Below are 57,452 nucleotides of genomic sequence, written 5' to 3'. Positions count from 1 at the left end.
TCCCGCCGAGCCAACCCCTGGGCCGCGAAGATCTACAACGACGCCCTCGCCCGCGGCAAGGACCACCCCCACGCCACCCGCATCCTGGCCCGCGCCTGGCTCGGCGTGATCTGGCGATGCTGGCAGAACCAGACCGCCTACGACCCCCACCAGCACGGCGCCCTCCAGGCACTGCTCAGCGGTGTCGAAGCGGCCTGACGTTGACACAGGGCTACTCATCGGTCCTCCTCAGGAGTAAGGGCGGGGGCGGGCCAGTGGGCCCGGATCCGGCAGACGGCGGGGTCGGGGCGGCCGAGCATGTCCTCGCCGGGCTCGACGACCAGCTCCTCGACGACGCCGCCGGCGTCCTCGATCGCGGCGCGGACGGCCCCGGGGTCGACGCGGCGGACCAGGCCCTCGGGGCTGACCGGCGTCCCGGGGGCGCCGTCCGGGCCGTCGTGGGCGGCCTGCAGCTCGAGGAAGAGCCGGCCGCCGCCCGGCCGCAGTGCCATCCGGCACAGCCGCCACAGCTGGTCGAGCGCAGCGTCGTCGAGGCACCCCACCAGGTGTCGGGCGCAGAGGTGGTGCGGGTCGCGGGCGAGCCGCGTCCCGAGCAGGAGCGTCGAGCGGAGCTCGCCGAGAATCAGCTGGTCGACCTCGACGTCGACCCCGCGCCGGCGGGCGCGGCCGCGGACCATGGTCAGGCTGCGCCGGGAGTGGTCGACGGCGAGCGTGCGGTGGCCGCGCCGGGCGAACCAGAGCGCGTCGCTGCCGGTGCCGCTGCCGAGGTCGACGACGCCAGGCGAGTCCGGGCCCGGCCGCCCGAGATGGTGCCCCACCCAGCGCGCGAACGGCGACGGGCCGGCCGGCACCTCCCGGACGTCCGGGCCGCTGAGGAAGCCGGTCCACAGGCCCATCTCGGTGCGGAAGCCGCGCAGCCACCCGTCCAGGCGGCGTACGCCGGCCGGCGGGTCGGCGTACCGGAACGACGGGTCGGGGGTGCGCCAGCGCGGGCCGTAGAGGAAGGCCAGCATCCGTTCGGGGTCGCGGGGGGCCGGGAACTGGTGGCCGTGCACCTCGATGGTGGAGAACGGCTCGATGGCGCTGCGCGGGAGCGACCCGCTGCGGTTGCCGAGCTGGTAGAAGGTGTCGCCGACGTGGAACGCCACGAACACGTCGATGTGGCACTGCCGCCCGTCGGAGAGCGGCAGCAGCAGCTTGATGTCACCGCCCGACATGCGCAGCAGGTTCCAGCCACGCTCGCGCATCGCCCGGGTGATCCGGTACGACTCGGCGATGATGTCGGCCGGCGAGGTGTGGTCGGAGAGGTAGCACAGGTCGGTGTCGGAGTCGTGGGCGAGCATCCGTCCCTCCCGGACCGCCCCGAGCAGCGCGCCGTAGTTCAGGTAGGCCGCGACCCCGGCGTGCTCGCGCAGGTCGTCGATCGCGCGGCGGGTGCCGGCGAGGATCTCCTCGCGCACCTCCTCACCGGTCGCCGCGAAGGAGCGGGTGAGGTGGCCGACCTTGTCGACGCTGAGCCGGTGCCCCGCACGGTCGACGACCGCGAGGCGACCCTCGCCGGAGCCGAGGCCGACCTCCGCGTCATACAGCACCTCGGTGCCGGTGGCGTCGGTGACCCGCACCCGACCGCGGCCGGAGAGGTAGGGACGCAGCACGCCGGGCCACGGCACCAGCACTCCCCTGCCCCGGCGCTCGCCGTCGCGGTCCGGCGTCGTCGACCACACGTAGTGACCGTCGATCTCGACCAGGAAGGGCCGCGAGGCGGCCGGGAGGAGGATGCCGTCGTCGGAGACGGCGGCGCTCATGACGCTCCGCGGTGCGCCAGCGCCTTGCGCAGGGCGGTCGAGGAGGTCTGCAGCGTGTAGGGGAAGTAGGTCACCTCGACGCCGAGACGGGCCATCTCCTCCTCGAGTCGTCGCCCCTTGGCGGTGTCGCGCCAGTCGTCACCCTTGAAGATCCGGTGGAAGCCCACGTCGCGCCACGAGTCCACCTTGCTCGGCGTCGCCTCGGCGTAGACGGCGTCGACGATGCCGATGGCCTCGACGATCTCCAGCCGCTCCGCGAGCGGGACGGTCGGCAGCACGCCCTTCGTCTCCACGCACACCTCGTCGGCGACCACGCCGGCGACGAGGACGTCGCACCACTGCCGCGCCTGGCGCAGCGCGTTGAGGTGTCCCACGTGGAACAGGTCGAAGGCACCCGGCACGTAGCCGATCACGGGACCCATTCGAAGCCTCCTTCGGGCGAGCCGTCCTTCGGCACGTATTCCTACTGTATCACTAGAGTTAATCTCCAATGATGTGGAGGCGGGTCCGGGAGCCCCTCAGCGCAGCGGTCGTCCCCCGACGTCGCGCGGGTTGCCGACGAGCAGGATGATCCCGTCGATCATCGACCAGAGCCCGCCGATGCCGCAGGTGAGCAGGCAGACCAGCAGCTGCGCGACCGCGAGGCCGGTGTGCCCGGTGTAGAAGCGCCCGATGCCGAAGGGCAGCAGGATCTGCAGCACCCCGGCGACGACCTTCTGCTTGTCGGAGTAGGGCAGGCCGCTGAGCGGGTCGACGCCCCACGGCGCCGCGGGCGAGTGCCCGTAGCCGTAGCCGGGAGCCGGCGCACCGTAGGGCGGGTACGGCGGAGGCGTGGGCTGGTACGGGTTCTGCGGGCCCTGCGCCGAGGAGTCCGGGCGGGGCTCCTCCTCCGGATCCGGGCGCTTGGTGAAGTCGACCATGGGCCTGAGCCTAGGCCGGGCGGCGCTCAGCCGAGCAGGCGGTGCACGACCCCGTCCGCGAGCAGCCGCCCGCGCCGGGTCAGCACCACCCGGCCGGCGGCCAGCGCGGCCGGCTCGACCAGGCCCTCGTCGACCAGGCCGGGCAGCTCGCCGCGCCCGGCGTCGTCGAGCAGCGCCGGGTCGAGCCCCTCGCGCAGCCGCAGCTCCAGCAGCACGCGCTCGACCCGCCGGGTCTCCTCGTCGAGGACCTCCCGAGCGTGGGCCGGGCTGTCGCCGGCGGCCAGCCGGGCGGCGTACGCCGCGGGGTGCTTGACGTTCCACCAGCGCACGCCCCCGAGGTGCGAGTGCGCCCCGGGCCCGATCCCCCACCAGCCGGCGCCGGCCCAGTAGCCGAGGTTGTGCCGGCAGCGGGCCGCGTCGTCGCGCGCCCAGTTGGAGACCTCGTACCACCCCAGCCCGGCGGCGGCGAGCCGCTCGTCGCCCTGGACGTACTTGTCGGCGAGGTCGTCGTCATCGGGCATCGGCAGCTCGCCGCGGCGGACCCGGCGCGCCAGCGCAGTGCCGTCCTCCACGATGAGCGAGTACGCCGAGACGTGGTCGGGGGCGCAGGCCAGCGCGGCCTCGAGGGTGGTCGCCCAGTCCTCCGCGCTCTCCCCCGGGGTGCCGTAGATCAGGTCCAGGCTGACCTGGTCGAAGCCGGCGGCACGTGCCGCGGCCACCACGCCCGGCACCCGCAGCGGGTCGTGGGTGCGGTCGAGCACGGCGAGCACCGACGGGACGGCGGACTGCATGCCGAACGACACCCGGGTGTAGCCGGCCGCGCGGAGCTCGGCGAGGTAGGCCTCGTCGACGCTGTCGGGGTTGGCCTCCGTGGTGACCTCGGCCCCGGGGGCCAGGCCGAACTCGTCGTCGATGGCACGCAGCAGCCGGCCGAGGTCGGCCGCAGGCAGCAGCGTCGGGGKGCCGCCGCCGAGGAAGACGGTGTCGACCGGGCGCTCCCGGTCACCGAGCACGCGCCGGGCCAGCCGGACCTCGGCGACCACCTGGTCGACGTACGACGCCCGGGAGACGCCGGGACCGAGCTCCTCGGCGGTGTAGGTGTTGAAGTCGCAGTAGSCGCACCGCACGCGGCAGAAGGGCACGTGGACGTAGAACCCGAACGGGTCGTCGCCCAGCGCGGCGAGCGCCTGCTCCGGCAGCGACCCGTCGGACGGGGCGGGGTCCCCCTCGGGCAATGCGGACGGCACCCGGCCATCCTCTCAGGAGGTCGGGCCTTCCCGGACCTCGAGGGGTGGGGACGGGCAGGGGGCTGCCCGTTCGCCGTGCTGGCGACGGACAGCCCCTCCACCGGGACCGTCAGGGACGGTGCGTCCGGCTCAGCCGTAGAAGCTCTCGATGAGCTCCTTGTTGTTGTCCTCCACGACGTTGCGCTTCACCTTCAGCGACGGGGTGAGCTCGCCCGACTCGATGCTGAGGTCGTGGTCGAGGAGCTTCCACTTCTTGATCGTCTCCCAGCGGTTGAGCTGGGCGTTGAGCTGGTCGACGTACTCGCCCACCATCGCCTGCACCGCGGGGTCGTTGACGAGCTCGGTGTAGGAGAGGCCCTCCTTGCCGTTCTCGGCGGCCCAGCCGGCGATGGCGTCGGGGTCCAGGGTGATCAGCGCGGAGACGAAGTTGCGCTCGGCGCCGAAGACCATGAACTGGCTGACCAGCGGGCAGATCGCCTTGAACTTCGCCTCGATGGCCGGCGGGGCGATGTACTTGCCGCCCGAGGTCTTGAAGAGCTCCTTGATGCGGCCGGTGATCGTGAGGTAACCGTCCTCGTCGAGCTCGCCCTTGTCGCCCGTGCGCAGCCAGCCGTCCTCGGTGATCGCCTCGGCCGTGGCCTCGGGGCGGTTGTGGTAGCCGGCCATGATGTGCGGGCCGCGGAGCTGGACCTCGCCGTTCTCGGCGATGCGGACCTCGGTGCCCGGGAAGGGCTGGCCGACGGTGCCGATCTTGTAGCCGTCGGGGTGGTTGACGGTGGCGCCCGCGGAGTTCTCCGTCATGCCGTAGCCCTCGAGGATGAGGATGCCCGCGGCGTGGAACCACGTGGCGATCTCGGCGTTGAGGGCCGCGGAGCCGGAGATGAAGAAGCGGACCCGGCCGCCGAAGCGCTCGCGCACCTTGGAGAAGACGAGCTTGTCGAACAGGCCGTGCTGCAGGTTCAGCAGGAACGGGACCGGCTTGCCGGCCATCTTCAGCTCGTCGACCTTCCGGCCGACCTCGAAGGCCCGGTTGAAGATCTTCTCCTTGAGGCCGCCCTCGGCCGCCTGCATCGTGACGATGCGGGCGTAGGCCTTCTCGAAGATGCGCGGCGCGGCACCCATGAAGGTCGGCTTCACGACGCCCAGGTTGTCGACGATCTTCTCGACGCGGCCGTCGATCGCCGTGGCGAAGCCGCAGGCGAGCTGGGTGGAGAGCAGCACCTTGCCGAAGGCGTGGGCCATCGGCAGCCAGAGGAACTGCAGGTCGGTCTCGTCGAGGATGTTCTGGGCCTTGATGGCCTCGCCCTCGAAGACCCAGCCGCGGTGCAGGGTGCGCACGCCCTTCGGCTTGCCGGTGGTGCCGGAGGTGTAGATCAGGGTCGCCAGCTGGTCGGGCTTGATGCCGTTCGCCAGCTCCTGCAGGACGCCCTCGTGCTCGGCGAGGTAGGTGTCACCCAGCGCGGCGAGGTCGGCCAGCGAGATCACCCAGTCGCCGTCGGCCGCGGACGCCTCGAAGACGATGACCTTCTCGACCGCAGGGAGCTCGTCGCGGTGGGCCCGCAGCTTCTCGACCTGGGTCTCGTCCTCGGCGAACACGAAGCGGCTGCCCGAGTCGCCGATGATGTACGCCGTGTCCGGCCCGCCCGTCGTGGGGTACACCGTCGTGGTGGCGCCACCGGCACACAGGATGGCCAGGTCGGCGAAGATCCACTCGTAGCGCGTGGCGGAGGCGATGGCGACGCGGTCCTCCGGCGCCAGCCCGAGGGCGAGGAGGCCTCCCGCGAAGCTGCTGACCTGCTGGGCGGTCTCCCGCCAGGTGATGGACCGCCAGGCGTCGCCCTCCGGGTAGCGGAAGGCTTCACGGCTGCCGCTCGTCTCGACCCGGTCCCAGAACTGGATCGCACAGTTCTGGGGCATGGTGTCCATGAAAGTCGTGTCGTGGTTGATGGGCATGTCGCTCCTGCATGCTCGTGAGCCGGCGTAACTGGTGAGTAACCTAGGCCACTCAGTCGTCCGAGGGTAGCGTCCCCGCCATCTGACGGACACAAATGTCAACCTTCTCCTGAACCTTCGCCGGCAGGCCCTCGACCACCTGCAGGTCGGGCAGCCGGCTGCGGTCCGTCGTCAGCGCGACGAACATGTCGCGGATGGTCACGCCGTGGCCCGGCCAGTAGACGACCTCGACAGGGGCGCCGGCCTCGATCGTGCCGGGCTGGAGCACGCGGAAGTACGGTCCGGGCCGCGCCTCGGCGGTGAACCTCCTGACCCAGGCCCGGGTCTCGTAGCCGGACTCCCCCATCCAGCACTTGAAGTCGTTGCAGGGGATCCGCACCGAGATGGCCTCGAGCAGCACCCCGTCCACCTCGTCGCCGATCCGCAGCCGCGTGCCGACCTCGAGGGCGTTGAGGTCGATGCCCTCGGTCGTGAGGTTCTCCCCGAAGTGACCGTCCCGGATGGAGCGGTCGAGCTGCTCCTCCCAGAAGTCGAGGTCCTCCCGGGCGTAGGCGTAGACCGCCTGGTCACGACCTCCGTGGTGGCGGGTGTCGGAGACCCGGTCGCCCTCGACGCCGAGCTCGTGCACCCGGACCGGGCCGGTCACGGGACGCTTGTCGATGGAGGTACGGCCGATGCCGGCCCAGTCCCGCTCCCGGGGCTGGCCGACGCTGACGGTCAGGAGGCGCGCTGTCACGGGAGGCATTCTCCCCCGATCAGTCCTGGACCGCCTTCGCAATGGTCACCAGGCGCGTCACCGCGTCCGTCCCGAGCCGGTGCCGGGCCAGGTCCACCGCCCGCACCACGACCCAGTCCCGCGCCCGGTGCTCGTCGAGCCCGGCGGCGTCCACGGCGGCGTGGAAGCGGGCGCGGAGCCCGTCGCGCACCCGGCCCGCGAGCTCGTCGTACCGGTGCCAGAGCAGGGGCGCCACCTCGACGTGCGGGTCGCCGTTGAGCGGCCGCGGGCTGGTCGCGAGCCACGGTGCGCGCTCCGCCGCCAGCACCGTGCCGTAGTGGAGGTCGGTGTGGACCACGGTGCCGTCGGTGTCCGGGTCGGCAGCGAAGCGTCCGGCGAGGTGGCGCGCCTGCTGCACCAGCCGCGGTGGCAGCGGGACGTCTCGCGGGAGCGCAGCGAGCGCCGCCGCGACCTCGGCGGCGTGCTCGGAGAGGCGCCGCAGCTGCGGGAACGCGGGCCGGTGCAGCTCGCGGTAGAGGCCACCGACGACCTCGCAGGCCTCGACGTCCCAGTGGTCGCGCAGGTCGGTGCGGCTGGCCCGCTCGAGCAGCAGCGCCCCGCGACCGGGGTCGGCGCGCAGCAGGCGCACCGCGCCGCGACCGTGCCAGTGCTGCAGGGCGAGGTGGGCGTGGGCGGGCTGCTCCCCCACCTTGAGGACCGCCGGCGTGCCGTCAACCGTGGTGACGGGTACGACGGCACAGCGCTCGCCGTCCCAGCTCTCACCACCGTCGGCGAGCTCCCACTCGTCGAGCAGGTCGCGCACCGTCGCCGGCAGCGGTGCGGTCACTTCTTCGGCTTGTCGCCCGCCGGCCCGGAGGTGGACAGCGCGGCGACGAAGGCCTCCTGGGGCACCTCGACGCGGCCGACCATCTTCATCCGCTTCTTGCCTTCCTTCTGCTTCTCGAGCAGCTTCCGCTTGCGGGTGATGTCACCGCCGTAGCACTTGGCGAGGACGTCCTTGCGGATGGCGCGGATGTTCTCGCGGGCGATGACCCGCGAGCCGATCGCCGCCTGGATCGGCACCTCGAACTGCTGGCGCGGGATGAGGTCCTTGAGCTTGCCGGCCATCATCACGCCGTACGAGTAGGCGGCGTCCTTGTGGATGATCGCCGAGAAGGCGTCGACGGCCTCGCCCTGGAGCAGGATGTCGACCTTGACCAGGTCGGCCGCCTGGTCGCCGGCGCGCTCGTAGTCGAGGGACGCGTAGCCCTTGGTGCGCGACTTCAGCTGGTCGAAGAAGTCGAAGACGATCTCGCCCATCGGCAGCGTGTAGCGCATCTCGACGCGGTCGGCGGAGAGGTAGTCCATGCCCTGCAGCGCGCCGCGCTTCTCCTGGCACAGCTCCATGATCGTGCCGATGAAGTCGGAGGGGCTGAGGATGGTGGCCTTGACGACCGGCTCGCGGACCTCGGCGACCTTGCCGTCGGGGTACTCGCTCGGGTTGGTCACCTCGATGACCTTGCCGTCCTCCATGTGGACCTCGTAGACCACGTTGGGGGCGGTCGAGATCAGGTCGAGGTTGAACTCGCGCTCGAGGCGGTCACGGGTGATCTCCATGTGGAGCAGGCCGAGGAAGCCGCACCGGAAGCCGAAGCCGAGGGCGCCGGAGGTCTCGGGCTCGAAGGTGAGCGCCGCGTCGTTGAGCTGGAGCTTCTCCAGCGACTCGCGCAGCAGCGGGTAGTCGTCGCCGTCGATCGGGTAGAGCCCGGCGTAGACCATCGGGTTCGGGTGCTGGTAGCCGCCGAGCGGCTCGGTCGCGCCACCGTGCTGCGCGGTGACGGTGTCACCGACCCGCGACTGGCGCACGTCCTTCACGCCGGTGATCAGGTAGCCGACCTCGCCGACGCCGATCTCGCCCGCCTTGACCGGCTCCGGGCTGATCACGCCGACCTCGAGCATCTCGTGCACCGCGTTGGTCGACATCATCTTGATCCGGTCGCGGTGGGTGAGCTTGCCGTCGACCACGCGGACGTAGGTGACCACACCGCGGTAGGTGTCGTAGACCGAGTCGAAGATCAGCGCGCGCGCCGGGGCGTCCGCGTCGCCGACCGGCGCCGGGGTCTGCTTGACGATCTCGTTGAGGACCTTCTCGACGCCCATGCCCGTCTTGGCGCTCACCCGGAGCACGTCGTCGGGGTCGCAGCCGACGATGCCGGCCAGCTCCTCGGCGTACTTGTCGGGGTCGGCGCTGGGCAGGTCGATCTTGTTGAGCACCGGGATGATGTGCAGGTCCGCACCCATCGCGAGGTAGAGGTTCGCCAGGGTCTGCGCCTCGATGCCCTGGGCGGCGTCGACGAGCAGGATCGCCGCCTCGCACGCCTGCAGCGAGCGGGACACCTCGTAGGTGAAGTCGACGTGGCCGGGGGTGTCGATCATGTTGAGGACGTAGGTGCCGGGCTCGGCGCCCTCCTCGTTGCCCTCGGTGACCGTCCACGGCATCCGCACGGCCTGGGACTTGATCGTGATGCCGCGCTCACGCTCGATGTCCATCCGGTCGAGGTACTGCGCCCGCGCCGCACGCTCGTCGACGACACCCGTGAGCTGCAGCATCCGGTCGGCGAGGGTCGACTTGCCGTGGTCGATGTGCGCGATGATGCAGAAGTTGCGGATGATCGCGGGGTCGGTGTGACCCGGCTTGGGGGCGGAGATCGGCATGATCCGCCCATTCTTCCAAAGCGCCGCGGGTTCGGTGAATCCAGACCGCCCCCTGGCGCGCGACCGGCACCGGGCCGCCATCATGTGCGGGTGCTCCCGACTCGCATCCCCCACGGCCGGACCGCGCGACGCGTGGAGTGGGCGCACCTGCCGCCGGTCGTCCGGGCGGCGGTCGAGGGGCACCTCGGCGGGCCCGTCGTGGAGGCCGAGTCGCAGGGCGGCGGGTTCACCCCCGGCTTCGCGTCGGTGCTGACCTGCGCCGACGGCTCGCGCCACTTCGTCAAGGCCGCGTCCCTGAAGGCGCAGCGGACCTTCGCCGAGTCCTACCGCGAGGAGGCCCGCAAGCTGCGCGTGCTCCCGGAGGCAGCGCCGGCCCCGCGGCTGCGGTGGACCGACGAGGTGGCGGACTGGTTCCTGATGGGGATCGACCACGTCGACGGCCGGGCGCCGCACCGGCCGTGGACCGACGCCGACCTGGCCCTGGCCTCGGCGGCGCTCGTCGAGGCGGCCGAGGTGCTCACTCCCGCCCCGGCCGGCCTCGACCCCGCGGTCGACGAGCTCGCCTCGTGGGCCGGGCTGTGGCAGCGCATCGACCACCCGCGGGCCGCCGAGCTCGGCGCCCTCGCAGCCCGGTACGCCGACGTGGTCGGCGGCGACACGCTGGCCCACACCGACGTCCGCGACGACAACATCCTGGTGCTCGACGAGGAGCGGGCCGTGCTCTGCGACTGGAACTGGCCGGTCGTGGGCGCCGCGTGGCTCGACTCCCTGCTCCTGCTCATCGGGCCGCGCGGGGACGGGCTCGACGTCGAGTCCCACATCGCCCGGCACCCCCTGCTGTCCGTCGTACCCGCTGACGACGTGGACGTCGCGCTCGCGCTCGTCCTGGGCTACTTCTCGGTCTCGGCCGACCAGCCGGTCCCGCCGACGTCGCCGCACCTGCGCGCCGCCCAGGCGTGGCAGCGCGACGTCCTCCACGACTGGCTGGCCGAGCGCCGCGGCTGGCAGCGATGAGCCGGGCGCGTCGGCCCGGCCGCGATTTGGGGCGCCCGAACAGCCGCTGTTAGCCTTGCTGGTCGCGTCTCCGCGCACCCGTGCCTGCCCTCCGGGCGGCCCGGGATCCCCGCGGTCACGCGCTCCGGACCAGTCCAGACATCCACCCGAGAACGTAGAGGCGATTCACCCGTGGCCAACATCAAGAGCCAGATCAAGCGCAACAAGCAGAACGAGAAGCGTCACGAGCGCAACAAGGCCGTCAAGTCCGGCCTGAAGACCGCGATCCGCAAGTTCCGCGAGGCCGCTGAGGCCGGCGACAAGGACAACGCCGTCGCCCTGGCCCGCGAGGCCACCAAGAAGCTGGACAAGGCCGCCTCGAAGGGCGTCATCCACAAGAACCAGGCTGCGAACCGCAAGTCCTCGATCTCCAAGCAGGCCGCCTCTCTCTGAGCCCACTGCTCTGGCTCCGGTCCGGAGCCATCACGTCGAAGGGAGTCCCCGTCAGGGGGCTCCCTTCCGTGATTTCTGCGCCCGGCGCTACCGGGTCCGCAGCGCGGTGATCGTCAGCACCAGCCGCTCGAGCGCGTACGACGCGTCGCTGGCCGCGCCCTTGATGTCGGCGTCGGCCTGGGCGACTGCGCGCACGGCCCGGGCGAGGCCGGCCTCCGACCAGCCGCGGGCCTGCTCGCGCAGCGAGCGCAGCTTCCACGGCGGCACGCCCACCTCGCGGGCGAGGTCGGCGTCGCGCATCCCGCGCGGCGCGCTGACCAGCCGGGCGAGGCCACGGGCGCTGCCGGCGAAGGCGGAGGTGATCAGCACCGAGGCGGTGCCGGCGTCGAGGGCCCAGCGCAGCTCCTCCAGCGCGACCTGGCCGCGGCCGGCGAACGCCGCGTCGGCGACGGCGAAGGACTTGGCCTCGGCGCGGCCACCGAAGTAGCGACGGACCTGCGCCTCGCTGATCCGCTCCCCCGGGAAGTCGTTGGTGAGCTGGCTGGCCGCGCCGGCGAGCGAGCGCAGGTCGCGGCCGATGGCCTCGATCAGCACGTCGGCGGCCTCGCGGTCGATGCTGGCGCCGTACCTGCGGACCTCGTTGGCGACGAAGCCCGGGAAGTCGGAGGGCCTGAGCTCCTCGGACTTGTGCTCGGTGACGGTCTTGAGCTTGCGCAGCTTGTTGAGGACGCCGCTGCCCTTCTGCCCGCCGCCGTGGACGAGCACGAGGGCGACCTCGTCGGCCGGGGCGGCGGCGTAGCCGAGCAGTCCGTCGACCGACTCGTCGGGAAGGTTCTCCAGGCCGCGGACGACGACGCAGCGCACGGCCGAGAACAGCGAGGGCGCGGACATCTCGCCCAGCGAGGCGAGGGTCAGGTCCGCGGCGGGGCTGTCGGCGAACTCCGCCTCCGGGTCGTGCTCGCGCACCGCGGCCTTGACCTCGTCGACGGTGCGGGCGCCGAGGAACTCCTCCTTGCCGGTGACCAGGATGACCCGTCCCAACACGTCAGCGGCCCGCATGGAGCCAGCCTCCCACACCGTCCCGACGGTGGGTCACCGGGCGGCGACCCGCAGGCCGTCGTCGTCGACGACGACCGCGACGTCGCCGTCGTCGTCGGTGCGTCCCACCTGGGCGCCGACCGAGCGGAGGTGCTCGAGCAGCGGTCCCGAGGGGTGGCCGTAGTCGTTGTCGGCACCTGCGGACACCAGCGCCGCCTCGGGCTGCAGGGAGGCCAGCCACCGCTCGTCCTGGTGCCGGCTGCCGTGGTGCGGGACCTTGAGCACGTCGACGTCGAGCCCGGGCAACCGACGGGCGAGGGTCGCCTGCGCGGTCGGCTCGACGTCCCCGGTGAGCAGGGCGCGCACGCCGGCGACCTCGACCAGCAGCACCACGCTGGCGTCGTTGGCCCCGCTGCCCGCCGCGCCCGGGGAGGGGTGGACGACCTGCACCGTCGCCTCGCCGACGCGCCGGGCCGCCCCGTAGACCCCCACCTGCACCGGCACGTCGGCGCGGTCGAGGGTGCGACGGACCGCGGCCGCAGCCCCGGGTGGGTCGTCGACCGGCGAGACCTCCACCGCAGCCACCCGCCGGTCCCGCAGCACCCCCGGCAACCCGTCGACGTGGTCGGCGTGGAAGTGGGTGAGCACCAGCAGGGGCACGTCGCGGACCCCCAGACGGTCGAGGCAGCCGGCCACCGCGTCCGGGTCGGGACCGGCGTCCACCACGACCGCCGCGGCCGGTCCGGCCCGGACGACGAGGGCGTCGCCCTGGCCGACGTCGCACGCGACCAGCACCCACCCTGCCGGCGGCCAGCCCGCCGCAGGCGCCGACCACGGCCGGCCCGGCACCCCGAGGACGACGAGGAGGAGCAGCACGGCCGCCGACACGCTGGGGCCCCGTCGCCGGGCGAGCCGGGGCAGCGCCACCGCCACGGCCACGCACACCACCGCCAGCGCCCCGACCGCGACGGGGCCGCTCCCCCACGGCACCGCCGCGCAGGGCAGGTCGGCGCCGTGGCGGGCGACCTCGACCACCCACGCGACGCACCACGCCGCCACCGTCCCGACGGCGGCGCCGAGCGCAGGCACGACCAGGCCCACCAGCCCTGCCCCCAGGCCGAGCACCGTGGCCGGGCCGACGGCGGGCCCGGCCAGCAGGTTCGCCGCGACCGCGACGAGGCTGACCTGGCCCGAGAGCACGGCGATGACCGGCGTGCAGGCGAGCTGGGCCGCGGTCGGGACCGCCACCGCCTCGGCGAGCCCGCGCGGCAACCACCGGGCGAGCGCCGACGAGAGCGGCGGGCCGAGGAGCACGATCCCGCTCGTCGCCAGCACCGAGAGCGCGAAGCCCGCCGACGTGGCCAGTCCGGGGTCGAGGAGCAGGAGGACCACGAGCGCGACGCCGAGGGCGCGCAGGCCGCGGCGCCGACCGTCCGGGCCGAACGCGAACAGCCCGACGGTGCCCATCGCCGCCGCTCGGAGGACGCTCGGCTCGGTGCGCGTGAGCAGCACGAAGCCGACGATGCCCGCCAGCCCGACCAGCACCAGCCACCTCCCCCGCACGCCGACGAGACGGGCGGCGAGCAGCAGGGCGCCGACGACGAGGGTGAGGTTGGTGCCGCTCACCGCGGTCAGGTGGGTCAGCCCGGTCACCCGGAAGTCGGACTCCACCTCGGCGGGGAGGCCGGCGTCGTCGCCGGTCACCAGCGCGGGCACCAGACCCGCCTGGGCCGGGGGCCGGTCGGCCACGGCGTCGCGGATGGAGGCACGCACCGCGCCGGCGGCTCGCCACCACGGGTCGGGGCCACGGATCCGCACCGGCGCCCGGTCGGCGAGGAGCAGGGCCACCACGTGACGGTCCTCCGCGGGCGCCAGTCGTCCCTCCGCCGCGACCCGCTCGCCGAGCTCGGTGCGCGCCCAGCCCGCCCCGCCCAGCACGACCACCGTCGCGCCCAGCACCTGCCGGACGCCGCGGACGGTCACCTCCTGCACCCGCAGCCGCACGACGAACCGGTCGCCGAAGCGACCCTCGACCGGTCGCGGGTCGGAGACGACGGTGGCGACGAGGTCGGCCGTCGCCCGCTCCTCGGCCCAGGCTCCGAGCGGGTTCGCCGCGACGGCCGCCTGGCGCAGCAGGGCGGAGGCCAGCACGGCGGCCGCGAGACCCAGTGCTGCCAGCCACCAGCGCCGCCGGGGACCGGGCCGGTTGCTCCTCGCCGACCTCCCGGACCATCCGGGCACGAGGACCACCGACGCCGCGAGCGCCAGCAGCGCCCAGCACCACGGCCCGGCGTGCGCGGCCGCGATCCCGGCGAGCCACGCCACCAGGCCGAGGGCCGGGAGCCGCGGGTCGTGCCGTGGGGACGCCCGGGGCGGCGCCTCACCCACGACGCGCCGTCCTCGTAGGGTGGCGGCCGTGACCCGCTACTCCGCACCCGAGCTGGCGCGCGGTGCGCTCGGCGCCCTCGTCGGGATCGCCGTCGCCGGGGCCACCGCCCGCGCGGTCCCCGGCGGTCCGGAGATGCTGCCCTTCATCGTGGCGCCGATGGGGGCCTGCGCGGTGCTGCTCTTCGCGGTGCCCGCCAGCCCGCTGGCGCAGCCCTGGCCGGTCCTCGGCGGCAACGTCGTCTCGACCGCGGTCGGCCTCGGTGCGCACTGGCTGGTCGACGACGTCCTGCTGGCCGCCGCGCTCGGGGTCGGCGCCGCGATCGGCGTGATGATGCTGCTCGGGTGCCTCCACCCGCCGGGCGGCGCCTGCGCGCTGCTGGCCGCGACGGCCACCCCGGAGATCCACGACCAGGGCATCCTCTTCGCGCTCGCCCCGGTCGCCGTCAACACGGTCGCGCTGCTGGCCATCGCGGTCGCGGTCAACAACCTGACCGGCCGCCGCTACCCCCACCGGCCGGCGCCGCCCGCGCCGCCGGGTGCCGCCACCGAGCTCGGCATCACGACACCGGACGTCGAGGAGGCGATGAAGCGGCTCGCCGACCGGCTCGACGTGCTGCCCGCCGACGTCGTGGCGATCGTCCGGGACGCGGAGACCCATGCCCTCGACCGCAGGCTCGGCTCGATCCCGGTCTCCCGGATCATGAACCGCGACGTCGCGGTGGCCCACCCGTTCGAGTCGATCTACCGGGCGCGGACGCTGATCGTGCAGCGGCAGGTCAAGACGCTGCCGGTCGTGGACGAGGAGCGGCGGGTGATCGGCGTGGTGTCGATCATCGACCTGTTCACCCGCGACCTCGTCGAGCTCGAGACCGTCGAGTCGATCATGCGCACCGAGGTGACCACCATCCGCGAGGACACCCCCGTCGCCGAGCTGGTGCCGGCGATGACGTCGGAGGGCTACAAGAACGTCCCTGTCGTCGACGCCGAGGACCGGCTCGTCGGGATGATCACCCGCGGCGAGCTGATCGCCGTGCTGCACCGGGCCCTGCTCGGCGCCACCTGAGGCGACTCGCCCCGCGGCCGGGGTCGCACCGCCCGTCACACCGTCACCAGCGGCGCGAGCCGGGCCAGCGTCTTCTCCCCGATCCCGTCGACCTCGAGCAGCTCGTCGACGCTGGTGAAGCCTCCGTGCTGCTCCCGCCACGCGATGATCGCCTGGCCGGTGACGGGACCCACGCCCGGCAGGGTCTCGAGCTCCGCCTGACCGGCGAGGTTGAGGTTGACCAGCCCCGCGGCGGGCGCCCCGGGGACGGCGGGACTGCCGTCGGGGCCTGGCGCACCAGCGGGCGGGCCAGGCCGTCCGACCACGACCTGCTCCCCGTCGACCAGCACCCGGGCGAGGTTGAGCGAGGTCAGGTCGACGCCCTTGCGCGCCCCTCCCGCGGCCTCGAGGGCGTCGGTGACCCGGGCGCCCGCATCGAGGACGACGATCCCGGGCCGACGCACCTTGCCGGCGACGTCGACGGTCACGGTCCCACCGCCTGGCCCACCTGTTGCGGAGGACGACGCCGGTGCCGTCGGTGAGGGCAACGGGACCAGCGCCGGGACCGGCTCCGCGCTGACCGGTGCGACCGCCGGCCCCGGGTCGTCGCGCACCACCCACCAGGTGGTCACCGCGAGCCCGAGCGCGACCACCACCGCGACGACGGCCACGTGGGCCGGTGCGAGGGACGGCAGCCCCGGCACGCGGGCCGCGATCGGGCCGGGCCGCCGTCGGGCGGCGTGCCGGCCGGGGGCCGGGACGACGGGCGGCGGCACCACGGCTCGGGGGGTCGCGACGGCCACGGGCGCGGTGCTGCCCCGGTCGGCCACCCGGGTGTGGTCGGCCCACCACGCCTGGCCCGTGGCCACCGCAGTGTCGTCGGCCGCCTCCGGGGCGACGTCGGCCGTGCCGGACCGACCTCCACCGGCACCCGCGGCGATCAGGGCCAGGCGACGGGCGGCCGCCTCGTCCGCGGGAGGGCGTCGGGAGTGCATGGCGGCACGCTAGGCGCCCGAAGGGGAGGTCTCGCCGGCTGATGTGACAGCCTGTGGACGGGCACCGCGCCGGTCGCGACCTGTGGACGGTTCGCGGCTGTCCGTGGGGCTACCGGTGACGCAGGTGCATCAGAGGTCGAGCACCGGCGCGACGCAGATCGCGAGCATGCCCGGGCCCGCGTGGGCGCCGAGCACGCCTCCGATCTCGGCGCACCGCACCGGCTCCCCGCTCGCGGCCGGCACCAGCCGGTCGCCGAGCTGCTCGGCGAGGCGCTCGGCCATCGCGGCGGCCCGGTTGCCGGCGCCCAGGTGCGCCACGCAGGCCTCGACCTGTCGCTCCCCCGCGGCCTCCACGGCCATCGCCTCCAGCTGCGCGATGGCCTTGGCGGCGGTGCGCACCTTCGCCCGGGGGACGATGACGCCGTCGTCGATGCCGAGCAGCGGCTTGACGGCGAGCACACCGCCGAAGACGGCGGCCGCGGCGCCGACCCTGCCACCGCGGCGGAGGTACTCGAGGGTGTTGACGTAGAACAGCGACGTCGCCGCCTCCGCCCGGGCACGGGCGGCCTTGGCGGCGTCCTCGGCGCTGCCGCCGGCCTCGACGACCGCGAGGGCCGACTCGGCGGCGTACCCCGTCGCGACCCCGACCTGGCGGCTGTCGACGCAGGTGACCGGGACCGGCGCCGTCCGCGAGGCGACGAGCGCGGACTCGAAGGTGCCGCTGACCTCGGCGGAGAGGTGGATCGACACGATCTCGGTCGCGCCCTCCTCGGCCAGCCGGGCGTACAGCTCGCCGAGGACCGCGGGGGCCGGACGGGACGTGCTGACGGCGCGCTTCTCCCGCAGCGCCGTCGCGACCTGCTCGGGCGTGACCCCGTCAGCGCCCTCGTCGAGGACCTCGTCGTCGATGATCACCTGGAGCGGGACCACCCGGACCCGGCCCGACGCCGCCAGCTCGTCCGAGACGGTCGAGGCGGAGTCGGTGACGACGACGATCGACATGCCGCCGAGGTTATCCCGAGCCGGGGGTCAGACCACGATGTTGACCAGCTTGGGCGCACGGACGATCACCTTGCGCACCTCGCGGCCGTCGATCGCCTTCTGCACCGCCGGGTCGGCCAGCGCCGCAGCCTCCAGGTCGGCCTCGCTGATGTCGGGCGAGACCTCCAGCCGGCCGCGGACCTTGCCCTGGATCTGGACGACCGCGGTGACGGCGTCCTCGACCAGCAGCGCGGGGTCGACGGTGGGCCAGGCCGTCTGGGCGACCGACGGCTGGTGGCCCAGCCGCTCCCACATCTCCTCGGCGGTGTACGGCGCGACCAGCGACAGCAGGATCGCGACGGCCTCGGCGGCCTCGCGCACCGCGGGGTCGGCCGGGCCGCAGCCGGAGTCGATCGCCTTGCGGGTGGCGTTGACCAGCTCCATGGTGCGGGCGACGACCACGTTGAAGCGGTAGGACTCCAGCAGGTGCGCGGCCTCGTGCACCGTCTTGTGGGTGACCTTGCGCAGCGCGACGTCGCCGCCCGCCGGGTCCGTGCCGGGCGCGGAGGTGACGTCACCGGACAGGCGCCAGGCGCGCTGCAGGAAGCGCGCGGAGCCGGCCGGCGACACGTCGGCCCAGTCGATGTTGTCCTCGGGCGGGCTGGCGAAGACCAGGGTCAGCCGGACGGCGTCGACGCCGAACTCGTCCAGCTGCTCGCCCAGGCTGACGCCGTTGCCCAGCGACTTGCTCATCTTGCGCCCGTTGTTGATGACCTTGCCCTGGGACAGGTACGCCGAGAAGGGCTCGTCCCAGTCGATCAGGCCCATGTCGCGCAGCACCTTGGTGAAGAAGCGCGCGTACAGCAGGTGCAGGACGGCGTGCTCGTCGCCGCCGATGTACAGGTCGATCGGGCCCCACGCCTTCGCCAGCGCCGGGTCGAACGCCTGGGTGTCGTCGTTGGGCGACAGGTAGCGGAAGAAGTACCAGGACGAGTCGACGAAGGTGTCCATGGTGTCGGTGTCCCGGGTGGCGGGGCCGCCGCAGGTCGGGCACTCGACGTTGACCCACTCGGTCGCCGCACCCAGGGGCGAGGTGCCCTTGGGCTTCAGGTCGGCGCCGCGCAGCTCCGGCAGCTCGACGGGCAGCTGGTCCTCGGGGACCGGGACCTCGCCGTCGACCGGGCAATGGATGACCGGGATGGGGGCGCCCCAGTAGCGCTGGCGCGACAGCAGCCAGTCGCGCAGGCGGAAGTTGACCGTGCCGCTGCCGTGGCCGTCGGCCTCCAGCAGCTCGACGACCTTGTGGATGCCGGCGGCCTTGTCGGCCAGCCCGTCCAGGGGGCCGGAGCTCACGTAGGTCCCGTTGCCGTTGGTCGCGATGCCGGAGGTGGCCGGGTCCTCCTCGCCGGTGTCGACGACCATGCGCACGGGCAGGTCCATCGCCCGGGCGAAGTCCAGGTCGCGCTGGTCGTGCGCCGGCACGGCCATGATCGCACCGGTGCCGTAGTCGGCCAGGACGTAGTCCGAGGCCCAGACCGGGATCCGCTCACCGTTGACGGGATTGACCGCGTGCACGCCCAGGAAGACACCCGTCTTCGGACGGTCGGTGGCCAGCCGGTCGATGTCGGAGGCCTTGCGCACCTCGACCAGGTAGTCGTCCAGCGCCTGGCGCTGGTCGTCCGAGACCAGCTCGGCGGCCAGCTTCGCGTCGGCGGCGACGACCATGAAGGTGGCGCCCCACAGGGTGTCCGGACGGGTCGTGAAGACCGTGATCGGGTCGCGGCCCTCGACCTCGAAGGTGACGTGGGCGCCCTCGGACCGGCCGATCCAGTTGCGCTGGGCGTTGACGACCTTGCCGATCCAGGTCTTCTGCAGCTCGTCCAGGCAGTCGTGCAGCTCCTGGGCGTACTCGGTGGTCTTGAAGTACCACTGGGTCAGCTCGCGCTTGGTGACCTCGGCGCCGCAGCGCTCGCAGGTGCCGTCGGCCAGGACCTGCTCGTTGGCCAGCACGGTCTGGTCGTTCGGGCACCAGTTGACCGGGGAGTTCTTGCGGTAGGCCAGGCCGCGCTCCCGGAACTTCAGGAACAGCCACTGGGTCCACCTGTAGTACTCGGGGTCCGAGGTGTGCAGCCGGCGCGACCAGTCGAAGCTGACGCCGTACCGCTTCATCGACGCGGCCTGCGTCTCGATGTTGCCGTAGGTGTACGTCGCCGGGTGCTCGTCGTTGCGGATGGCGGCGTTCTCGGCGGGCAGGCCGAAGGAGTCCCAGCCCATCGGGTTCAGCACCTCGTAGCCGCGGAAGCGCCAGTAGCGGGAGATGACGTCGTGCAGGGCGAACACCTCGGCGTGACCCATGTGCAGGTCACCGCTCGGGTAGGGGAACATCGTCAGCGCGTAGCGCTTCTCCCGCTCCCCCGAGGTCACGGCGTCGTCGTCGGCGCGGAACGGGTCGAGCCGCTCCCACACGGGCAGCCACTTCTCCTCGACCGCGTGGACGTCGTAGTGGACCTCGTTCTCGCTCATCGTCATCCCTTGTCATCGTTCCCTGCTGCTGGCACAGAAAAGCCCCTCGGGCATCGAGGGGCGGCCGCGTCGACGTCTTCGACAGTGGTCGACGCGGCTATCCAAGAAGCAGGATCATCCGCACAGGGGCATGGTACTCCTCCGCACGCCCGCGGCGCTCACCGCCGCGGGCGTCGCGGCCCTCACTGCTCGCCGGTCTGCACCCGCCAGAGCGCGGCGTAGGCCCCGCCCTGCGCGACCAGCTCGTCGTGGGTGCCGGCCTCGGCCACCCGGCCGCCGTCGAGCACCCAGATGCGGTGGGCGTGGCGGACGGTCGAGAGCCGGTGCGCGACGACGATGGTGGTGCACCGCTCGCCGGCCCGGCGCACCGACTGCTGGATGGCCGCCTCGGTCTCGTTGTCCACCGCACTGGTGGCCTCGTCGAGCACGAGGATGGCCGGGTCGCGCAGGAGCGCGCGGGCCAGGGCGATGCGCTGGCGCTGGCCACCGGAGAGGGTGATGCCGCGCTCCCCCACCCAGCTGTCGTAGCCGTCGGGCAGGCGCTCGACGAACTCCGCCGCGGCGGCCGGGCCAGGGCTCCGGCAGCGGCGCGCACTCGCGCACGAGGCGGGCGGCGGTCGGGGGCGCCAGGACGGCGTCGGGGGCGGCCGCCTCCGCGGCGGCCCGGACCTCCGCAGGGGTGGCGTCCGGGCGGCCGTAGGCGATGTTCTCGGCGACGGTGCCGGAGAACAGGTAGACGTCCTGGGCGACGTAGCCCATCGACCCGCGCAAGGAGTCCCAGTCCAGCTCGCGCACGTCGGTGCCGTCGAGCAGCACCTGCCCGGAGCGGGGGTCGTCGAAGCGCAGCACCAGCCGCAGCAGCGACGACTTGCCCGCGCCGGTGGGGCCGACGATGGCGTGCGTCTCGCCGGCGGGTACGACGAGGTCGAGGTCGTGCAGCACGTCCGGCCCGTCGGCGTACCCGGAGCGCACGCCGCGCAGCTCGACGCGGCCGCGTACCGGCTTCTCCAGCGCCTGTGTGCCGGCGGGCACGTCGACCGGCTCGGCGAGCAGCGCGAGGATGCGGGCGGTGGACGCCCGCCCGCGCTGGTAGAGGTCGAGCACCTCGGCGACGGTGGTCAGCGGCCAGAGCAGGCGCTGGGTCATGAAGACCAGCACCGAGTAGAGGCCGAGCTCGAGGTCGCCGTCGAGCGTCGCCCAGCCGCCGAGCAGCAGGGTGCAGGTGAATCCGGAGAGGATGGCCATCCGCACCAGCGGCACGAAGGCGGCCGAGGAGCGGATCGCGGCCACGTTGGCCTCGCGGTAGGCCGCGGAGGCGGTCGCGATCCGGTCCCGCTCGCGGTCCTCGGCGGTGAACGCCTTGATCGTCGCGATGCCGGCGAGGTTGGCGCCGAGGGCGCCGGACAGGTCGGCAACCGACTCCCGGACCCGGTCGTAGAGCGGCTCGAGGCGCCTCTGGAAGAAGAGCGAGCCGACCACGATGACGGGGATCGGCAGGAAGGCGTAGAGGGTCAGCTCCCACGACGCCACCGCGAACACGGCACCGACGAGCACGACGTTGAGCGCGGTCTGCAGGATCGCCGGGAGGCCGAGGTCCAGCAGCCGCTCGAGCTGGTTGACGTCGTCGTTGAGCGTGGCCAGCGTCGAGCCCTGCGGGCGCGACTCGTGCCAGCCCAGGTGCAGGTGCTGGGCGTGGTCGTAGGCCTCGACGCGCAGGTCGTGCTCGATGCCCTGGGCCAGGCCGCGCCAGAGCACGTCGGCGGCGTACTCCGAGGCGGACTCCACGACCCAGACCACGAGGTTGATGAGCGCGAGCCAGCCGAGCTGGGCGTGGCGGGACTCGACGCCGAGCAGGTCGCCCACGAACGAGTCGGAACCGCGGACCACGACGTCGACGGCGGCGCCGATGAGCAGCTCCGGCACCACGTCGGCGACCTTGTTGACCGTCGACATCACGACGGCGAGCACGAACCGTCCGCGGAACCCGCGGTAGCGCTTCCACAGCGCCGCCAGGGGGCGCTCGATCACCGGGTCCACGGGCTTCCTTCCTCGGGCGGGCGGAGGCGACCCTAACCCGCTGGCCCGGCGCACGGTCAGCCGGGCCGCGCGCCGCCCTTGCGCCCGCTACGGTGCAGCCATGACCGTCACCGACCTGTTCCGACTCGACGGCAAGGTCGCCGTCGTCACCGGCGCCAGCTCCGGGCTGGGCGTCGACTTCGCGAAGGCGCTGGCCGAGGCCGGCGCCGACGTCGTCCTCGGGGCGCGCCGCGTCGAGCGCCTGGCCGACACCGCCGCGCTCGTCGAGGCCGCCGGCCGCCGCGCCCTGTCCGTGCAGACCGACGTCGCCGACCCCGCGTCGTGCCAGGCGCTGGTGGACGCCGCGATGGCCGAGCTCGGCCGCGTCGACGTGCTGGTCAACAACGCCGGCGTCGGCACCGCCGTCCCCGCCACCCGGGAGACGCCGGAGCAGTTCACCCAGGTCATCGACATCAACCTCAACGGCAGCTACTGGATGGCCCAGGCGTGCGGACGGGTGATGCAGCCGGGCTCGAGCATCATCAACATCTCCTCGGTCCTCGGCATCACCACCGCCGGGCTGCCCCAGGCGGCGTACGCCGCGTCGAAGGCCGGCGTCATCGGCCTCACCCGCGACCTCGCCCAGCAGTGGACCGGCCGCAAGGGCATCCGGGTCAACGCGATCGCGCCGGGTTTCTTCACCTCGGAGATGACCGACCAGTACCCGCCCGGCTACCTCGAGTCGCAGCAGCAGCGGATCCCCGCGGGCCGCAAGGGCGACCCGCGCGAGCTCGCCGCGACGCTGGTGTTCCTCGCCTCCGACGCCGCCGGTTACATCACCGGCCAGACCCTCGCCGTCGACGGCGGCATGACCATCACCTGACTGCCGACCGGGTCACGACCAGGGGCGGTGCTCCGGGTAGGCGACCACCACCGACGGCCGCGGGAACGCCCCGTCGTGCGGCCAGGTGCTCGCCGGCTGCTCGAAGGTCGCGCCATCGACCTCGCCGGGGTGCTGCACCGCGACGAAGAGGGACCGGTCGTGGTCCGCGACCAGCGGACCGCAGGCCTCCGCCCCCTTGGGGACGGTGCAGAACTGCTGCACCCGGCCGCGCTCCGGGCCCTCGACCGGGACCCGGAACACCCCGTCGTTGCTGCCCAGCGCATTGCCGTCGGTGGAGATCCACAGGTTCCCGGCGCTGTCGAACGCGACGTTGTCGGGGCAGCTGATCGGGCTGACCCGGGACTTGTCGAAGCCACCGAACCAGGTCTCCGGGGCGGACGGGTCACCGCAGACGAGGAACAGGTCCCAGGTGAAGGTCGTCGCCGCGTGGTCACCGCGGTCGGGCGTCAGCTCGAGGACGTAGCCGTTGCGGTTGCCGCTCGCGGTCGTCAGCGGCGCGCCGAGCCCGGCGCGGACCCGGGAGGAGCCGACCGGGTTCGCCTCGTCGACCGGTAGCGCCGCACCGCCACGCGCCGAGTTGTTCGTCAGCGCGGCGTACACCTTGCCGTTGACCGGGTTCGGCTCGACGTCCTCGGGCCGGTCCATCCTGGTCGGTCCGACCCGGTCGGCGGCGAGCCGGGTGAAGAGCAACACGTCCTGGACCGACATCCCGGGCACGTACGACCGACGGTGGCTCGTCAGCGGGACCCAGGTGCCGCTGCCGTCGTGCTCCCCGTCGTCGGTGCCGTCGCCGACCAGCCGGGCGACGTAGAGCGTGCCCTCCGTGAGCAGGCGCAGGTTGCGGCGGCGGGCGGCAGCGGAGCCGGAGGGGGCGTAGGTGCCGGCCGACACGAACTTGTAGAGGTAGTCACCGCGCTCGTCGTCCCCCATGTAGGCCACGGCCCGGCCGTCCGCGGCGATGACGACGTTCGCTCCCTCGTGCTTGAACCGGCCGAGCATCGTGTGCTTGCGCGGCGTCGATGTCGGGTCGAAGGGGTCGACCTCGACGACCCAGCCGAAGCGGTGCGGCTCGTGCGGCTCGCGGGACAGGTCGAAGCGCGGGTCGACGCTGCTCCAGCCCTTCCCGGCGCCGGTGATGCCGTAGCGGGCGTACTCCACTGCGTAGCGCGGGTCGAGGCCGGCGCCCGCGTCGAAGTACTGGTTGACGTTCTCCTCACCCGACAGGACGGTCCCCCACGGCGTGGTGCCGCCGGCGCAGTTGTTGAAGGTGCCGAGGACCCAGCGGCCGGCAGGGTCGACGGAGGTCCGGACCCGCCGGTCGCCGGCCACCGGCCCGGTGAGCTCGAACCGGGTGGCGTCGTGGATGCGCCGGTTGTGGCGGGCCCGGCCCACCGGCGCGCGGCGCCAGGAGCCGGGCCGCCCGGCGCGGTGGACCTCCACGACGGACATGCCGTGGTTGGCGATCGCGATCCGCTTCACCTCGTCGCCGTCGTACGCGCCGGCGGGGAACATGAGGTTCTCGTCGGTGTACTCGTGGTTGACCACGAGCAGGGCGCGGTGGTCGTCCAGCGGCAGCAGGCCGACGTAGTCGCAGTTGTAGCCGAACTGCCGTCGGGCGGCCGCGACCGACTGGGCGAAGGGGTCGAAGCCAGGCGCCCCCTTCACCACCGGGTCGCCCCACCCGACCACGACCCGGTGCCCGAACCCGCGGGCGGTCGTGAAGGCGTCGCGCCGGTTGGGCTCGACCGGGACGAACGCCGCCCGCGCGAGGGAACCGTCCCGCGCGCCGGGGCCGGGCGGTCGTCCGGGACCGCCGGGGTGCCCCGGACGCCCCGGGGCGGCGGCAGCAGCGCCGCCGGTCGCGACGACGCTGCCGACGAGCAGCGCGCCGGCCGACAGCGTGCCGCCGCGCAGCACGCTGCGCCGGCCGACAGCACGGGCGATCTCGTCACGGACGTGGCCGTGGTCGGTGGGGTTCGGCTCGGGCTGGTCGCACGCGTTGCCGCACCGGTGCAGGCAGGTCAGCCAGGACCGGGAGCCGTGGCGGGTGCCCTGCCCGACGAGGGTGAGCTGCGGACGGTCGCCGGGGTGCACGGAGGTCATGGTGTGAGCCGACCAGCGCCCGGTGAACCCTCGTCGGACCCTCGGTGGCGGGCCGGTGAAGGCTGCGTGGCTCGCGTGGGTCCAGCGGGTCCACCCGGCATGATGGCGTCCGTGGCTCCCCGACCCGGCTCCGCGCGTGAGGTCGGCGGTCTCTTCCTCCGGCTGGGGACGATCGCGTTCGGCGGGCCGGCGGCGCACGTCGCGCTGATGCGCGAGGAGCTGGTCCGGCGCCGGGAGTGGGTCAGCGACCAGCGGTTCGCCGACCTGATGGGCGCGACGAACCTGGTCCCGGGCCCGAACTCGACCGAGCTGGCGATCCACCTCGGCCACGAGCGCGCCGGGTGGCGGGGGCTGCTGCTCGCCGGGGCGGCGTTCATCCTCCCGGCGGCGCTGATGGTGACGGGCCTGGCCTGGGCCTACGTCGAGTACGGCGGCACGCCGGCCGTCGACGGGCTCCTCTACGGCGTGGTGCCGGTCGTGGTCGGCATCATCGCCTGGGCGCTGGCCGGCCTCGGCCGGACCGTGCTCGCCTCACCGTGGCTGGTCGTGCTGGCCGGCGCGGCACTGGCGGCGTACCTGCTCGGCGCGAACGAGCTCGTGGTGCTCGCCGCCGGCGCCGTCGTCGCGGTGCTCGCCCACGGCCTGCGCTCGGTGACGGACCGGCAGCACGCGCTCGTCCTCCCCCTCCTCGCGGGCACGCCGGTGTTCACCGACCCCACCGGCAGCCAGCTGGCCCAGCTGTTCCTGACCATGCTCAAGATCGGCGCGGTGCTCTACGGCAGCGGCTACGTGATCCTCGCCTTCCTCGAGGGCGACTTCGTCGACCGGCTGGGCTGGGTGAGCCACCAGCAGGTCCTCGACGCCGCATCGGTCGGCCAGGTCACCCCCGGTCCGGTGTTCACCACCGCGACCTTCCTCGGCTACGTGGTAGCCGGGTTGCCCGGCGCGGTGCTGGCGACGGTGGCGATCTTCCTGCCGTCGTTCGTCTTCGTCGCGCTGCTGACCCGGCTGGCCACCTGGCTGCGCTCGCGGGCGTGGACCTCGGCGCTGCTCGACGGGGTGAACGCGACCGCGCTGGCCCTCATGGCCGGTGTCTCGCTGGAGCTGGGACGCTCGGCGCTGGTCGACCCGCTGACCGTGGGGCTGGCCGTCGCGACCGTGGTCCTGCTGTGGCGCACCCGCCTCAACAGCGCGTGGTTCATCGCGGCCGGCGCGCTCGTCGGCGTCGTCCGGCTCCTGGCCACCTGACGGCTAGCGGACCGGGTGGTGGCTGGTGATCGAGATCCGGTTGAAGGCGTTCATGGTCACCGCGACCCACGCGACCGCTGCGAACGCCTCGTCGCCGAGCACCGCGCGGGCCTCGTCCTCGGCGTAGCGACGCTCGGCCTCCTCGGGCAGCCGGGTGATCGACTCGGCCAGCTGCAGCGCGGCCTGCTCCTGCTCGGAGAACAGGTCGGTGTCCTCCCACGCCGACAGCACGGCGAGGCGACGATCGCTCTCCCCCGCCTCGATGGCGCGCTTGCGGTGCAGGTCGAGGCAGTAGGCGCAGCCGTTGACCTGGGAGACCCGCATGTTGACCAGCTCGACGAGGCGGCGGTCGACGCCGGCGGCCTGCGCGGCAGCACCGACCTCCTCGGCGAGCCCCGCGGCTGCGCGGTACGTCGCCGGCTGGGCCTTGTCGAGGAAGACGTGCCGTCGCCGGCCGGTGGCCTCGCTCATCGCGCCGGGTCGGCGATGTCGTCGTACTCGGGGTGCTTGGTCAGCCACCGGGCGACGTAGGGGCAGTGGGCGATGACCCGCCTGCCCCGGTCCCGCACGTCGGCGAGCGCGAACTCGACGACCGCACCGGCGAGGCCCCGGCCGCCGTACGCGTCGTCCACCTCGGTGTGCACGAAGTCGACGTGCTCGTCGTCGGGCAGCCGGTACTGCGCGAACCCGACGACGTCCTCACCGTCGCGGACCTCGTAGCGGTGCTGCTCGGGCGCGTGCACGTAGGTGATGGCGTCGCCGCCTGCGTCGGTCATGCCGCCATCCTGCCGTGGGCCCGGTGAAAAGGCACGGAGGCCGCCCGTCGCCGGGCGGCCTCCGTGGTCGGGCTCAGTAGGACGTGACGGTCAGCGCAGGTCGAACCGGTCGGCGTCCATGACCTTCACCCAGGCGGCGACGAAGTCGTTGACGAACTTCTCCTTCGCGTCGTCGCTGGCGTAGACCTCCGCGACGGCCCGCAGCTCGGAGTTCGAGCCGAAGATCAGGTCGTTGCGGGTGCCGGTCCAGGTCTTGCCGTCCTCGGTGACGCCGGTGAAGACCTTCTCGGTCTCGTCGGTCGGGGTCCACGTGGTGCCGAGCTCGAGCAGGTTGACCAGGAAGTCGTTGGTCAGCACGCCCGGGCGGTCGGTGAAGACACCCAGGTCCGAGCCGTCCCAGTTGGTGCCGAGCACGCGGAGGCCGGCGACGAGGACGGTCATCTCCGGGGCGCTGACACCGAGCAGGTTGGCGCGGTCGATGAGGAGGTACTCCTCCGGGAACTTCGTGGACTTCGGCAGGTAGTTGCGGAAGCCGTCGGCCTTCGGCTCGAGGTGGCTGAAGAGATCGACGTCGGTCTGCTCCTGCGTCGCGTCACCGCGGCCGGTGGTCGTGGTGACCTTGATGTCGACGCCACCCTCAGCAGCGGCCTTCTCGATGCCGACCGAGCCACCGATGACGATGGTGTCGGCGAGGGAGGCACCGTGCGCCGTGGCGATCTCCTGCAGCGTGGCAAGGATCGCGGACAGCTCGGCCGGACGGTTGATCGCCCACGACTTCTGCGGCTCCAGGGCGATGCGGGCGCCGTTGGCACCACCGCGCTTGTCGGAGCTGCGGAAGGTCGAGGCCGAGGCCCACGCGGTCGAGACGAGCTGCGACACGGTCAGGTCGGAGTCGGCGATGGCGGCCTTCAGCTGGGCGACCTGGTCGTCGGTCAGCGGGGTGCCGGCCGGGATCGGGTCCTGCCAGACGAAGTCCTCCTCGGGGACCTCGGGACCGAGGTAGCGCGCCTTCGGGCCCATGTCGCGGTGGGTCAGCTTGAACCAGGCGCGGGCGAACGCGTCGGTGAACGCGGCCTGGTCCTCCTTGAACCGCAGCGAGATCTCGCGGAACTCCGGGTCCTCCCGCAGCGCGATGTCGGAGGTCAGCATGCGCGGCTCGCGCTTGGCGTCGCCGAACGACTCGGGGACGAGGTCGGCGCCGCCGTTGTTCCTGGGGCGCCACTGCTTCGCACCGGCCGGGGACTCGAAGAGCTCCCAGTCGTAGGCGAAGAGGATGTGGAAGAACTCGTTGTCCCAGCGCGTCGGGTGGTAGGTCCAGGTGACCTCCAGGCCCGAGGTGATGGCGTCGATGCCCTTGCCGGACTTGTACGACGACTTCCAGCCCAGGCCCTGCTCCTGGATCGGGGCGGCCTCCGGCTCGGGACCGACGGCGTCGGCCGGGCCGGCGCCGTGGGTCTTGCCGAAGGTGTGGCCGCCGGCGATCAGGGCGACCGTCTCCTCGTGGGTCATGCCCATGCGGGTGAAGGTGTCCTTGATGTCCGCGGCGGAGGCCAGCGGGTCCGGGACGCCGTTCGGGCCCTCGGGGTTGACGTAGATCAGGCCCATCTGCACCGCGGCGAGCGGGTCCTCGAGGTCACGCTCACCGGAGTAGCGCTGGTCGTCGAGCCACTCGGTCTCGGGACCCCAGTAGACGTCGTCGTCGGCCTCCCACACGTCGGGGCGGCCACCGCCGAAGCCGAAGGTCGGGAAGCCCATGTCCTCGAGCGCGACGTTGCCGGCGAGGATCATCAGGTCACCCCACGAGAGGGCCTTGCCGTACTTCTTCTTGACCGGCCAGAGCAGGCGGCGCGCCTTGTCCAGGTTGCCGTTGTCCGGCCAGGAGTTGGTCGGCGCGAAGCGCTGCTGGCCGTGCCCACCGCCACCGCGGCCGTCCATGACCCGGTAGGTGCCGGCGGAGTGCCACGCCATGCGGACGTAGAGCGGGCCGTAGTGGCCGAAGTCGGCCGGCCAGAGGTCCTTCGAGTCGGTCAGCGTGGCCTTGATGTCGGCCTTGACGGCGTCGAGGTCGAGCGAGAGGAACGCGCTCTTGTAGTCGAAGTCCTCACCCTGCGGGTTCGCGACCGCCGGGTTCTTGGCGAGGATCTTGAGGTTCAGCTTGTTCGGCCACCACTGGTGGTTGGGCGAACCCTGGGTCGGGTGCGCAAGACCGTGCATCACCGGGCACTTGCCGGCGGGCTGGTCGGCGTCGTGCGGGCCCTCGGTGACGAGCGGCTCGGTGTGGTCGGTGTTGTCGGGCATCAGGATCCTTTCGGGACCTTTACTGGGGGCGGTGTGAACACTCGGGGCAAGTGCCCCAATAGATGACCTCGGCCTCGTCGACGACGAAGCCGTGGGAGTCCGACGCCGTCAGGCACGGCGTGTGCCCCACGGCGCAGTCCACGTCAGCGATCGACCCGCAGGAGCGGCACACGACGTGGTGGTGGTTGTCGCCGGTGCGCGTCTCGTAGCGCGCGACCGACCCGGCCGGCTTGATGCTGCGCACCAGACCCACCTCGGTGAGGGTGTGCAGCGAGTCGTAGACGGCCTGGTGGGACACCTCGGGGAGCAGGGTGCGCGCCGCCGCGATCACGGACTCGGTGTCCGCGTGCGGGTGGGCGTGCACCGCCTCGAGGACCGCCAGGCGCGGCCGGGTGACGCGGAGCGCGACGTCCCGCAGCTGCTGCTGGAAGTCGGGCTGGGTCATGCCTCCATCTTGCCAGTTATCTTGAATCAGTCAAGATTTCGTACGGCGTGTCGAGGTCTGCCCGGTCCCGGCGCGGGTACCTCCACGGCATGGACATGTCACCTGCCTGGCTCCTCCTCGGACTCGTCGTCGCGATCTTCATCGTCGGCGGGCTGGCGTTCGCCTTCCTGGCCGACCGCCGGCGCAACGAGGACGTCTCCAACGACACCGAGCGCCTCGACCCCGACCCGACCAGCCCGCCCAGCGACCCGTCGGACCGCCACGGCGGCTGATCCGCGCACCTCGGGGTATCGGGGGCGTGACGACGACGCCCCACCTCCGCATCCCCCAGGCCGCCCGTCCGGACGACCCGACGGTCGTCGTCCCTGCGCCGGTCCGCGTGGCCTCCGTCCCGTCGGGGCACGTGTACGTCCGGCACCTCTCGCCGGAGGTCGGCGGTGGCCCGCAGCGCCTTCCCGACCCTGACCCCTTAGGAGGCCCGCGGGCTGCGGGCGCGGCCTGGTGGCCGCCCGTGATGCTCGATCCCGCATGGGCGGCCGATGCCGACTTCGACGTCTTCCACCTGCACTTCGGCTTCGACGCCTGCAGCCCGGCACAGCTCGCCGAGCTGGTGGACGTGCTGCGCCGACGAGGCAAGCCGCTCGTCTACACGGTGCACGACCTGCGCAACCCCCACCACGCGTCGCCCGGGGAGCACGACGCCCAGCTGGACGTCCTGGTGCCCCCGGCCGACGCCCTGATCACCCTCACCCGGGGAGCGGCAGACCAGGTGCGTCATCGCTGGGGGCGGAGGGCGACCGTCGTCCCGCACCCGCACGTCGTCGACCTGGCCAGGATGCAGGAGCTCCAGGACCGTCGTGCCTGCACGCCCGGCGGACCGTTCCGCGTGGGCCTGCACGTCAAGAGCCTGCGTCCCAGCATGGCCCCGATGACGATCCTGCCGACGCTGCTGGCCGTGGTGCGCGAACTGCCCGACACCGTCCTCCAGGTGAACGCGCACCGCGACGTCCTCGATGCGGACGGGGCGCGACGCGACGAGCAGCTGGCGGCGTTCCTGCACGCGGCGGCCGACCGCGGGGAGCTGGACCTGCGGGTGCATGACTACCTCAGCGACGACCAGCTCTGGGCCTACCTCTCGTCGCTGGACGTCTCCGTGCTCCCCTACCGCTTCGGCACGCACTCCGGATGGCTGGAGGCGTGCCGCGACCTCGGCACGACCGTGGTCGCGCCCTCGTGCGGCTTCTACGCCGACCAGGGCCCGGTGCTGTCGTACCACCACGACGAGACGTCGTACGACGCCGACTCCCTCGCGGTCGCCCTGCGCCGCGCCCACGGCCTCCGGCCCGCCCTCGGCGCTTCGGTCGACGAGCGTCGCGCACAGAGGGCCGAGGTCGCGGCCGCCCACGACCGGGTCTACCGCGCCGTCCTCGACGGTTCGGTCCTGGGGTGAGGCCGTGCGCGTCTGCCTGATCGCGTCCAGCCGGCACCCGGTCTGCGAGCCCTTCGCCGGCGGCCTCGAGGCGCTCACCCACCAGCTCGCCCTTCGCCTGTCCGGCCGCGGCCACGAGGTCACCCTGTTCGCGGCGCCGGGCAGCGACCCCGACCTGCCCGTCACGCTCGTCGAGGCTCCTGCCTTCCTGCCGAGCGAGGTCGCGCAGCGGGACGTCAACGCCCCGTCGCGCACCTGGATGGCGGAGCACCACGCCTACCTCACCTTGATGCTGGACCTGCCCCGGTCGGCGACCTCGCGCTTCGACGTCGTGCACAACCACAGCCTCCACCACCTCCCGGTCGCGATGGCGCCGATGCTCGAGGTGCCGGTGCTGACCACGCTGCACACACCCCCGCTGCCGTGGCTGGAGTCAGCCATCGCCGCCGCGCCCGGCACCTCGGCCTTCACCGCCGTGAGCCGACGGACCGCCGAGGCGTGGTCGCACGTGGTCCGGGCGGTGCCGGTCCTGAACGGGGTCGACCCCGCGGCCTGGCCGTTCGGGCCCGGTGGCGGGCCCGCCGTGTGGACCGGCCGACTGGTGCCGGAGAAGGCGCCGCACGACGCGATCGACGCGGCCAGGGCGGCAGGCCTGCCCATCGTCCTCGCCGGCCCGGCGCCGGACGACGACTACTTCGACGAGATCGTCGCCCCGCGGCTGGGTCGCGACGCCGTGCACGTGGGCCACCTCGACCACCGTGCCCTGGCGCGGTTGCTCGGCCGGGCGTCCGTCGCGGCGGTGACCCGCAGTGGGACGAGCCCTACGGCCTCGTCGCCGCCGAGGCCATGGCCTGCGGCACGCCGGTGGCCGCCTATGCCCGCGGCGCCCTCCCGGAGCTGGTCCACGACGAGGTCGGCGCCCTCGCACCGGCGGGTGACACGGCAGCACTCGCCGTGGCCCTCCGGACCGCCGCCTCCCGCGACCGCACCGCGGTCCGCGACCACGCCGTCCGGCACCTCTCGGTCGACCGGATGGTCCGTGAGTACGAGGCGCAGTACGCGGCCCTCGCCCGCCGGGAGGCCGCGGCATGATCGGCTACTACGTCCACCACCACGGTCGCGGCCACCTCCACCGGGCGCTGGCGATCGCCGCCCAGCTGGCGGAGCCGGTGACCTTCCTGTCCTCCCTGCCCCCGCCCGCCGAGTGGCTGGCTCGCCCCGCGGCACGCCGTGGCGAGTGGGTCGTGCTCGACCGCGACGACCGCGGCGTCGCCCCGGCCGACCCCGACGCGGGAGGCCGGCTGCACTGGGTCCCCGTCGCGGATGCCGGGCTGAGCCGGCGGATGCGCCAGGTCTCGACGTGGCTGGACCGCGCACGCCCGCGACTGGTCGTCGTCGACGTCTCGGTCGAGGTCGCCCTGCTCGCGCGGCTGCACGGGGTGCCGGTGGTGACGGCCGTGCTGCCGGGCCGGCGCGCCGACCCGGCCCACCTGCTCGGCTTCGACGTCGCCAGCGAGGTGGTGGGCTTCTGGCCCGAGGGCATGACCGACGCCCTCCTGCCCGACCTGCCGGAGCGGGTACGACGTCGCGTGCGTGCCGTCGGGGCGGTGGCCCGGTTCCCGGTGGATCCGGTGGCGCCCGTGGAGCCGCCCTCCCCCGCGCCCGACGAGGCGGCACCGCGCTCGGCCGTGCTGCTGGCGGGTGCCGGCGGGAGCGCGCTCGACGACGCCGCGGTCGACACCGTGGTCGGGTCCACCCCGGGCTGGCGGTGGACGGTGCTCGGTCCCGGCAGCTGGGTCGACGACCCGCGCCCCGCGCTGCGGTCGGCCGACGTCGTGGTGACCCACGCCGGGCAGAACGCCCTCGCAGAGGTCGCGGCGCTGCGGCGACCCGCGGTCGTCGTACCCCAGCAGCGGCCGCACGACGAGCAGGTCACCACCGCGCGGGCGTTGCGCGACGCGGGCTGGCCGGTCCTCGTCGACGAGCAGCTCCCGCTCGACGGCTGGTCCGCCCGGCTCGAGGCAGCGGCCCGGATCGGTGGCGGTCGCTGGACGGCGTGGTGCGACGGTCGTGCGGCAGAGCGGTTCGCCGCAGTGGTCGGCGCGGTCGGCACGGAGCCGGGACAGGTGGCGTGAGCGCCGTCGGCACGGTCGCCGTGGTGACGGTCGTTCACGGCCGGCACGATCACCTGCGCCACCAGCAGCGCTCCCTGGCGCGCGGCCGGCAGCGCCCGGACGCCTGGGTCGTGGTCGCGATGCAGGACCCGGCCGTCCGTGACGTGCTCGCCGAGGGGCAGCGCGAGACCGGCCTCGCGGCCGACGTGGTCGACCTGCCGGCCGACCCCGGTGCATTCCCCCTGGCCGCGGCCCGCAACCGGGGCATGTCCCGCGCCCTGGCTCGGGGCGCCGAGGTCCTCGTCGGCCTCGACGTCGACTGCCTCGCCGGGCCCGACCTCGTCCCTGGCTACGGGTCCGCGGTCACCGGTGCGCCGGACCGGTTGTGGGCCGGCCCGGTCACCTACCTGGACCCGCCGCCGCCGGGCGGCTACCCGATCGACGACCTCGCGTCCCTGGACGCCCCGCACGGCGCCCGCCCGGCACCGGCCGCTGGTGAGCGCGTCGACGGCGGCGACCTCCGCCTGTTCTGGTCGCTGTCCTTCGCTCTGTCGGCGCGGACGTGGCGACGCACCGACGGCTTCGACGAGGCCTACGTGGGGTACGGCGGCGAGGACACCGACTTCGCCCGGCGCGCCGGCGCGGCCGGCCTCCGGATGGCCTGGACGGGCGACGCGCGTGCCTACCACCAGCACCACCCGGTCAGCCGCCCCCCCGGTGGAGCACCTCGACGACATCCTGCGCAACGGCCGCCTCTTCCGCGACCGGTGGGGCGAGTGGCCGATGCAGGGCTGGCTCGACGAGTTCTGCGAGCTCGGCCTGGTCGTCCGGCAGGGTGACGACTACCTGCGCGCCGCGCCACATGACAGAAGGGCCGCGGTCTGATCCTCTCGGATCTTCCGCGGCCCTCCTGGTCCGGTGGAGGTGAGGGGACTCGAACCCCTGACCCCCTGCATGCCATGCAGGTGCGCTACCAGCTGCGCCACACCCCCGTGGGTCTCGTTGCTCCGCCGAAGCGGGGCAACGGACAGGAATATTAGCCAACTCTCCCCACGACGTGAAATCGGGGGGCCGGTTTTCCGCCCGGGCGTCCGGTCAGGCGTTGTACGACGCCAGAGCCCACCCGCCGGTGACCCGCTGCTCGAGCACGACGCGGCCGCAGTTGCCCAGGGCACGCAGGTCCTGGCCGACGCTGAGCGGCCACCCGAGGAACGCGGCCAGGCCGGTGCGGATCGCCGCACCGTGGGAGACGGCGACCCCGCACTGCCCCTCGCCGAGCGCGGCGGCGAGGTCGCGCAGGCAGGCGGCGTAGCGGTCGGCGACCTCCTGCGGCGACTCGGCACCGGGGATGCCCTCCCAGTCGCCGCTGCGGAAGCGGGCGAACGCCTCCGGGTCGCGCTCACGGATCTCGTCGTGGGTCAGCCCCTGCAGCTCGCCGAGACGGAACTCGCGCAGCCGCCCGTCGTGGGTCGGCACGAGGCCGGCCTCCTTGGCGACCGTCTCCGCGGTCACCCGGGCGCGGGCGAGGTCGCTGGTCCACACCAGCGCCGGCGCCATCGCGGCGACGACCGGCGCGACGGCGCGGGCCTGCTCGAGGCCGACCTCGTCGAGCTCGCTGTCCAGCTGGCCCTGCACCCGCCGCGTGGCGTTCCAGGAGGTGCGCCCGTGCCGGAGCAGGACGATGCGGCGCGCGGTCACCCCGCCCGTCTCCCCGCCGGTCACTCCGCGGGCGGCGCCGGCGGTCCGGTGACCTCGGCCGGCAGGTCGATGACCGGGCAGTCGCGCCACAGCCGCTCGAGGGCGTAGAACTCGCGCTCCTCGGTGTGCTGGACGTGGATCACCACGTCGCCGTAGTCGAGCAGCACCCAGCGGCCGTCGCGGTGGCCCTCGCGCCGGATCGGCTTGGCGCCGACCTCGCGGAGCTTGTCCTCGACCTCCTCGACGATGGCGCGGACCTGGCGGTCGTTGGCGCCCGAGGCGAGCAGGAAGGCGTCGGTGATGGCGAGCTGCTCGCTGACGTCGAACGCGAGCTGGTCGGTGGCGAGCTTGTCGGACGCGGCCAGCGCGGCGACGCGGATCAGCTCGACAGCGTGCTCAGAGGCAGTCATTCAGGTTCCGTTCCGGTGGTGGGCGGGTAGAGCCCGTGCTTGGTGATGTACTGCACGACGCCGTCCGGGACGAGGTACCAGATCGGCTGGCCGGCCCGCTGCCGCTCACGGCACTCCGTGGACGAGATCGCCAGCGCCGGCACCTCCACCATGGTCACACGGTCGTGCGGGATCTTCGCCAACGTCGCGGGGTCCATGTCCGCCCCGGGGCGCGTGCAGCCCACGAAGTGGGCGAGGTCGAAGACGTCGTCGGCGTCGCGCCAGCTGAAGATGTCGGTCAGCGCGTCGGCGCCGGTGATGAAGTACAGGTCGGCGTCCGGACGCTCCGTGCGCAGGTCGCGCAGCGTGTCGACGGTGTACGTCGGTCCGGCCCGGTCGATGTCGACGCGGCTGACCGTGAACCGCGGGTTCGCGGCGGTGGCGATCACCGTCATCAGGTAGCGGTGCTCGGCGGGCGAGACCTCGCGGTCGGCCTTCTGCCAGGGCTGGCCGGTGGGGACGAAGACGACCTCGTCGAGGTCGAACCACCCCTGGACCTCGGAGGCGGCCACCAGGTGGCCGTGGTGGATGGGGTCGAACGTGCCGCCCATCACCCCGATCCGGGTGCGGCCGTCGGCCCCTGGCACTGCGGTCCCTTCGACCGGTGCGTCAGCTGTGCTCGCGGCCGCCGCCGAACCAGACCAGGCCGAGCAGCAGGAAGAGGAGGAAGGCCAGCACGCCGCCACCGATGAGCCACGGGTTCACGGCGGGCTCGCCGCCGTGCTCCTCCGCGGCGCTGGCGACGGTGAGGGCGGCGAGGCTGATCTGGCTGAGCATGGCGGCATCGTATCCGGTCCCCTGCCGGCATCTCACAGGTGGCGTCCCACCGGCCGACCGCGCTGACGGCCGGCGCTAGTGGATGGCGACGTCGACGCCGAGGAAGAGGAAGGTGAACCTGATGGTGCGGCCGAGCAGCACGGTGGGGACGAAGGCCCACAGGGGCATCCTGAGGATGCCGGCGAGGGCGGCCATCGCGAGCAGCGGCGGGAGGCCGGCCGACGCGGCGAGGAACATGACGGCGGCGCCGTACCAGGGCCGGCCCTGCATGCGGCCCATCCACTTGTCGTAGGTGGCTTTCACCTTCGGGGCGGAGAGCTTCTTCTGGGCCCACCGCGACTCCGAGCCCCGGCGGGCGGCCTCGTAGACGACGACCTTGCCGACGGTGGCGCCGGCGCCGGCCGCGATGCCCAGGGCGATCGCGGCGGCGGTGGTGCGGTCAGAGGCCGCGGCGCCGACGATGTAGACCTCGATGGGGAGGAACGGGAGCAGCGCGGAGGCGAGGCTGAACGCGAAGGTCGTCAGCCAGAGGATCATCCCGAGGCGGCCCTCTCGTGCTCGGGCGCCGGAACGTGCTCGGGCACCGGGACGCCGAGCTGGAGCAGCCAGCGCAGGGAGACGCACTTCAGCACCAGCAGGCCGACCGCGATGATCGTGCCGAGCCAGACCCAGCCGCTCACGAGCAGGATGACGGCGAAGGCGCCGGAGTTGGCGGCCTTGCCGACGCGCGACCAGTTCCAGAGGTAGATCCGGCGGTCGACGACGTGGAAGTAGTTGGGGCTGCGGATCGGCCAGGCGAGGAACGCCAGCGACAGGTACATGTCGATGACGATGAACTCGAAGAGGTAGATCCCGATCGGGATGCCGATCCAGGTCATCGGGTCGGTGTCGATCCAGCCACCCGGCTGGAGCCAGATCAGGCCGACGTAGAGCGCGCCGCAGCTGAGCCGGTCGCACATCATGTCGACGACCGCGCCGATCCGGGTCTCGCAGTCGCGCCACCGGGCCCACTCGCCGTCGATGCTGTCACCGACCCAGTAGGTCACCAGGCCGATGACGATCCACGCCAGGCTCTCGTCGTACGCCGCCCACACGGCGATCGCGAGCGTGATCGCGGTGCGGACGAAGGTGATGATCGTGGCTCCGGTGAAGAGCCTTTCGACGGAGGGATCGGCGTAGATCCGGTCCGGTGAGCCTGCCATGCCGCGAAACCTATCGTTGAGTCCCCCGGCGCGCCGGGACGGGTCAGCGGACGTGGCCGTCGCCGATGACGACGTACTTGGTCGACGTCATCTCCGGCAGGCCCATCGGACCGCGCGCGTGGAGCTTCTGGGTGCTGATCCCGATCTCGGCGCCGAACCCGAACTCGCCGCCGTCGGTGAACCGGGTGGAGGCGTTGACCAGCACCGCCGCGGAGTCGACCTCGGCGACGAACCGGCGGGCGGCCCCCTGGTCCTCGGTGACGATGGCGTCGGTGTGGCCGCTGGACCAGGTCCGGATGTGCTCGAGGGCGGCGTCGATGTCGGGGACGACCCGTGCGGCGATGTCGAGCGAGAGGTACTCGACGGCCCAGTCGTCGTCGGTCGCGGCCACGACACCGTCGAGGGCGCCGAAGGCGTCGTCGCCGTGGACGGTGACGCCGGCCTCCTGCAGGGCGGCGGTGACCCGCGGCAAGAACTCCGCGGCGACGTCGGCGTGCACGAGCAGGGACTCGGCCGCGTTGCAGACGCTGGTGCGGTGGGTCTTGGCGTTGAGGACGATCGGGAGCGCCTTGTCGAGGTCGGCGGCCCGGTCGACGTAGACGTGGCAGTTGCCCACGCCGGTCTCGATGACGGGGACGGTCGAGTCGTTGACGACCGACTGGATCAGGCCGGCACCGCCGCGCGGGATGAGCACGTCGACGAGGCCGCGGGCCCGCATCAGCGCCTTGACGCTGTCGTGGGAGTCGCCGGGCACGAGCTGGACGACGTCGGCCTCCAGCCCCGAGGCGGTCACGGCGTCGCGCAGCACCGCCACGATCGCGGCGTTGCTGGACCGGGCCGAGGAGCTGCCGCGCAGCAGCACCGCGTTGCCGGACTTGAGGCAGATGCCGGCGGCGTCGGCGGTCACGTTGGGCCGGGCCTCGTAGATCATCCCGACGACCCCGAAGGGCACGCGGACCTGGCGCAGCTCGAGGCCGTTGGCCAGGACGCTGCCGCGGACCACCTCGCCGACGGGGTCGGCGAGGCCGGCGACGTCGCGCAGGCCCTGGGCCATGCCCTCGAGGCGCTCGTCGGTGAGCCGCAGCCGGTCGATGATGTTGGCCGGGGTGCCGTCGGCCTCGGCCCGGGCGACGTCCTCGGCGTTGGCCGCGAGGACCTCCGCGGAGCGGTCGAGCAGGGCGTCGGCCATCGCGTGCAGCGTGGCGTCCTTCTGCGCCCGCGTCGCGAGGGCGAGCCCCCGGCTCGCGACCCGCGCCCGCTGGGCGACTTCACGTACGGCGGCCTCGGCACTCATGGCTCAAGGATAGGGCGCCGGGGGCCGGCGCCGCCCGTCAGGCGCAGGGGCGGGACGTCGGCTCGGGACCGACGCGGTGGGTGGCCCGGGGGCTCTTCCACATCCGCATGAACATGCGGTCGTACTCGCGGGTGACCAGGGCGCCGTGCAGCTCCAGGGTGACCTCGTCGCTGCCCAGCCCGGGCGGCGACCAGTTCTCGGACCCGGTCCAGACCAGGCGGTCGCCGCGCCCGCGGTAGGAGCCGTTGACCGTGACGTACTTGAGGTGCGAGTAGCAGCTGGGCCCGTAGACGATCTTGTCCGGGTCGGAGGTCGACGTCCGCGGTCCCCAGTCCCAGTCGGCCGACCTCACGGGGATCCCCGCGCGCTTCAGGATCCGCACGACCTCCTTGCTCATCAGGGAGCCGATGACGCGGACCTGGCAGCCGTTGCCCTTCTTCCGCGCGAGGAGGCCCGCGAGCCGCTCCCCCCGCCGGGCGTACCAGGCACGCATGTTGACGGTGATGACCGACCGGCCCGCGGCGTTGCCGAAGCCCTCGGGCGCGCGGCAGCCGACATCCTGCAGCCGGCGGTACGGCGCATCCGTGACCGCCCTGCCGACGGTGGTGCGCCCGGGGGTGCTGGTGCCCGGCCGCTGGAAGAAGGCCGTGACCTCCTCGCTGGAGAAGGTCACCCGCCGAGGAGAGGCGGCACGGTCCCGGCGCATCTCGTCGAACAGCTTCCACCACGCGGTGAACAGCCCGTCGTTGCCCGCGATGGCGACCGAGTCGTTCCACTGCCCGTGCACGGCTGGTCCGGCGAGGTTGGCCGAGCTGCTGATGAACAGCCGCCTGGCGGTGCCGGTGCGGGTGAAGGAGTAGATCTTCAGGTGCATGTTGCCGCCGGGGCTGCTGTTGCGGCAGGCCCGCTTGCAGACGTAGAGGAAGCTGGTCCGGGCGGGGTTCTTGCCGATCGCCCGCTGCACCCTCGCCTCGAGCCGGCCGACCAGGTTGGCGTTCACGATGACCTGGACCCTCACACCGCGGCGGTGGGCACGGATCAGCTTGTCGGCGCTGGCCTTGAGACCGAGGTTGTAGGTCGCGATCCGGATCGTCTCGCCGCGCGGGGTGTGGTCGATCGCGGCGTTGATCCGCCGCGCGATGACGGTGCGCTCGGCCCGGGTGCCGACCGGCCAGTTGAAGGTGATGCCGGTGTAGGGGGTCCACGGCGCCCGGGCACGCGGCACCTCCCCCTGTGCCGGCGCCGCCTCGGGCTCGGCGGACGCCGGCGGCACCGTCGGGAGCAGGCCGAGGGCGACGACGAGGACGGCGAGCATCGCCACCAGGGGCACGGGACCGGGACGGCGCGGCGCGTCTTCCACGAATGCAAGGTATATCTATTGACTTACTGAATCCAACCTGAATCCAACGCGGCATCTGCCGTTCGCAACCAAACGGGTGCCGCGCGCGTCAGGATCAGCGGGGGACCCCCGACCCGACCGAGAGGAACAACCCGTGAAGCTCCGACCCGGCGTGACCGTCGCCGCGCTCGCCACCGCGACGCTCACCGCGCTCACCACGCTCACCGCACCCACCGCGCCGGCCGCCCCCGGGCCGGCCCGCGCGGCCGAGGAACCCTCGTCGCCCGTCGCCCTGACCGGCGCCCCGGTCGTCGAGGTCGGCAGCTACGACGGCTTCCTCTACGGCGACATCGGCCTCAACCTCCTCGCCCGCGACCAGGCCTTCGAGGTCCGCGCCCACCGCACGAAGTGGATCGACCAGATCGAGACGTACTGGCAGTCGCCGAACGGCCCGGTGCAGATCCCGGCCGGCCCGAACGACCGCTGGGACGCGCTCGACAACTTCATCGTGCTCGAGATCCGGCGGGCCAAGGACGGGGAGCTGGTCCGCACCCGGCGCCTCGACGTGTGCCTCAACCAGTGGAACACCCAGCGCAGCCACCCGGACGCACCGCTGCGCTCGCCGTACCCCATGTGGTGCCCCGCCAACCCGTTCACCAAGGGCTCGGTCCAGGGCATCCAGGAGGGCTGGATCAGCAACATCGACATCAGCGAGAGCCGGCTGCGCCTGCCCCGCGGCAGGTACGACGTGACGGCCCGGATCGCCAACCGCTTCGTCTCCACCCTCGGCATCGCCCCGGCCGACGCCCGCCGCAAGTACCGCCTGGTGGTCACCAAGCCCAGCGACGACGACTACTACTACGGCCGGCGCGACCACGGCACGACGTCGACGCGCCTGCGGCCCGCAGCGGTGAAGCCGCGGGCGAAGCAGGCCGGCGCGCCGACCGACGCCGTCCCGGACCTCCGGTCGCTGCCGGCCTTCAGCATGCGCCTGTCGCCCAACAAGAAGTACCTGCGCTTCTCGGCGACGGTGTGGAACGCCGGTGACGGCCCGCTGGTCGTCGACGGCTTCCGGCGCGGGACGCAGGACGTCATGGACGCCTTCCAGTACTTCATCGACTCCGAGGGCAACCAGACCGGCTACCGCCAGGTCGGCACGATGATCTGGCACAAGGCCCCCAGCCACAACCACTGGCACTTCAAGGACTTCGCGAAGTACTCGCTGCTCAACGCGGACAAGACCGAGGTCGTCGTCTCGCGCAAGGAGTCGTTCTGCCTGGCCAACACCGACGCGGTGGACTACACCGTGCCCGGGGCGGACTGGCAGCCCGAGAACACCGACCTGCACACCTCCTGCGGCGACCAGTCGTCGATCTCGCTGCGGGAGGTCCTCTCCCCCGGCTCCGGCGACACCTACGAGCAGTTCCGCGCCGGCCAGGCCTTCCGGGTCGACAACCTCCCCAACGGCATCTACTACATCGCCGTCGAGGGCAACCCGAACCGCAACCTGGTCGAGTCGAACACCGGCAACAACCGGGCCCTGCGCAAGGTGAAGCTCAGCGGCAAGGGCGCCAACCGGAAGCTCAGCTTCTACCGGGTCGGCATCATCGACGACCGCGGCTACGGCTCCGAGGAGCACTGAGCCCTCCGGCGACTCCCACGAAGCAGAAAACGGCGAACGCCGCGGACACCATCCGGTGTCCGCGGCGTTCGCGTCGGGGCAGAGCCTCGCTCAGCCCTTGCGCTTCTCGATCTCGGCGGTCACGGCCGGGAGGACCGCGTGGAGGTCGCCCACGACACCGAAGTCGACGAGCTCGAAGATCGGGGCCTCCTCGTCCTTGTTGACGGCCACGATCGTCTTCGAGGTCTGCATGCCGGCGCGGTGCTGGATCGCACCCGAGATGCCGTTCGCGACGTACAGCTGCGGCGAGACCACCTTGCCGGTCTGGCCGACCTGGAAGGTGTGCGGCTTCCAGCCGGAGTCGACGGCGGCACGCGAGGCGCCCACGGCGGCACCGAGGGCGTCGGCGAGGGCCTCGACCGCGGTGAAGTCACCGCCGGTGCCACGACCACCGGAGACCACGATGGCGGCCTCGGTGAGCTCGGGGCGGCCGGTGGACTGGCGCGGCTGGGCGGCGACGATCTGCGCGGTCTTCGCGGCGTCGGAGATCTGCGCGGCGAACTCCTCGACGGCGCCGGCGCCGGCGCCCTCCTCCGGAGCGGCGGCGTTGGGCTTGACCGCGATGATCGGCGTGCCCTTGACGACCTTGGCGTCGACGGTGAAGTTGCCGGCGAACACCGACTGGGTGGTGACGATGTCCTCACCCTCCACCTTGACGTCGACGGCGTCGGTGATCAGGCCCGAGGAGAGCTTGATCGACAGGCGGCCGGCGATCTCCTTGCCCTCGGCCGAGGCCGGGATGAGGATCGCGGCGGGCGAGGTCTTCTCGGCCAGCTGCTGCAGCACCTCGGCCTTGGGGGCCACGAGGTAACCCTTGATCTCCGTGTCGTCGACGACGTAGACCTTGTCGGCACCGTAGGCCTTGACGGCGTCGGCGACGGCGGCGGACTTGTCCGCACCGCCGATGAAGACGGCCGAGGGCGAGCCGATCCGCTTGGCGATCGCCAGCAGCTCGTAGGTGGGCTTGCGGACAGCGCCGTCGACGTGGTCGACGAGAACCAGGACTTCAGACATGTTGTTTCTGCTCCTCAGCGCTTCTCAGATGAACTTCTTCGACGCGAGGAACTCGACCAGCGCGGTGGCGCCCGAGCCGTCCTCGTCCTTGACGATCTCGCCGGCGGTGCGCGGCGGGCGGGCCGCGGTGGCCTCGACCTTCGTCCACGCAGCGTCCAGGCCGACCTCGGAGGCGTCGACGCCGATGTCGGCGAGCGAGAGCGTCTCCAGCGGCTTCTTCTTCGCGGCCATGATGCCCTTGAACGACGGGTAGCGGGCCTCGCCCGACTGGTCGGTCACGGACAGGACCAGCGGCAGGGTGCCGCCGATGACCTCGGTGGCGGTGTCGCCGTCACGCTTGATGCGGACCTGGTCGCCCTGGGTCTCCACCACGGCGGCGAGGGTGACCTGCGGCAGGTTGAGCCGCTCGGCGAGCATCGCCGGGACGACGCTCATGCCGCCGTCGGTCGACGCGAGGCCACCGACGACGAGCTCCGGGACGCCGATCTTCTCGATCGCCTTGGCGAGCACCAGCGACGTCGCGGCGGCGTCGGAGCCGGCGATGGCGTCGTCCTGCACGTGGACGGCCTTGTCGGCGCCCATCTGCAGGGCCTTGCGCACGGCGGCCTCGGCCTCGGCCGGGCCCACGGTCAGCGCGGTGACGGTGATCTCCTCGTCGGCGCGCTTCTCCTTGATCTGGAGAGCCTGCTCGACGGCGTACTCGTCGAGCTCCGACAGCAGACCGTCGACACCCACGCGGTCGACGGTGTTGTCCGCCTCGAACTTCCGGTCACCCGTCGCGTCCGGGACGTACTTCACAAGGACGACAATGTTGGAGAGAGTCATGGTTGTGGCCGGACCGGCCCCTTCCTGTGCTTCGTGATTCCCCGCAGCGTGGCCCGCGGCAGGGAGCAACTGAGGTCCGTTGCCGGACAGCGTCTTGCAGGTTACCGTCCGGTCACGGCGGTCGGAATCCGCGTCTCAGTGGATTCCCTCACACCGGCGCGGTGCGCCGTGGTGGGTCAGGGTCGCAGGATGCGCTCGAGCGCCCGGCCGACCACCAGGTAGACGACGCAGGCGATCCCGTAGTTGAACAGCGCCGTCTTGACCGCGCCGTTCGGGTCCTCGAAGGCCTTCACCGGGTTGTCCAGGTCGAAGAACCCGAGGTCGAAGGTGTCGGCGAGGTCGCGGACGGCCTGGACCAGGCTGTTCTCCTCGTTCGCCTCGAGGGCGTAGGAGAAGGCGGCCGCGGCCAGCACGAGGGCGAGGGTCACGCAGATGATCCAGACCACCCGGGCTGCGTTGTCCCGCACCCGGGCCAGCACCAGCGAGCGGCTGCCCGAGGTCGTGCCCGTGGGCTCGGCCGAGCTGGTGGGCTCGTCGGCGTCGGCGTCGGCGTCGGCGTCGGCCTTGTGCTCTCCCGGCATCTCGTCCCCTGTCCCTTCTGTCCCTCGCTCGGCGCTGTCGTCCCCGGACATGCCGGTCACCGACCTTCGAAGGTGGCCTTGCCCGGGCCGTTCTCGACGAACGACGCCATCCCGGTCCGGCTGTCCTGCGTGGCGAAGACGGCGGAGAAGTGCTGCCGCTCGATCTGCAGGCCGGTCTCGATGTCGACCTCGAGGCCGCGGTCGACGGACTCCTTGATCGCGCGCAGGGCGTAGGGCGCGGCGGTGGCGAACTTGGCGGCCCAGGCCCGCGCCTCGTCGTACACGTCGGCGGCGGGCAGGACCCGGTCGACCAGGCCGATCGACAGCGCCTCCTCCGCCTTGACGAAGCGGCCGGTGAACAGCAAGTCCTTGGCGGTGCTGGGGCCGACCAGGCGCGGCAGGCGCTGGGTGCCTCCGGCGCCGGGGATGATGCCCAGCAGGATCTCGGGCTGGCCGAGCACGGCGTTGTCGGCGGCGTAGCGGACGTCGGCCGCCATCGCCAGCTCGCAGCCGCCGCCCAGCGCGTAGCCGTTGACGGCCGCGATGACGGGCTTGGGGATGCGGGCGATCGAGTTGACCGCGTTCTGGAGCTTCTCGACCCGGTCGACCATGTCCGTGTAGGACATGCCGGCCATCTCCTTGACGTCGTTGCCGGCGGCGAACACCTTCTCCCCACCCCAGAGCACGACCGCACGGATGTCGGCACGGTCGGTGCACTCGGCCGCAGCGAGCGAGAGCTCGTCCTGGACCTGGAGGCTGATGGCGTTCATGGTCTTCGGTCGGTCGAGCCGGATCGTCGCGACGCCGTCGGCGACCTCGAGGCGAACGAATTCGCTGGTCATCTGCTCCCTCTCGGTGGGTCTCGGGGTTGGGCCCCCGTCCCGCATTCTGCCGCTACCCGCTCGCGCGGGTGACATGAACCCTCCAGTTCGGCGGGTCCTCCCCGGCGGCGCGGCACAATGGGCCGGGTGACTCCCACCCTGTGGCGAACGCTCGGAGAGCAGGCGGCGGTGTGGCCGGGACGCAACTGGCCCCTCGGCGCGACCTGGTCCCCGGAGTCCACCAACTTCGCCGTCCACGCGCCGAACGCATCGGCCGTGTGGCTGTGCGTCGGGCTGCCGGGCCCGGGCGGGGCTGAGCGGCGCTACCCGCTCACCGAGCAGTCCCTCGGCATCTGGCACGGCGCGCTCCCCTCGATCGAGCCCGGGACCCGCTACGGCTACCGGGTGGAGGGTCCGTACGCCCCCGAGGAGGGGATGCGCTTCGACCCGAGCCTGCTGCTCCTCGATCCCTACGGCCTGGCCGTGTCCGGCGGGCCCGGCTCGGCGTGGAGCGTCGTGGTCGACCCGACCTTCGACTGGCAGGGCGACACCCCGATCCGCCGCCGCTGGCTCGACACGGTCGTCTACGAGCTGCACGTCAAGGGGTTCACGAAGCTGCACGACCGGATCCCCGAGGAGCTGCGCGGCACGTACGCCGGGCTCGGGCACCCCGTCGTCACCGACTACCTCAGCGACCTCGGTGTGACCGCGGTCGAGCTGCTCCCGGTGCACCAGTTCTTCCCCGAGCCGGCCCTGGTCGAGCGCGGCACCGTGAACTACTGGGGCTACAACTCGATCGGCTACTTCGCGCCGCACGCGGCCTACTCCTCGAGCGGCGACATGGGCCAGCAGGTGACCGAGTTCAAGGAGATGGTCCGCAGCCTGCACGCCGCCGGCATCGAGGTGATCCTCGACGTGGTCTACAACCACACCGCCGAGGCGGGGCCGGACGGGCCGACGTACTCCTTCCGCGGGCTCGACGACCGCGGCTTCTACCGCCGGGTCCCGCCGGCCCCCGACGGCGACGGCGCCTTCGACGACACCTACTGGGACGTCACCGGCTGCGGCAACACGGTGAACGCCGAGGACCCGCTCGCGCTGCGGCTGATCCTCGACTCGCTGCGCTACTGGGTCACCGAGATGCACGTCGACGGCTTCCGCTTCGACCTGATGTCGGCGCTCACCCGCACCGCCGGCCCGGACGGCATCCCCGTCGACATGGCCTGCAAGCTGCTGACCGCGATCGGCCAGGACCCGGTGCTGCGGCACGTGAAGCTGATCGCGGAGCCGTGGGACGTGTCGATGGACGGCTACCTCGTCGGCCGGATGCCACCGCCGTGGGTGGAGTGGAACGACCAGTACCGCGACACGATCCGCGACTTCTGGCGCGGACAGTCCCACGGCACGCAGCAGGTGGCGACCCGGCTCGCGGGCTCCTCGGACCTGTATGCCGACGACGGGCGCTCGGCCTACAACTCGGTCAACTTCGTCACCGCGCACGACGGGTTCACCGTGCGCGACCTGGTGTCCTACGACCACAAGCACAACGAGGCCAACGGCGAGGACAACCGCGACGGCACCGACAACAACCGGTCGTGGAACCACGGCGTGGAGGGCGAGACCAACGACCCGGAGGTCGTGGCCCTGCGCCGGCGGCAGGCCGCGAACCTGATGGCGACGCTGTGCCTGTCCAACGGGGTTCCGATGCTGACGGCCGGTGACGAGCGCGGGCGCACCCAGCGCGGCAACAACAACCCCTACTGCCAGGACAACGAGATCTCGTGGGTCGATTGGCGCGCCGACGACGCCTGGCTCGACGTGTACGAGGTGACCCGGGCAGCCCTGCGCCTGCGCCGCGAGCACCGCACCCTGCGCCAGCGGCACTGGTTCGAGGGGCGCCCGACCATCGTCGGCGGCCCCAAGGACCTCGCCTGGCTGCACCCGACCGGTCGCGAGATGACTGCCGACGACTGGCACGACGCCGGCCTCGCGACGGTCGGGATGTTCGTCTCCGGCCGCCCGCTGCGCCAGCCCGGCCCGCGCGGCGAGCAGCTGATCGACGCGTCCTTCCTGCTGTGGTTCCACGCCGGCGCGGAGCCGGTCGAGGTCTACCTGCCGGACAACGACTGGGTGCACGCCGGGGACGTCGTGCTGTCCACCGCCCCCGGCCTCCCCGTCGGGCGCCGGGTCGAGGTCGGCGGCCGGCTCGCCATCGGCCCCCGCAGCGTGGTCGTGATGCGGGAGGCCGACGCCTGAGCGACCGGGTCCTGGACGGCTGCGGCGCTCAGGCCAGCGCGACGACGCCCAGCTCGGCGGGCGCGACGAGCAAGGGGTGCCGCGGGACGACGCGGACGGTGTAGCCGAAGGGGCCGGGCCGGCCGAGCTCGATCTCGGCGTCGAAGCGGTGCCGCCCGCCGTCGTACGACTCGACGCGGGTGAGCGGGGTCGTCGTGGACTCGACGAACGCGTCCTCGGCGTCGACCCGGCCGTGCACCAGCTGGACCTCGACGTCGTCGGGACCGAGCTCGCCGAGGGCGACGTAGGAGTGCACGGTCATCCGGGAGCCGACCTCGGTGACGTCGCCGACGCCGACGGCCTCGACGTGCTCGACCCGCACGCCGGGCCAGGCGCCGCGCACGCGGGCCTTCCACCCGGCCAGCTGGCGGGCGCCGTCCTCGGTCGCGGCGAGGGTGCGTGCGTTGGCGGCGGCCGGCGCGTAGAGCTGGGCGATGTAGTCGCGCACCATCCGGGTGGCGAGCACCTTCGGGCCGAGGTTGGCCCAGGTGTGGCGCAGCATCTCGACCCAGCGGCCGGGGACACCCTCGTGGTCGAGGTCGTAGAAGCGCGGCGCGACCTCGTTCTCGATGAGGTCGTAGAGCGCGGCCGCCTCGAGGTCGTCGCGCTTGTCGGAGTAGTCGTCGAGGCCGTCGGCGGACGGGATGGGCCAGCCGAACTCGGGCTCGTACCACTCGTCCCACCAGCCGTCGAGGATCGACAGGTTGAGCCCGCCGTTGAGGGCGGCCTTCATGCCGGAGGTGCCGCAGGCCTCGTAGGGGCGCAGCGGGTTGTTCAGCCACACGTCGCAGCCCGGGTAGAGCGGCTGCGCGAGGGAGATGTCGTAGTTCGGCAGGAACACGATCCGGTGCCGCACGTCCTCGGCGTCGGCGAAGCGCACCAGCTCCTGGATCAGCCGCTTGCCGCCGTCGTCGGCGGGGTGGGCCTTGCCGGCGACGACCAGCTGGACGGGTCGCTCGGGGTGCAGCAGCAGCGACTTGAGGCGCTCGGGGTCGCGCAGCATCAGCGTGAGCCGCTTGTACGACGGCACGCGGCGGGCGAACCCGATCGTGAGGACGTCGGGGTCGAGGGCGTCGTCGATCCAGGCGAGCTCGGCCGGGGCGGCACCCCGCTCCTCCCAGGAGCGACGCAGGCGGCGCCGGGCGTCGGCGACGAGGCGCTCGCGCAGCAGGCGCTTGGTGCGCCACACGTCCGGGCCGGGGACCTTGGTGAAGGCCGCCCAGAACGCCTCGGTGTCGTCGCCCTCCCAGTCGGCACCCTGCGCGCTGGCGAGCCCGGCGACCTCGGGGGCGACCCAGGTCGGGGCGTGCACGCCGTTGGTGATCGAGGAGATCGGGACCTCGGCCTCGTCGAAGGCCGGCCACAGGCCGTTGAACATGCCGCGGCTGACGTGGCCGTGCAGCTGGGAGACGCCGTTGGCGCGCTGCGCGAGCCGGAAGCCCATCACCGCCATGTTGAACACGCCCGGGTCGCCGCCCTCGTAGTCCTCGGCGCCGAGCGCGAGCACCTGGTCGACCGGCACGCCCGGCGTCGCGCCCTGCTCGCCGAGGTACTGCTCGACGAGGGTGCGCGGGAAGCGGTCGATGCCGGCCGGGACCGGGGTGTGGGTCGTGAAGACGGTCGAGGTGCGGCCGACCTCGAGGGCGGTCGCGAAGTCGAGGTCGCCCTGGGCGGTGAGCTCACGGATCCGCTCGATGCCGAGGAAGCCGGCGTGGCCCTCGTTGGTGTGGAAGACCTCGGGCTCGGGGGCGCCGGTGATCCGCGACCACGCGCGCAGCGCGCGCACGCCGCCGACGCCGAGGAGCAGCTCCTGCCGCAGCCGGTGCTCGGTGTTGCCGCCGTAGAGCCGGTCGGTGACGAGCCGGTGCTGCCCGGGGTTGTCCTCGAAGTCGGTGTCGAGGAGCAGCAGCGGGACGCGGCCCACCGCGGCCACCCAGATCCGGGCGAGCAGGTCGGGCGCGCCGGGCATCCGGATCGAGATCACGGCCGGGGCGCCGTCCTCCTCGCGCAACAGCGACAGCGGCAGTCCGTCGGGGTCGAGGACCGGGTAGCTCTCCAGCTGCCACGCCTCGTGCGAGAGCGCCTGGCGGAAGTAGCCGTGCTTGTAGAGCAGGCCGACGCCGGTGATCGGCGCGCCGAGGTCGCTGGCCGCCTTGAGGTGGTCGCCGGCGAGGATGCCGAGGCCGCCGGAGTACTGCGGCAGCACGGCGGTGATGCCGAACTCCGGGGAGAAGTAGGCGATCGAGGCCGGCCAGGTGTCCTCCGGCGCGGCGGCGCCGGCCCGCTGGTACCACCGCTCCCCCGTGAGGTACGACGCCAGGTCGGCGCGCACCTCGGCGACCCGCGCCACGTAGGACGCGTCGGCGGCCAGCTCGCGCCAGCGCTCCGCCGGGGCCTCGCCCAGCAGGCGCAGCGGGTCACGGACCTCCTGCCACAGCTCGGGGTCGATCTCCTCGAACAACGCCTGGGTCGGCGGGTGCCACGACCACCGCAGGTTGGCCGCGAGCTCGCCGAGCGCGGCGAGCTCCTCGGGCAGGACCGGGCGGACCGTGAAGCGTCGGATGGCACGCATGGGTCGACGGTAACCCACCTCGACTTGAACGATCCAATGATCGCCAGCGGCGCGGGTGGCGCAGGAAAAGCACGAGACGGGCGAGGCAGCCCCCATGACCCGCCTCGCCCGTCTGTTGCCATCTCCAACCGTCGAGGGGCGCGGGGGTTACGCACCTTCCCTAGGCTGGCTCCCGATGAGCACCGCAGCCCTCCGCTCCGTGACCGACCACCAGGACCACGTCGCCGCCCTGCTCGCCCGCCCCGGCGGGCCCGGGGACTGGCCGACCGAGCGGGTCCCGCTCGCCGACGCCGGCGGGCGCGTGCTCGCCGAGCCGGTCCGCGCCGGCGAGCCGCTACCTGCCTTCGACAACTCCGGGATGGACGGCTACGCCGTGCGTGCGGCCGAGGTCGCCGGCGCGACCCCGGAGTCACCGGTGCGCCTGCCGGTCGCCGGCGACGTGCCGGCCGGCGCCCCCGTCGGCGAGCTCGCCCCGGGCACGACGGTGCGGATCATGACCGGCGCACCGGTCCCCCGCGGCGCCGACGCGGTGGTCGAGGTCGAGGTGACCGACGGCGGAACGGAGACCGTGGCGATCACCGCCGAGCGCGCGGCCGGGACCTTCGTGCGCCGGGCCGGCAGCGACGTCGCGGTCGGCGACGAGGTGCTCGCCGCGGGCGCGCTGCTGGGGGCCGCCCAGGTCGGGGTGCTCGCCGCGCTCGGCGTCCGCGACGTCGTCGTACGACGCCGGCCGCGGGTGCTGGTCGTGTCGACCGGGTCGGAGCTGGCCGAGGAGCCGGTCCCCGGCTCCGGGCAGATCCGCGACGCCAACGGCGCCCTGCTCGCCACGGCGGTCGAGGACGCCGGCGGGGTCGCCGTGCGCAAGCTGTGGGTCGAGGACGACGTGCCGACCTTCCTCGCGCTGCTCGACGGCGAGCTCGCGTCGGGCGAGGTCGACCTCGTGCTGACCTCGGGCGGCGTCAGCGCCGGCGCCTACGAGGTGGTCAAGGACGGGCTCGGGCCGCGCGGCGTGGAGTTCGTCAAGGTCGCGATGCAGCCCGGCATGCCGCAAGGCTCGGGCGTCGTCTCCGGCGTGCCGGTCGTCTGCCTGCCCGGCAACCCGGTGAGCGCGCTCACCTCCTTCGAGGTGTTCGTCCGGCCCGCGCTGCGCGCCGCCTTCGGGCACCCCGTCCCCCACCGCCCGGTGGTGCGGGCGCGGCTCACCGAGCCGCTGACCCCGCTGCCTGCCAAGCGGCAGTGGCGGCGGGCGCGGCTCGACCGCGTCGAGGGCACCGTCACCCCGTGGGGGCCGCCGGGCTCGGCCTTTCTCGGGTGGTTCGCAGGAGCGGACGCACTGATCGACGTGAAGCCGGGTACCACCGCGCTCGCTGCGGGCGACACGGTCGACGTGTGGGACGTGGCCAACCCGTAGGACACACCGTTAGGTTCGAGACATGGTCGGACGAATCCCCGTCATCGACGTGAAGCCGGTCCTCGCGACCGGCCCGACCGAGGGAGCCCTCCCCGTGAAGGCGGTGGTGGGAGAGCCCTTCCCGGTGAGCGCCACCGTCTTCCGCGAGGGCCACGACCGGCTCGGCGCCGAGGTCGTCCTCGTGGACCCGGAGGGCAACCGGCGACCACCGGTCCGGATGCGGCCGCTCACCCCCACCGACCGGCACACCGTGGACCGGCACGAGGCGTGGGTCGTCGCCGACGGTGAGGGCCCGTGGTCCTTCGAGGTGCACGCGTGGTCCGACCCGGTCGCCACCTGGCAGCACGCCGCCGGCATCAAGGTCCGCGCCGGCATCGACGTGGAGCTGATGTTCGCCGAGGGCGCCCTGCTGCTCGAGCGGGTGCTGAAGGACCCCACCCTCAAGGACGGGCTGAAGAAGGACAAGGACGCCCAGCGCGAGCTGAAGGCCGCGGTCAAGGCGGCCCGCGACGCCGGACGACCCGCCGAGGCGAGGCTGGCCCAGCTCGAGTCCCCGGAGCTGCGGGCCGTGCTGGCGTCGTACCCGCTGCGCGACCTGCTGACCGTCGAGGGCCCGTTCCCGGTGTTCGTCGACCGCCCGCGGGCGCTCTTCGGCAGCTGGTACGAGTTCTTCCCGCGCTCCGAGGGCGGCTTCGCCGGGTCCGCGAAGCGGCTGCCCGCGATCGCGGCGATGGGCTTCGACGTGGTCTACCTGCCGCCGATCCACCCGATCGGCGAGGTGAACCGCAAGGGACCGAACAACACCGTCGCTCCCGAGGGCGAGCCGATCCCCGAGGACTGGGACGGGTCGCCGTGGGCGATCGGCAGCACGGCGGGCACGACGCCATCCACCCCGACCTCGGCACGATCGACGACTTCGACGCGTTCGTCGCCGAGGCCCGCTCGCTCGACCTGGAGGTCGCGCTCGACCTCGCGCTGCAGGCGGCGCCGGACCACCCGTGGGTCGAGGCGCACCCCGAGTGGTTCACCACCCGGGCGGACGGGTCGATCGCCTACGCCGAGAACCCGCCGAAGAAGTACCAGGACATCTACCCGGTCAACTTCGACGCCCACCCCTACGACCACCCCGACAGCCTCGCCACCGAGGTGCTGCGGGTCGTGCGCCACTGGATGGACCACGGGGTGCGGATCTTCCGCGTCGACAACCCGCACACCAAGCCGGTCGCGTTCTGGCAGTGGCTGCTCGCGAAGGTGCGCGAGACCGATCCCGACGTGCTCTTCCTCGCCGAGGCGTTCACGAAGCCGCCGATGATGCAGACCCTCGGCGCGGTCGGCTTCCACCAGTCCTACACCTACTTCACCTGGCGCACCGCCAAGGTGGACGTCGAGGACTACCTCGAGGAGGTCAGCCAGGAGTCGGCGCACCGGATGCGGCCGAACTTCTTCGTCAACACCCCCGACATCCTCCACGAGTTCCTGCAGTACGGCGGCCCGGCGGCCTTCCGCATCCGGGCCGTGCTGGCGGCGACCTCCTCCCCCACGTGGGGCGTCTACTCGGGCTACGAGCTCGGCGAGCACGTGGCGGTGCGCCCGGGCAGCGAGGAGTACCTCGACTCGGAGAAGTACCAGGTGCGCCCGCGGGACTGGGCCGCGGCGACGGCCCCCGGCACCGTCGGGGCCGACCTGACGTCGTACATCACCCGGCTGAACGCGATCCGCCGCGAGCACCCGGCGCTGCAGCAGCTGCGCAACCTCACGGTGCACGCGACCGACTCCGACCACGTCCTGTGCTTCAGCAAGACCGCCACCCCGGGCGGGGTCGACGGCCCCGACGACCGCGTCGTCGTCGTGATCAACCTCGACCCGCACCAGCCGCAGGAGACGATGGTGCACCTCGACCTCGCGGCGCTCGGCCTGGCGCCCGGGTCGTCGTACGCCGTGCACGACGAGCTCTCCGGGGAGACGTGGACGTGGAGCGAGCACAACTACGTCCGGCTCGAACCCGCGCAGCCCGCCCACATCCTCACCGTGAAGGAGCGCCCGTGAGCTCGTCCCCCCAGACCGTGCTCAACGACGAGCCGGAGTGGTTCCGCACGGCCGTCTTCTACGAGGTCCTCGTCCGGTCCTTCCGCGACTCCAACGCCGACGGCACCGGTGACTTCCGCGGGCTGACCGAGAAGCTCGACTACCTCCAGTGGCTCGGCGTCGACTGCCTGTGGGTGCCGCCGTTCTTCACGTCGCCGCTGCGTGACGGCGGCTACGACGTCGCCGACTACACGGACATCCTGCCGGAGTGCGGCAGCGTCGAGGACTTCCACGCGTTCCTCGACGCCGCGCACGAGCGCGGGATCCGGGTCATCATCGACTTCGTCATGAACCACACGAGTGACGCGCACCCGTGGTTCCAGGCCTCGCGCACCGACCCGGACGGTCCGTACGGCGACTTCTACGTCTGGTCCGACACCGACGAGCTCTACCAGGACGCGCGGATCATCTTCGTCGACACCGAGCCGTCGAACTGGACCTACGACCCGGTGCGCGGCCAGTACTACTGGCACCGCTTCTTCCACCACCAGCCGGACCTCAACTTCGACAACCCGAAGGTCCACGAGGCGATGCTCGACGCGATGGCGTTCTGGCTCGACATGGGCCTCGACGGCTTCCGCCTCGATGCGGTGCCCTACCTCTACGAGCGACCGGGTACGAACGGGGAGAACCTGCCGGAGACGCACGAGTTCCTCAAGAAGGTCCGCCGGTTCGTCGACGACAACTACCCCGGCCGGGTGCTGCTGTGCGAGGCGAACCAGTGGCCGACCGACGTGGTCGAGTACTTCGGGGACCCGGAGGTCGGCGGCGACGAGTGCCACATGGCCTTCCACTTCCCGGTGATGCCGCGCATCTTCATGGCGGTGCGGCGCGAGTCGCGCTTCCCGATCTCGGAGATCATGGAGCAGACGCCACCGATCCCCTCGGGCTGCCAGTGGGGCATCTTCCTGCGCAACCACGACGAGCTGACCCTGGAGATGGTCACCGACGAGGACCGCGACTACATGTGGGGCGAGTACGCCAAGGACCCCCGCATGAAGGCCAACATCGGCATCCGCCGGCGGCTCGCACCGCTGCTCGACAACGACACCAACCAGATCGAGCTGTTCACCGCGCTGCTGCTGTCGCTGCCCGGCTCCCCCGTCCTCTACTACGGCGACGAGATCGGGATGGGCGACAACATCTGGCTCGGTGACCGCGACGGCGTGCGCACCCCGATGCAGTGGACGCCGGACCGCAACGCCGGCTTCTCGGCCGCGACGCCGGGCAAGCTGCACCTGCCGGTCATCCAGGACCCGGTCTACGGCTACCAGAGCGTCAACGTCGAGGCGCAGCTCGAGAACCCCTCGTCGCTGCTGCACTGGACCCGGCGGATGATCCACATCCGCCGCCAGCACGACGCCTTCGGGCTCGGCGAGTTCGAGGACCTCGGCGGCTCCAACCCGACCGTGCTGTCCTACGTCCGGGTGCTGCACCGCGAGGACGGCGACGAGGTCATCCTCTGCGTCAACAACCTCTCCCGATTCCCGCAGCCGGTCGAGCTCGACCTGCGGCGGTTCGAGGGGCGCGTGCCCGTCGAGCTGATCGGCGGGGTCCCCTTCCCCGCGATCGGGGAGCTGCCGTATCTCCTGACCCTCAGCGGGCACGGCTTCTACTGGTTCCGACTCACGGACCCCGAGGCGACAGGGAGGCCGGTGCTGTGATCGACGATCAGCTCGCCGCGTTCATCGGCSGGAGCCGCTGGTTCGGCGGCAAGGGCCGCGAGTTCACGCTCAGCCGCACCCATCGGGCCGGCACCGTCGGCACCTCCCCCGAGGTGGTGGTGCTGCTGGCCGAGGTCTCCTACGACGACGGCGACACCGAGCTCTACCAGGTGCCGCTGGCGGTGTACGACGAGCCGCAGGACCGGCTCGAGCACGCGCTCGTCGGCCGGCTCGACGACGGCCGCCCCGGCTACGACGCGGTGCAGGACCGCGACGCGATGGCGTCGTACCTGCGGGCGTTCCTGGACTCTCCGGAGGGTGACGCGGCCGGTGGGCCCGACGTGGCCGACGGGCTGCGCTTCGTGCGCGTGCCCGGGCACGACCTCGACCCCGGCGCGACGGCGAGCCCGTTCAGCGGCGAGCAGTCGAACTCGTCGGTGTTCTTCGGCGAGGACGCGGTGCTCAAGCTGTTCCGCAGGCTGACGCCCGGCGAGAACCCCGACGTCACCACGCACCGCGCGCTGACCGAGGCCGGGTCGACCCACGTGGCGGCGCTCTACGGGTGGATCGAGAGCGACGGGCACCAGCTCGGCATGCTGCAGCAGTTCCTGCGCACCGCCAGCGACGGCTGGGGCCAGGCGCTCGCGAGCGTGCGCGACCTCTTCGCCGAGGCCGACCTGCACGCCGAGGAGGTCGGCGGCGACTTCGCCTCCGAGGCGGCCCGGCTGGGCGAGGCGCTCGCCGAGGTGCACCGGCAGCTGCGCGACGCCTTCCCGACCTCGACCATGTCCGCCTCGGTGCTCGCCGAGGTGATGACCCAGCGCCTCGACGGGGCGATCGGGGTGGTGCCGCAGCTCGCCGAGCACGCCGACGGCGCCCGCGCCGTCTTCGCCGCCGTCGCCGGGCTCGGCGAGGTGCAAGTGCAGCGCGTGCACGGCGACCTCCACCTGGGCCAGACCCTGCGCACCGTCGCCGGCTGGAAGTTCGTCGACTTCGAGGGCGAGCCCGCCAAGCCGCTCGCCGAGCGCCTGCTGCCCGACTCCCCCTGGCGCGACGTCGCCGGCATGACCCGCTCCTTCGACTACGCCCCGCACGCCGTCGCCGCCTCGATGCCCGAGGAGGACCCGGACGTGCAGCACCAGCGAGCGGTCCGCGCCGCCGAGTGGGCCAAGCGCAACCGCCGGGCGTTCCTCGGGGCGTACTGCGGCGAGGGCGGCCTCGGGCCCGCCGACCGGACCCTGCTCACGGCGTACGTCGTCGACAAGGCGGTCTACGAGTGCCTCTACGAGGCCCGCAACCGCCCGAACTGGCTGTCCATCCCGCTGGCCGGCGTCGCCCGGCTCGTCGGCGACGCCGGCAGGTGATCAGCGGGGACACGGGGGCGCTTCAGTCGCCGCAGCCTCTGCAGGCTGCGGTTGCGTGGCCGGCACAGTGGGGCAAGGCAGCGACGACACCGCTGGGTAGGTGGTCGGGTTCGCCGGTCCGCCTGCGGTTGGGTAGGCGGAGCGCGGGTCGGTCCCGGACAGGCTGCGGTTGCGTAGCCGGTACAGCTCCGAAAGGCAGCGAACGAGGGGGGACGGCGGGAGGTCGGGTCCGGCGGTCGACCTGCGGTCCCGTAGCGCTCGTGGGCTGGTCTTGCTCGGCGCCCGACTCCCGGTGGTTGAGGTGCGACGAGCGCTAGCGAGGAGCCTCGCGGTGCTGATGGCGCGAGCGCGTCGCCAGTCGAGGTCTGCGCGCAGGCCTCGCAGGCTCGGCCCGCACTTGCCCTCGACGCGCCTTCGGCGCGGGCGCCGCGCTGCCGCGCACGCGGTTGCCTGCGTAGGTTCAGCCCTCGTCTGGCGGCAAGCCCTTCTCCCGGTGGTTGAGGTGCGACGAGCGCTAGCGAGGAGCCTCGAAACCACCGGGCCCTGACGGCGGGCTGTGGACAGAGAATCTCCCGAATCTCCAGTCCACAGGCGGGTTTCCGCCCGATCAAAGTGTCGGTGCTCTCTGGAAGAATCCAGTTATGGAGCTCGGAACCAGCACCCCGTCGACACCATCGTCGACACCCTCGACAGCATCACTGCTGTCGAGGATCGCCGACGAGTCCGAGGCCCGGGCCCACCTCGAGGTCAGCGAGTGGCGCAACATCGTCGCCTGGGCAGACGCCAACACCATCGACAACCCCGACCAGGACGGCCAGGCGGCGACGATGCGAGACGGGTTCCTCGACACCGGCATCCCCATCGCCGGCCCCGGCGCACCCCTGGTGTCGGAGTTCGCGTTGATGGAGCTCATCGCCGTGCTGGGCCGCACACCCGACGGTGGTCGCCTCTACGTCGGGAAGATCCTCGAGTGCGCCTGGCGGTTGCCCGAGCTCTACACCGCGGTCCTCGACAACAASCTCGCCCCCTGGCGGGCGCTGCGGATCGCCGAGCTCACCCACCCCCTCACCCAACGGGCAGCAGCCTGGGTGGACCACCAGCTCGCGATCGCCGTGGAGTCGGTGACCTGGGCACAGATCGACCGCCTCGTCACCGAAGCCATCGCSCGSTTCGACCCGGAACGAGCCGAAGCCGAACGGCGCAAGCGGGCCGACCAGCGTCGGTTCACCATCACGGGTGCCGACAACGGCCTGGTCTACGTCGACGCGTTGATGGACGC

Annotated in this window: 48 protein-coding genes, 1 tRNA gene and 5 pseudogenes; 20 read left to right on the top strand and 34 right to left on the bottom strand. The window is 72.8% G+C overall.

The features are described from left to right. Window positions 1-198, top strand: a pseudogene (locus L615_RS08205) (IS110 family transposase); the annotation flags it as partial. Between the two features lie 17 nt (window positions 199-215). On the opposite strand, the gene L615_RS08200 reads toward L615_RS08205, so the two are convergent. The 8 genes from L615_RS08200 to lepA all read right to left on the bottom strand — a co-directional run bounded on the left by L615_RS08200 (window position 216) and on the right by lepA (window position 9,355). Then, window positions 216-1,805, bottom strand: coding sequence for a methyltransferase domain-containing protein (locus L615_RS08200; protein ID WP_145724752.1), 1,590 nt, complete (start codon window positions 1,803-1,805; stop codon window positions 216-218). Then, the gene (locus tag L615_RS08195) at window positions 1,802-2,227 is read right to left on the bottom strand and encodes an adenylyltransferase/cytidyltransferase family protein (RefSeq protein ID WP_145724751.1); all 426 of its coding nucleotides are present in this window, start codon (window positions 2,225-2,227) and stop codon (window positions 1,802-1,804) included. Before L615_RS08195 ends, L615_RS08200 begins: the two co-directional genes overlap by 4 nt. Window positions 2,228-2,323: 96 nt before the next feature. Further along, a complete protein-coding gene (locus L615_RS08190) occupies window positions 2,324-2,725 on the bottom strand; it encodes a TM2 domain-containing protein (RefSeq protein ID WP_145724750.1) in 402 nt (133 codons plus the stop codon). A 26-nt stretch (window positions 2,726-2,751) separates the two neighbouring features. Next, window positions 2,752-3,972 carry a radical SAM family heme chaperone HemW gene (gene hemW / locus L615_RS08185; protein ID WP_145724749.1) on the bottom strand — a complete coding sequence of 407 codons (1,221 nt, stop codon included), beginning with the start codon at window positions 3,970-3,972 and terminating at the stop codon, window positions 2,752-2,754. A gap of 129 nt (window positions 3,973-4,101) precedes the next feature. Continuing rightward, window positions 4,102-5,925 (bottom strand): long-chain fatty acid--CoA ligase, encoded by a 1,824-nt coding sequence (locus tag L615_RS08180; RefSeq protein WP_051485798.1) that lies wholly within the window; start codon window positions 5,923-5,925, stop codon window positions 4,102-4,104. A 52-nt stretch (window positions 5,926-5,977) separates the two neighbouring features. Beyond that, window positions 5,978-6,661 carry an MOSC domain-containing protein gene (locus L615_RS08175; RefSeq protein ID WP_232221771.1) on the bottom strand — a complete coding sequence of 228 codons (684 nt, stop codon included), beginning with the start codon at window positions 6,659-6,661 and terminating at the stop codon, window positions 5,978-5,980. 19 nt (window positions 6,662-6,680) lie between these two features. After that, entirely contained in the window at window positions 6,681-7,487 is an 807-nt protein-coding gene (locus L615_RS08170) for an aminoglycoside phosphotransferase family protein (RefSeq protein ID WP_036517806.1), read from the bottom strand. After that, window positions 7,484-9,355: a translation elongation factor 4 gene (gene lepA / locus L615_RS08165; protein WP_036517808.1), complete on the bottom strand. Its 1,872-nt coding sequence runs from the start codon at window positions 9,353-9,355 to the stop codon at window positions 7,484-7,486. The genes L615_RS08170 and lepA overlap by 4 nt, the downstream gene beginning before the upstream one ends. A 90-nt stretch (window positions 9,356-9,445) precedes the next feature. Between lepA and L615_RS08160 the strand changes: the two genes are divergently transcribed. Then, window positions 9,446-10,369 (top strand): hypothetical protein, encoded by a 924-nt coding sequence (locus L615_RS08160; RefSeq protein ID WP_261376604.1) that lies wholly within the window; start codon window positions 9,446-9,448, stop codon window positions 10,367-10,369. Window positions 10,370-10,540: 171 nt separating this feature from the next. Further along, complete coding sequence (rpsT, locus tag L615_RS08155; RefSeq protein ID WP_145724747.1) at window positions 10,541-10,801, top strand: 30S ribosomal protein S20; 261 nt, start codon at window positions 10,541-10,543, stop codon at window positions 10,799-10,801. Between the two features lie 87 nt (window positions 10,802-10,888). Here rpsT and holA read toward each other — a convergent pair whose 3' ends face one another. Next, complete coding sequence (gene holA, locus L615_RS08150; protein WP_145724746.1) at window positions 10,889-11,860, bottom strand: DNA polymerase III subunit delta; 972 nt, start codon at window positions 11,858-11,860, stop codon at window positions 10,889-10,891. A 33-nt stretch (window positions 11,861-11,893) separates the two neighbouring features. Further along, complete coding sequence (locus tag L615_RS08145; RefSeq protein ID WP_145724745.1) at window positions 11,894-14,227, bottom strand: ComEC/Rec2 family competence protein; 2,334 nt, start codon at window positions 14,225-14,227, stop codon at window positions 11,894-11,896. 28 nt (window positions 14,228-14,255) lie between these two features. On the opposite strand from L615_RS08145, the gene L615_RS08140 reads away from it, so the two are divergent. Then, window positions 14,256-15,290, top strand: coding sequence for an HPP family protein (locus tag L615_RS08140; protein WP_145724744.1), 1,035 nt, complete (start codon window positions 14,256-14,258; stop codon window positions 15,288-15,290). Between the two features lie 35 nt (window positions 15,291-15,325). Here the strand turns inward: L615_RS08140 and L615_RS08135 are convergent, their stop codons facing one another. The 5 genes and pseudogenes from L615_RS08135 to L615_RS24105 all read right to left on the bottom strand — a co-directional run. Further along, on the bottom strand, window positions 15,326-16,264 hold the full coding sequence (locus L615_RS08135) for a helix-hairpin-helix domain-containing protein (RefSeq protein ID WP_145724743.1): 939 nt from the start codon (window positions 16,262-16,264) through the stop codon (window positions 15,326-15,328). Between the two features lie 129 nt (window positions 16,265-16,393). After that, complete coding sequence (locus L615_RS08130; protein ID WP_028655780.1) at window positions 16,394-17,266, bottom strand: DegV family protein; 873 nt, start codon at window positions 17,264-17,266, stop codon at window positions 16,394-16,396. A gap of 27 nt (window positions 17,267-17,293) precedes the next feature. Beyond that, a complete protein-coding gene (leuS, locus tag L615_RS08125; protein WP_028655781.1) occupies window positions 17,294-19,774 on the bottom strand; it encodes a leucine--tRNA ligase in 2,481 nt (826 codons plus the stop codon). Window positions 19,775-19,950: 176 nt separating this feature from the next. Further along, entirely contained in the window at window positions 19,951-20,283 is a 333-nt protein-coding gene (locus L615_RS24110) for an ATP-binding cassette domain-containing protein (protein ID WP_261376605.1), read from the bottom strand. 211 nt (window positions 20,284-20,494) lie between these two features. Next, window positions 20,495-21,721: pseudogene (locus L615_RS24105) on the bottom strand (ABC transporter transmembrane domain-containing protein); the annotation flags it as partial. A 184-nt stretch (window positions 21,722-21,905) separates the two neighbouring features. Here L615_RS24105 and L615_RS08115 point away from each other — a divergent pair. Further along, complete coding sequence (locus L615_RS08115) at window positions 21,906-22,667, top strand: SDR family NAD(P)-dependent oxidoreductase (RefSeq protein ID WP_028655783.1); 762 nt, start codon at window positions 21,906-21,908, stop codon at window positions 22,665-22,667. 12 nt (window positions 22,668-22,679) lie between these two features. On the opposite strand, the gene L615_RS08110 is transcribed toward L615_RS08115, so the two are convergent. After that, window positions 22,680-24,791, bottom strand: a complete 2,112-nt coding sequence (locus L615_RS08110) for a PhoX family phosphatase (RefSeq protein WP_145724742.1) — start codon at window positions 24,789-24,791, stop codon at window positions 22,680-22,682. Between the two features lie 111 nt (window positions 24,792-24,902). On the opposite strand from L615_RS08110, the gene chrA reads away from it, so the two are divergent. Continuing rightward, the gene (gene chrA / locus L615_RS08105) at window positions 24,903-26,039 is read left to right on the top strand and encodes a chromate efflux transporter (RefSeq protein WP_261376603.1); all 1,137 of its coding nucleotides are present in this window, start codon (window positions 24,903-24,905) and stop codon (window positions 26,037-26,039) included. 3 nt (window positions 26,040-26,042) lie between these two features. Here chrA and L615_RS08100 read toward each other — a convergent pair whose 3' ends face one another. The 4 genes from L615_RS08100 to L615_RS08085 form a co-directional block, all read right to left on the bottom strand. Then, window positions 26,043-26,510 carry a carboxymuconolactone decarboxylase family protein gene (locus L615_RS08100; RefSeq protein WP_145724740.1) on the bottom strand — a complete coding sequence of 156 codons (468 nt, stop codon included), beginning with the start codon at window positions 26,508-26,510 and terminating at the stop codon, window positions 26,043-26,045. Beyond that, window positions 26,507-26,815: a GNAT family N-acetyltransferase gene (locus L615_RS08095; RefSeq protein ID WP_145724739.1), complete on the bottom strand. Its 309-nt coding sequence runs from the start codon at window positions 26,813-26,815 to the stop codon at window positions 26,507-26,509. The genes L615_RS08100 and L615_RS08095 overlap by 4 nt, the downstream gene beginning before the upstream one ends. A 90-nt stretch (window positions 26,816-26,905) precedes the next feature. Further along, a complete protein-coding gene (gene katG, locus L615_RS08090; protein ID WP_145724738.1) occupies window positions 26,906-29,113 on the bottom strand; it encodes a catalase/peroxidase HPI in 2,208 nt (735 codons plus the stop codon). 19 nt (window positions 29,114-29,132) lie between these two features. Continuing rightward, complete coding sequence (locus L615_RS08085) at window positions 29,133-29,558, bottom strand: Fur family transcriptional regulator (RefSeq protein ID WP_028655789.1); 426 nt, start codon at window positions 29,556-29,558, stop codon at window positions 29,133-29,135. An 89-nt stretch (window positions 29,559-29,647) separates the two neighbouring features. On the opposite strand from L615_RS08085, the gene L615_RS08080 reads away from it, so the two are divergent. From L615_RS08080 to L615_RS08060, 6 genes and pseudogenes are all read left to right on the top strand, one after another. Continuing rightward, window positions 29,648-29,830: a hypothetical protein gene (locus L615_RS08080; protein ID WP_028655790.1), complete on the top strand. Its 183-nt coding sequence runs from the start codon at window positions 29,648-29,650 to the stop codon at window positions 29,828-29,830. 26 nt (window positions 29,831-29,856) lie between these two features. After that, complete coding sequence (locus tag L615_RS08075; protein ID WP_261376602.1) at window positions 29,857-31,008, top strand: glycosyltransferase; 1,152 nt, start codon at window positions 29,857-29,859, stop codon at window positions 31,006-31,008. 4 nt (window positions 31,009-31,012) lie between these two features. Next, window positions 31,013-31,474 (top strand): annotated as a pseudogene (locus tag L615_RS24720) (glycosyltransferase); the annotation flags it as partial. 377 nt (window positions 31,475-31,851) lie between these two features. Next, window positions 31,852-32,079 carry a hypothetical protein gene (locus tag L615_RS23760; protein ID WP_261376601.1) on the top strand — a complete coding sequence of 76 codons (228 nt, stop codon included), beginning with the start codon at window positions 31,852-31,854 and terminating at the stop codon, window positions 32,077-32,079. Then, window positions 32,076-33,122 (top strand): glycosyltransferase, encoded by a 1,047-nt coding sequence (locus L615_RS08065; protein ID WP_145724737.1) that lies wholly within the window; start codon window positions 32,076-32,078, stop codon window positions 33,120-33,122. Before L615_RS23760 ends, L615_RS08065 begins: the two co-directional genes overlap by 4 nt. 23 nt (window positions 33,123-33,145) lie before the next feature. Then, window positions 33,146-33,940, top strand: a complete 795-nt coding sequence (locus L615_RS08060; RefSeq protein ID WP_222430486.1) for a glycosyltransferase family 2 protein — start codon at window positions 33,146-33,148, stop codon at window positions 33,938-33,940. Between the two features lie 80 nt (window positions 33,941-34,020). Here L615_RS08060 and L615_RS08055 read toward each other — a convergent pair. From L615_RS08055 to L615_RS08020, 9 genes are all read right to left on the bottom strand, one after another. Beyond that, window positions 34,021-34,093: transfer RNA gene (locus L615_RS08055), tRNA-Ala, on the bottom strand. 103 nt (window positions 34,094-34,196) lie between these two features. Then, the gene (locus L615_RS08050; RefSeq protein WP_186449779.1) at window positions 34,197-34,799 is read right to left on the bottom strand and encodes a histidine phosphatase family protein; all 603 of its coding nucleotides are present in this window, start codon (window positions 34,797-34,799) and stop codon (window positions 34,197-34,199) included. Window positions 34,800-34,819: 20 nt separating this feature from the next. Beyond that, window positions 34,820-35,209, bottom strand: coding sequence for a ribosome silencing factor (gene rsfS, locus L615_RS08045; RefSeq protein ID WP_028655792.1), 390 nt, complete (start codon window positions 35,207-35,209; stop codon window positions 34,820-34,822). Continuing rightward, window positions 35,206-35,799, bottom strand: coding sequence for a nicotinate-nucleotide adenylyltransferase (nadD, locus tag L615_RS08040; protein ID WP_028655793.1), 594 nt, complete (start codon window positions 35,797-35,799; stop codon window positions 35,206-35,208). Before nadD ends, rsfS begins: the two co-directional genes overlap by 4 nt. Window positions 35,800-35,857: 58 nt before the next feature. Beyond that, entirely contained in the window at window positions 35,858-36,025 is a 168-nt protein-coding gene (locus L615_RS23190) for a hypothetical protein (RefSeq protein ID WP_186449778.1), read from the bottom strand. A gap of 75 nt (window positions 36,026-36,100) precedes the next feature. Beyond that, window positions 36,101-36,562 carry a hypothetical protein gene (locus L615_RS08035; protein WP_145724735.1) on the bottom strand — a complete coding sequence of 154 codons (462 nt, stop codon included), beginning with the start codon at window positions 36,560-36,562 and terminating at the stop codon, window positions 36,101-36,103. Beyond that, a complete protein-coding gene (locus L615_RS08030) occupies window positions 36,559-37,227 on the bottom strand; it encodes a CDP-alcohol phosphatidyltransferase family protein (protein WP_145724734.1) in 669 nt (222 codons plus the stop codon). Before L615_RS08030 ends, L615_RS08035 begins: the two co-directional genes overlap by 4 nt. A gap of 43 nt (window positions 37,228-37,270) precedes the next feature. Next, a complete protein-coding gene (locus L615_RS08025) occupies window positions 37,271-38,521 on the bottom strand; it encodes a glutamate-5-semialdehyde dehydrogenase (RefSeq protein ID WP_145724733.1) in 1,251 nt (416 codons plus the stop codon). A gap of 37 nt (window positions 38,522-38,558) precedes the next feature. Continuing rightward, window positions 38,559-39,881, bottom strand: a complete 1,323-nt coding sequence (locus L615_RS08020; RefSeq protein WP_145724732.1) for a phosphatidylserine/phosphatidylglycerophosphate/cardiolipin synthase family protein — start codon at window positions 39,879-39,881, stop codon at window positions 38,559-38,561. A 133-nt stretch (window positions 39,882-40,014) separates the two neighbouring features. Here L615_RS08020 and L615_RS08015 point away from each other — a divergent pair, with 133 nt between their 5' ends. Continuing rightward, window positions 40,015-41,502 carry a lysyl oxidase family protein gene (locus L615_RS08015; protein WP_145724731.1) on the top strand — a complete coding sequence of 496 codons (1,488 nt, stop codon included), beginning with the start codon at window positions 40,015-40,017 and terminating at the stop codon, window positions 41,500-41,502. Window positions 41,503-41,592: 90 nt separating this feature from the next. Here the strand turns inward: L615_RS08015 and L615_RS08010 are convergent, their stop codons facing one another. The 4 genes from L615_RS08010 to L615_RS07995 form a co-directional block, all read right to left on the bottom strand. Next, window positions 41,593-42,555, bottom strand: a complete 963-nt coding sequence (locus L615_RS08010) for an electron transfer flavoprotein subunit alpha/FixB family protein (protein WP_145724730.1) — start codon at window positions 42,553-42,555, stop codon at window positions 41,593-41,595. 24 nt (window positions 42,556-42,579) lie between these two features. Next, window positions 42,580-43,380 (bottom strand): electron transfer flavoprotein subunit beta/FixA family protein, encoded by an 801-nt coding sequence (locus L615_RS08005; protein ID WP_084255149.1) that lies wholly within the window; start codon window positions 43,378-43,380, stop codon window positions 42,580-42,582. Window positions 43,381-43,556: 176 nt separating this feature from the next. Then, the gene (locus L615_RS08000) at window positions 43,557-43,961 is read right to left on the bottom strand and encodes a hypothetical protein (RefSeq protein WP_261376600.1); all 405 of its coding nucleotides are present in this window, start codon (window positions 43,959-43,961) and stop codon (window positions 43,557-43,559) included. Between the two features lie 56 nt (window positions 43,962-44,017). Next, window positions 44,018-44,803, bottom strand: a complete 786-nt coding sequence (locus L615_RS07995; RefSeq protein ID WP_028655799.1) for an enoyl-CoA hydratase/isomerase family protein — start codon at window positions 44,801-44,803, stop codon at window positions 44,018-44,020. A 126-nt stretch (window positions 44,804-44,929) separates the two neighbouring features. Here L615_RS07995 and glgX point away from each other — a divergent pair, with 126 nt between their 5' ends. Further along, a complete protein-coding gene (glgX, locus tag L615_RS07990) occupies window positions 44,930-47,038 on the top strand; it encodes a glycogen debranching protein GlgX (protein ID WP_145724729.1) in 2,109 nt (702 codons plus the stop codon). Window positions 47,039-47,066: 28 nt separating this feature from the next. Here glgX and glgP read toward each other — a convergent pair whose 3' ends face one another. Continuing rightward, on the bottom strand, window positions 47,067-49,649 hold the full coding sequence (gene glgP, locus L615_RS07985; protein WP_145724728.1) for an alpha-glucan family phosphorylase: 2,583 nt from the start codon (window positions 49,647-49,649) through the stop codon (window positions 47,067-47,069). Between the two features lie 175 nt (window positions 49,650-49,824). Between glgP and glp the strand changes: the two genes are divergently transcribed. The 6 genes and pseudogenes from glp to L615_RS07960 all read left to right on the top strand — a co-directional run. After that, on the top strand, window positions 49,825-51,060 hold the full coding sequence (gene glp / locus L615_RS07980; RefSeq protein ID WP_028655802.1) for a gephyrin-like molybdotransferase Glp: 1,236 nt from the start codon (window positions 49,825-49,827) through the stop codon (window positions 51,058-51,060). 22 nt (window positions 51,061-51,082) lie between these two features. Further along, window positions 51,083-51,637: pseudogene (locus L615_RS24575) on the top strand (maltotransferase domain-containing protein); the annotation flags it as partial. A gap of 275 nt (window positions 51,638-51,912) precedes the next feature. Further along, a complete protein-coding gene (locus L615_RS24570) occupies window positions 51,913-53,106 on the top strand; it encodes a hypothetical protein (protein ID WP_315897778.1) in 1,194 nt (397 codons plus the stop codon). Continuing rightward, window positions 53,103-54,809 carry a maltose alpha-D-glucosyltransferase gene (treS, locus tag L615_RS07970; RefSeq protein ID WP_261376599.1) on the top strand — a complete coding sequence of 569 codons (1,707 nt, stop codon included), beginning with the start codon at window positions 53,103-53,105 and terminating at the stop codon, window positions 54,807-54,809. The genes L615_RS24570 and treS overlap by 4 nt, the downstream gene beginning before the upstream one ends. After that, window positions 54,806-56,173: a maltokinase N-terminal cap-like domain-containing protein gene (locus L615_RS07965; RefSeq protein ID WP_145724726.1), complete on the top strand. Its 1,368-nt coding sequence runs from the start codon at window positions 54,806-54,808 to the stop codon at window positions 56,171-56,173. Before treS ends, L615_RS07965 begins: the two co-directional genes overlap by 4 nt. A gap of 641 nt (window positions 56,174-56,814) precedes the next feature. Next, window positions 56,815-57,452 (top strand): annotated as a pseudogene (locus tag L615_RS07960) (hypothetical protein); the annotation flags it as partial.

Source organism: Nocardioides sp. J9 (assembly GCF_007829375.1).
In the GTDB taxonomy this organism is placed as follows: domain Bacteria; phylum Actinomycetota; class Actinomycetes; order Propionibacteriales; family Nocardioidaceae; genus Nocardioides.
Note: the sequence above shows the minus strand (reverse complement) of the source record. Positions and strands in the feature narration are given on the sequence as shown.

What these genes read in the sequence shown, in the direction of transcription:
- L615_RS08200 (WP_145724752.1), bottom strand. Translation starts at nt 1,805, where the DNA reads ATGAGCGCCGCCGTCTCCGACGACGGCATCCTCCTCCCGGCCGCCTCG.
- L615_RS08195 (WP_145724751.1), bottom strand. Translation starts at nt 2,227, where the DNA reads ATGGGTCCCGTGATCGGCTACGTGCCGGGTGCCTTCGACCTGTTCCAC.
- L615_RS08190 (WP_145724750.1), bottom strand. Translation starts at nt 2,725, where the DNA reads ATGGTCGACTTCACCAAGCGCCCGGATCCGGAGGAGGAGCCCCGCCCG.
- L615_RS08180 (WP_051485798.1), bottom strand. Translation starts at nt 5,925, where the DNA reads ATGCCCATCAACCACGACACGACTTTCATGGACACCATGCCCCAGAAC.
- lepA (WP_036517808.1), bottom strand. Translation starts at nt 9,355, where the DNA reads ATGCCGATCTCCGCCCCCAAGCCGGGTCACACCGACCCCGCGATCATC.
- holA (WP_145724746.1), bottom strand. Translation starts at nt 11,860, where the DNA reads ATGCGGGCCGCTGACGTGTTGGGACGGGTCATCCTGGTCACCGGCAAG.
- L615_RS08135 (WP_145724743.1), bottom strand. Translation starts at nt 16,264, where the DNA reads ATGCACTCCCGACGCCCTCCCGCGGACGAGGCGGCCGCCCGTCGCCTG.
- L615_RS08130 (WP_028655780.1), bottom strand. Translation starts at nt 17,266, where the DNA reads ATGTCGATCGTCGTCGTCACCGACTCCGCCTCGACCGTCTCGGACGAG.
- leuS (WP_028655781.1), bottom strand. Translation starts at nt 19,774, where the DNA reads ATGACGATGAGCGAGAACGAGGTCCACTACGACGTCCACGCGGTCGAG.
- L615_RS08115 (WP_028655783.1), top strand. Translation starts at nt 21,906, where the DNA reads ATGACCGTCACCGACCTGTTCCGACTCGACGGCAAGGTCGCCGTCGTC.
- L615_RS08110 (WP_145724742.1), bottom strand. Translation starts at nt 24,791, where the DNA reads ATGACCTCCGTGCACCCCGGCGACCGTCCGCAGCTCACCCTCGTCGGG.
- L615_RS08100 (WP_145724740.1), bottom strand. Translation starts at nt 26,510, where the DNA reads ATGAGCGAGGCCACCGGCCGGCGACGGCACGTCTTCCTCGACAAGGCC.
- L615_RS08095 (WP_145724739.1), bottom strand. Translation starts at nt 26,815, where the DNA reads ATGACCGACGCAGGCGGCGACGCCATCACCTACGTGCACGCGCCCGAG.
- katG (WP_145724738.1), bottom strand. Translation starts at nt 29,113, where the DNA reads ATGCCCGACAACACCGACCACACCGAGCCGCTCGTCACCGAGGGCCCG.
- L615_RS08085 (WP_028655789.1), bottom strand. Translation starts at nt 29,558, where the DNA reads ATGACCCAGCCCGACTTCCAGCAGCAGCTGCGGGACGTCGCGCTCCGC.
- L615_RS08080 (WP_028655790.1), top strand. Translation starts at nt 29,648, where the DNA reads ATGGACATGTCACCTGCCTGGCTCCTCCTCGGACTCGTCGTCGCGATC.
- L615_RS08065 (WP_145724737.1), top strand. Translation starts at nt 32,076, where the DNA reads ATGATCGGCTACTACGTCCACCACCACGGTCGCGGCCACCTCCACCGG.
- rsfS (WP_028655792.1), bottom strand. Translation starts at nt 35,209, where the DNA reads ATGACTGCCTCTGAGCACGCTGTCGAGCTGATCCGCGTCGCCGCGCTG.
- nadD (WP_028655793.1), bottom strand. Translation starts at nt 35,799, where the DNA reads ATGGGCGGCACGTTCGACCCCATCCACCACGGCCACCTGGTGGCCGCC.
- L615_RS23190 (WP_186449778.1), bottom strand. Translation starts at nt 36,025, where the DNA reads ATGCTCAGCCAGATCAGCCTCGCCGCCCTCACCGTCGCCAGCGCCGCG.
- L615_RS08035 (WP_145724735.1), bottom strand. Translation starts at nt 36,562, where the DNA reads ATGATCCTCTGGCTGACGACCTTCGCGTTCAGCCTCGCCTCCGCGCTG.
- L615_RS08030 (WP_145724734.1), bottom strand. Translation starts at nt 37,227, where the DNA reads ATGGCAGGCTCACCGGACCGGATCTACGCCGATCCCTCCGTCGAAAGG.
- L615_RS08025 (WP_145724733.1), bottom strand. Translation starts at nt 38,521, where the DNA reads ATGAGTGCCGAGGCCGCCGTACGTGAAGTCGCCCAGCGGGCGCGGGTC.
- L615_RS08010 (WP_145724730.1), bottom strand. Translation starts at nt 42,555, where the DNA reads ATGTCTGAAGTCCTGGTTCTCGTCGACCACGTCGACGGCGCTGTCCGC.
- L615_RS08005 (WP_084255149.1), bottom strand. Translation starts at nt 43,380, where the DNA reads ATGACTCTCTCCAACATTGTCGTCCTTGTGAAGTACGTCCCGGACGCG.
- L615_RS08000 (WP_261376600.1), bottom strand. Translation starts at nt 43,961, where the DNA reads ATGCCGGGAGAGCACAAGGCCGACGCCGACGCCGACGCCGACGCCGAC.
- L615_RS07995 (WP_028655799.1), bottom strand. Translation starts at nt 44,803, where the DNA reads ATGACCAGCGAATTCGTTCGCCTCGAGGTCGCCGACGGCGTCGCGACG.
- glgP (WP_145724728.1), bottom strand. Translation starts at nt 49,649, where the DNA reads ATGCGTGCCATCCGACGCTTCACGGTCCGCCCGGTCCTGCCCGAGGAG.
- glp (WP_028655802.1), top strand. Translation starts at nt 49,825, where the DNA reads ATGAGCACCGCAGCCCTCCGCTCCGTGACCGACCACCAGGACCACGTC.